Origin of the sequence: Actinomadura sp. GTD37 (assembly GCF_041951365.1) — a bacterium.
Lineage (GTDB): Bacteria > Actinomycetota > Actinomycetes > Streptosporangiales > Streptosporangiaceae > Spirillospora.
The window spans coordinates 115,344-168,720 of the sequence record NZ_JBGNUS010000001.1 but is presented as its reverse complement, the minus strand read 5'-3'; the positions used below and the strand labels follow the sequence as shown (position 1 = coordinate 168,720).

Annotated in this window: 64 protein-coding genes, 1 tRNA gene and 4 pseudogenes (2 of these 69 only partly in view); 41 read left to right on the top strand and 28 right to left on the bottom strand. The window is 71.2% G+C overall.

Going from position 1 to position 53,377, the window contains the following annotated elements; genetic code table 11:
- From ACA511_RS00780 to ACA511_RS00765, 4 genes are all read right to left on the bottom strand, one after another.
- Window positions 1-626 carry the 5' portion of a hypothetical protein gene (locus ACA511_RS00780; protein WP_375022039.1) on the bottom strand. Its footprint begins 94 nt before the window's first position, so only the first 626 of its 720 coding nucleotides appear in the window; its start codon is at window positions 624-626; the stop codon falls past the left edge of the window.
- A complete protein-coding gene (locus tag ACA511_RS00775; protein WP_375022038.1) occupies window positions 623-1,342 on the bottom strand; it encodes an ABC transporter ATP-binding protein in 720 nt (239 codons plus the stop codon). The genes ACA511_RS00780 and ACA511_RS00775 overlap by 4 nt, the downstream gene beginning before the upstream one ends.
- Before the next feature lie 100 nt (window positions 1,343-1,442).
- Entirely contained in the window at window positions 1,443-1,712 is a 270-nt protein-coding gene (locus tag ACA511_RS00770; RefSeq protein WP_375022037.1) for a hypothetical protein, read from the bottom strand.
- Window positions 1,709-2,035 (bottom strand): hypothetical protein, encoded by a 327-nt coding sequence (locus tag ACA511_RS00765; RefSeq protein WP_375022036.1) that lies wholly within the window; start codon window positions 2,033-2,035, stop codon window positions 1,709-1,711. Before ACA511_RS00765 ends, ACA511_RS00770 begins: the two co-directional genes overlap by 4 nt.
- Before the next feature lie 347 nt (window positions 2,036-2,382).
- Between ACA511_RS00765 and ACA511_RS00760 the strand changes: the two genes are divergently transcribed.
- From ACA511_RS00760 to ACA511_RS00745, 4 genes are read left to right on the top strand one after another with little or no spacing between them, the layout of a single operon-like run.
- A complete protein-coding gene (locus ACA511_RS00760; RefSeq protein WP_375022035.1) occupies window positions 2,383-3,246 on the top strand; it encodes a helix-turn-helix domain-containing protein in 864 nt (287 codons plus the stop codon).
- Window positions 3,167-3,439, top strand: coding sequence for a DUF397 domain-containing protein (locus tag ACA511_RS00755; protein ID WP_375022034.1), 273 nt, complete (start codon window positions 3,167-3,169; stop codon window positions 3,437-3,439). Before ACA511_RS00760 ends, ACA511_RS00755 begins: the two co-directional genes overlap by 80 nt.
- The gene (locus tag ACA511_RS00750; protein WP_375022033.1) at window positions 3,429-3,629 is read left to right on the top strand and encodes a DUF397 domain-containing protein; all 201 of its coding nucleotides are present in this window, start codon (window positions 3,429-3,431) and stop codon (window positions 3,627-3,629) included. The genes ACA511_RS00755 and ACA511_RS00750 overlap by 11 nt, the downstream gene beginning before the upstream one ends.
- A complete protein-coding gene (locus tag ACA511_RS00745) occupies window positions 3,619-3,819 on the top strand; it encodes a DUF397 domain-containing protein (protein ID WP_375022032.1) in 201 nt (66 codons plus the stop codon). The genes ACA511_RS00750 and ACA511_RS00745 overlap by 11 nt, the downstream gene beginning before the upstream one ends.
- A gap of 81 nt (window positions 3,820-3,900) precedes the next feature.
- Here the strand turns inward: ACA511_RS00745 and ACA511_RS00740 are convergent, their stop codons facing one another.
- Complete coding sequence (locus ACA511_RS00740) at window positions 3,901-5,466, bottom strand: 3-hydroxyacyl-CoA dehydrogenase (RefSeq protein WP_375022031.1); 1,566 nt, start codon at window positions 5,464-5,466, stop codon at window positions 3,901-3,903.
- A 78-nt stretch (window positions 5,467-5,544) separates the two neighbouring features.
- Here ACA511_RS00740 and ACA511_RS00735 point away from each other — a divergent pair, with 78 nt between their 5' ends.
- A complete protein-coding gene (locus tag ACA511_RS00735) occupies window positions 5,545-6,765 on the top strand; it encodes an acetyl-CoA C-acetyltransferase (protein WP_375022030.1) in 1,221 nt (406 codons plus the stop codon).
- A gap of 85 nt (window positions 6,766-6,850) precedes the next feature.
- On the opposite strand, the gene ACA511_RS00730 is transcribed toward ACA511_RS00735, so the two are convergent.
- Complete coding sequence (locus tag ACA511_RS00730; RefSeq protein WP_375022029.1) at window positions 6,851-7,453, bottom strand: TIGR03086 family metal-binding protein; 603 nt, start codon at window positions 7,451-7,453, stop codon at window positions 6,851-6,853.
- Window positions 7,454-7,745: 292 nt separating this feature from the next.
- On the opposite strand from ACA511_RS00730, the gene ACA511_RS00725 reads away from it, so the two are divergent.
- Window positions 7,746-9,896, top strand: coding sequence for a (Fe-S)-binding protein (locus ACA511_RS00725; protein WP_375022028.1), 2,151 nt, complete (start codon window positions 7,746-7,748; stop codon window positions 9,894-9,896).
- Window positions 9,897-9,975: 79 nt separating this feature from the next.
- Here ACA511_RS00725 and ACA511_RS00720 read toward each other — a convergent pair whose 3' ends face one another.
- Window positions 9,976-11,574: a BTAD domain-containing putative transcriptional regulator gene (locus tag ACA511_RS00720; protein WP_375022027.1), complete on the bottom strand. Its 1,599-nt coding sequence runs from the start codon at window positions 11,572-11,574 to the stop codon at window positions 9,976-9,978.
- Between the two features lie 151 nt (window positions 11,575-11,725).
- Here ACA511_RS00720 and ACA511_RS00715 point away from each other — a divergent pair, with 151 nt between their 5' ends.
- Both ACA511_RS00715 and ACA511_RS00710 read left to right on the top strand, forming a co-directional pair.
- Window positions 11,726-12,487 (top strand): hypothetical protein, encoded by a 762-nt coding sequence (locus ACA511_RS00715; RefSeq protein ID WP_375022026.1) that lies wholly within the window; start codon window positions 11,726-11,728, stop codon window positions 12,485-12,487.
- Window positions 12,488-12,655: 168 nt separating this feature from the next.
- Complete coding sequence (locus tag ACA511_RS00710; RefSeq protein ID WP_375022025.1) at window positions 12,656-13,393, top strand: ZIP family metal transporter; 738 nt, start codon at window positions 12,656-12,658, stop codon at window positions 13,391-13,393.
- 130 nt (window positions 13,394-13,523) lie between these two features.
- Here the strand turns inward: ACA511_RS00710 and ACA511_RS00705 are convergent, their stop codons facing one another.
- The 4 genes from ACA511_RS00705 to dcd all read right to left on the bottom strand — a co-directional run bounded on the left by ACA511_RS00705 (window position 13,524) and on the right by dcd (window position 17,443).
- Window positions 13,524-14,411, bottom strand: a complete 888-nt coding sequence (locus ACA511_RS00705; protein ID WP_375022024.1) for a glycine betaine ABC transporter substrate-binding protein — start codon at window positions 14,409-14,411, stop codon at window positions 13,524-13,526.
- 85 nt (window positions 14,412-14,496) lie between these two features.
- A complete protein-coding gene (locus tag ACA511_RS00700; RefSeq protein ID WP_375022023.1) occupies window positions 14,497-15,444 on the bottom strand; it encodes an ABC transporter permease in 948 nt (315 codons plus the stop codon).
- Window positions 15,434-16,693, bottom strand: coding sequence for a glycine betaine/L-proline ABC transporter ATP-binding protein (locus ACA511_RS00695; protein WP_375022022.1), 1,260 nt, complete (start codon window positions 16,691-16,693; stop codon window positions 15,434-15,436). Before ACA511_RS00695 ends, ACA511_RS00700 begins: the two co-directional genes overlap by 11 nt.
- Before the next feature lie 174 nt (window positions 16,694-16,867).
- A complete protein-coding gene (gene dcd / locus ACA511_RS00690) occupies window positions 16,868-17,443 on the bottom strand; it encodes a dCTP deaminase (RefSeq protein WP_375022021.1) in 576 nt (191 codons plus the stop codon).
- A gap of 81 nt (window positions 17,444-17,524) precedes the next feature.
- Between dcd and ACA511_RS00685 the strand changes: the two genes are divergently transcribed.
- Window positions 17,525-17,595 (top strand) — tRNA-Gly (locus ACA511_RS00685).
- A 4-nt stretch (window positions 17,596-17,599) separates the two neighbouring features.
- Here the strand turns inward: ACA511_RS00685 and ACA511_RS00680 are convergent.
- Window positions 17,600-17,890, bottom strand: coding sequence for a tyrosine-type recombinase/integrase (locus ACA511_RS00680; RefSeq protein ID WP_375024660.1), 291 nt, complete (start codon window positions 17,888-17,890; stop codon window positions 17,600-17,602).
- A gap of 231 nt (window positions 17,891-18,121) precedes the next feature.
- On the opposite strand from ACA511_RS00680, the gene ACA511_RS00675 reads away from it, so the two are divergent.
- On the top strand, window positions 18,122-18,361 hold the full coding sequence (locus tag ACA511_RS00675) for a DUF2283 domain-containing protein (protein ID WP_375022020.1): 240 nt from the start codon (window positions 18,122-18,124) through the stop codon (window positions 18,359-18,361).
- A gap of 230 nt (window positions 18,362-18,591) precedes the next feature.
- Here the strand turns inward: ACA511_RS00675 and ACA511_RS00670 are convergent, their stop codons facing one another.
- Window positions 18,592-18,834 (bottom strand): hypothetical protein, encoded by a 243-nt coding sequence (locus tag ACA511_RS00670; RefSeq protein ID WP_375022019.1) that lies wholly within the window; start codon window positions 18,832-18,834, stop codon window positions 18,592-18,594.
- Window positions 18,835-19,199: 365 nt separating this feature from the next.
- On the opposite strand from ACA511_RS00670, the gene ACA511_RS00665 reads away from it, so the two are divergent.
- Both ACA511_RS00665 and ACA511_RS00660 read left to right on the top strand, forming a co-directional pair.
- Window positions 19,200-19,898 (top strand): tectonin domain-containing protein, encoded by a 699-nt coding sequence (locus ACA511_RS00665; RefSeq protein WP_375022018.1) that lies wholly within the window; start codon window positions 19,200-19,202, stop codon window positions 19,896-19,898.
- Between the two features lie 857 nt (window positions 19,899-20,755).
- Window positions 20,756-21,217, top strand: coding sequence for a hypothetical protein (locus tag ACA511_RS00660; protein WP_375022017.1), 462 nt, complete (start codon window positions 20,756-20,758; stop codon window positions 21,215-21,217).
- Window positions 21,218-21,360: 143 nt separating this feature from the next.
- Here ACA511_RS00660 and ACA511_RS00655 read toward each other — a convergent pair whose 3' ends face one another.
- Complete coding sequence (locus ACA511_RS00655) at window positions 21,361-22,107, bottom strand: helix-turn-helix domain-containing protein (RefSeq protein ID WP_375022016.1); 747 nt, start codon at window positions 22,105-22,107, stop codon at window positions 21,361-21,363.
- Window positions 22,108-22,358: 251 nt separating this feature from the next.
- On the opposite strand from ACA511_RS00655, the gene ACA511_RS00650 reads away from it, so the two are divergent.
- The 8 genes from ACA511_RS00650 (at window position 22,359) to ACA511_RS00615 (ending at window position 28,735) form a co-directional block, all read left to right on the top strand.
- Window positions 22,359-23,012 (top strand): DUF4097 family beta strand repeat-containing protein, encoded by a 654-nt coding sequence (locus ACA511_RS00650; protein ID WP_375022015.1) that lies wholly within the window; start codon window positions 22,359-22,361, stop codon window positions 23,010-23,012.
- An 18-nt stretch (window positions 23,013-23,030) separates the two neighbouring features.
- The gene (locus ACA511_RS00645) at window positions 23,031-23,990 is read left to right on the top strand and encodes an ATP-binding cassette domain-containing protein (protein ID WP_375022014.1); all 960 of its coding nucleotides are present in this window, start codon (window positions 23,031-23,033) and stop codon (window positions 23,988-23,990) included.
- Window positions 23,987-24,760, top strand: coding sequence for an ABC transporter permease (locus ACA511_RS00640; RefSeq protein WP_375022013.1), 774 nt, complete (start codon window positions 23,987-23,989; stop codon window positions 24,758-24,760). The genes ACA511_RS00645 and ACA511_RS00640 overlap by 4 nt, the downstream gene beginning before the upstream one ends.
- 400 nt (window positions 24,761-25,160) lie before the next feature.
- Window positions 25,161-25,316, top strand: a complete 156-nt coding sequence (locus tag ACA511_RS00635) for a hypothetical protein (RefSeq protein ID WP_375022012.1) — start codon at window positions 25,161-25,163, stop codon at window positions 25,314-25,316.
- Window positions 25,313-26,380: a UbiA prenyltransferase family protein gene (locus ACA511_RS00630; protein ID WP_375022011.1), complete on the top strand. Its 1,068-nt coding sequence runs from the start codon at window positions 25,313-25,315 to the stop codon at window positions 26,378-26,380. The genes ACA511_RS00635 and ACA511_RS00630 overlap by 4 nt, the downstream gene beginning before the upstream one ends.
- Before the next feature lie 83 nt (window positions 26,381-26,463).
- On the top strand, window positions 26,464-27,327 hold the full coding sequence (locus ACA511_RS00625; RefSeq protein WP_375022010.1) for a sigma-70 family RNA polymerase sigma factor: 864 nt from the start codon (window positions 26,464-26,466) through the stop codon (window positions 27,325-27,327).
- A 3-nt stretch (window positions 27,328-27,330) separates the two neighbouring features.
- Window positions 27,331-27,681: a DoxX family protein gene (locus ACA511_RS00620; protein ID WP_375022009.1), complete on the top strand. Its 351-nt coding sequence runs from the start codon at window positions 27,331-27,333 to the stop codon at window positions 27,679-27,681.
- A gap of 124 nt (window positions 27,682-27,805) precedes the next feature.
- On the top strand, window positions 27,806-28,735 hold the full coding sequence (locus ACA511_RS00615; protein ID WP_375022008.1) for a Rieske 2Fe-2S domain-containing protein: 930 nt from the start codon (window positions 27,806-27,808) through the stop codon (window positions 28,733-28,735).
- 42 nt (window positions 28,736-28,777) lie between these two features.
- On the opposite strand, the gene ACA511_RS00610 is transcribed toward ACA511_RS00615, so the two are convergent.
- Complete coding sequence (locus tag ACA511_RS00610) at window positions 28,778-29,326, bottom strand: YciI family protein (RefSeq protein ID WP_375022007.1); 549 nt, start codon at window positions 29,324-29,326, stop codon at window positions 28,778-28,780.
- Window positions 29,327-29,366: 40 nt separating this feature from the next.
- Entirely contained in the window at window positions 29,367-30,194 is an 828-nt protein-coding gene (locus ACA511_RS00605) for an alpha/beta fold hydrolase (RefSeq protein ID WP_375022006.1), read from the bottom strand.
- A gap of 167 nt (window positions 30,195-30,361) precedes the next feature.
- Here ACA511_RS00605 and ACA511_RS00600 point away from each other — a divergent pair, with 167 nt between their 5' ends.
- The 5 genes and pseudogenes from ACA511_RS00600 (at window position 30,362) to ACA511_RS00580 (ending at window position 33,817) form a co-directional block, all read left to right on the top strand.
- Entirely contained in the window at window positions 30,362-30,892 is a 531-nt protein-coding gene (locus tag ACA511_RS00600; protein WP_375022005.1) for a nuclear transport factor 2 family protein, read from the top strand.
- On the top strand, window positions 30,889-31,773 hold the full coding sequence (locus tag ACA511_RS00595) for a TIGR03619 family F420-dependent LLM class oxidoreductase (RefSeq protein ID WP_375022004.1): 885 nt from the start codon (window positions 30,889-30,891) through the stop codon (window positions 31,771-31,773). The genes ACA511_RS00600 and ACA511_RS00595 overlap by 4 nt, the downstream gene beginning before the upstream one ends.
- A 93-nt stretch (window positions 31,774-31,866) precedes the next feature.
- Window positions 31,867-32,358, top strand: a pseudogene (locus ACA511_RS00590) (serine/threonine-protein kinase); the annotation flags it as partial.
- A gap of 49 nt (window positions 32,359-32,407) precedes the next feature.
- Window positions 32,408-32,650: pseudogene (locus ACA511_RS00585) on the top strand (protein kinase); the annotation flags it as partial.
- A 57-nt stretch (window positions 32,651-32,707) separates the two neighbouring features.
- Window positions 32,708-33,817 carry a WD40 repeat domain-containing protein gene (locus ACA511_RS00580; RefSeq protein WP_375024659.1) on the top strand — a complete coding sequence of 370 codons (1,110 nt, stop codon included), beginning with the start codon at window positions 32,708-32,710 and terminating at the stop codon, window positions 33,815-33,817.
- 218 nt (window positions 33,818-34,035) lie between these two features.
- Here the strand turns inward: ACA511_RS00580 and ACA511_RS00575 are convergent, their stop codons facing one another.
- Window positions 34,036-34,431 (bottom strand): VOC family protein, encoded by a 396-nt coding sequence (locus ACA511_RS00575; protein ID WP_375022003.1) that lies wholly within the window; start codon window positions 34,429-34,431, stop codon window positions 34,036-34,038.
- A gap of 132 nt (window positions 34,432-34,563) precedes the next feature.
- Here ACA511_RS00575 and ACA511_RS00570 point away from each other — a divergent pair, with 132 nt between their 5' ends.
- From ACA511_RS00570 to ACA511_RS00555, 4 genes and pseudogenes are all read left to right on the top strand, one after another.
- Window positions 34,564-35,007 carry a hypothetical protein gene (locus tag ACA511_RS00570; protein WP_375022002.1) on the top strand — a complete coding sequence of 148 codons (444 nt, stop codon included), beginning with the start codon at window positions 34,564-34,566 and terminating at the stop codon, window positions 35,005-35,007.
- 98 nt (window positions 35,008-35,105) lie between these two features.
- Window positions 35,106-35,363, top strand: a pseudogene (locus ACA511_RS00565) (MerR family transcriptional regulator); the annotation flags it as partial.
- Window positions 35,364-35,481: 118 nt separating this feature from the next.
- Complete coding sequence (gene trxA / locus ACA511_RS00560) at window positions 35,482-35,796, top strand: thioredoxin (RefSeq protein ID WP_375022001.1); 315 nt, start codon at window positions 35,482-35,484, stop codon at window positions 35,794-35,796.
- A 76-nt stretch (window positions 35,797-35,872) separates the two neighbouring features.
- Window positions 35,873-36,262: a YccF domain-containing protein gene (locus ACA511_RS00555; protein ID WP_375022000.1), complete on the top strand. Its 390-nt coding sequence runs from the start codon at window positions 35,873-35,875 to the stop codon at window positions 36,260-36,262.
- A gap of 22 nt (window positions 36,263-36,284) precedes the next feature.
- On the opposite strand, the gene ACA511_RS00550 is transcribed toward ACA511_RS00555, so the two are convergent.
- Window positions 36,285-37,118 (bottom strand): phosphoribosylaminoimidazolesuccinocarboxamide synthase, encoded by an 834-nt coding sequence (locus tag ACA511_RS00550; RefSeq protein ID WP_375021999.1) that lies wholly within the window; start codon window positions 37,116-37,118, stop codon window positions 36,285-36,287.
- Between the two features lie 109 nt (window positions 37,119-37,227).
- On the opposite strand from ACA511_RS00550, the gene ACA511_RS00545 reads away from it, so the two are divergent.
- Entirely contained in the window at window positions 37,228-38,085 is an 858-nt protein-coding gene (locus tag ACA511_RS00545) for a polysaccharide deacetylase family protein (RefSeq protein ID WP_375021998.1), read from the top strand.
- On the opposite strand, the gene ACA511_RS00540 is transcribed toward ACA511_RS00545, so the two are convergent.
- A complete protein-coding gene (locus ACA511_RS00540; protein WP_375021997.1) occupies window positions 38,072-38,320 on the bottom strand; it encodes a hypothetical protein in 249 nt (82 codons plus the stop codon). The genes ACA511_RS00545 and ACA511_RS00540 overlap by 14 nt on opposite strands.
- A gap of 111 nt (window positions 38,321-38,431) precedes the next feature.
- Here ACA511_RS00540 and ACA511_RS00535 point away from each other — a divergent pair, with 111 nt between their 5' ends.
- From ACA511_RS00535 to ACA511_RS00525, 3 genes and pseudogenes are all read left to right on the top strand, one after another.
- Window positions 38,432-38,791: a DUF3140 domain-containing protein gene (locus tag ACA511_RS00535; RefSeq protein ID WP_375021996.1), complete on the top strand. Its 360-nt coding sequence runs from the start codon at window positions 38,432-38,434 to the stop codon at window positions 38,789-38,791.
- Between the two features lie 11 nt (window positions 38,792-38,802).
- Window positions 38,803-38,994 (top strand): hypothetical protein, encoded by a 192-nt coding sequence (locus ACA511_RS00530; RefSeq protein WP_375021995.1) that lies wholly within the window; start codon window positions 38,803-38,805, stop codon window positions 38,992-38,994.
- Between the two features lie 141 nt (window positions 38,995-39,135).
- Window positions 39,136-39,249 (top strand): annotated as a pseudogene (locus ACA511_RS00525) (MgtC/SapB family protein); the annotation flags it as partial.
- 243 nt (window positions 39,250-39,492) lie between these two features.
- Here ACA511_RS00525 and ACA511_RS00520 read toward each other — a convergent pair.
- The 3 genes from ACA511_RS00520 to ACA511_RS00510 form a co-directional block, all read right to left on the bottom strand.
- Window positions 39,493-39,705, bottom strand: coding sequence for a hypothetical protein (locus ACA511_RS00520; protein WP_375021994.1), 213 nt, complete (start codon window positions 39,703-39,705; stop codon window positions 39,493-39,495).
- 51 nt (window positions 39,706-39,756) lie between these two features.
- Window positions 39,757-40,650, bottom strand: coding sequence for an arylamine N-acetyltransferase (locus ACA511_RS00515; protein WP_375021993.1), 894 nt, complete (start codon window positions 40,648-40,650; stop codon window positions 39,757-39,759).
- A gap of 92 nt (window positions 40,651-40,742) precedes the next feature.
- The gene (locus ACA511_RS00510) at window positions 40,743-42,122 is read right to left on the bottom strand and encodes a sensor histidine kinase (protein ID WP_375021992.1); all 1,380 of its coding nucleotides are present in this window, start codon (window positions 42,120-42,122) and stop codon (window positions 40,743-40,745) included.
- A gap of 145 nt (window positions 42,123-42,267) precedes the next feature.
- Here ACA511_RS00510 and ACA511_RS00505 point away from each other — a divergent pair, with 145 nt between their 5' ends.
- Window positions 42,268-42,741 (top strand): ATP-binding protein, encoded by a 474-nt coding sequence (locus ACA511_RS00505; RefSeq protein ID WP_375021991.1) that lies wholly within the window; start codon window positions 42,268-42,270, stop codon window positions 42,739-42,741.
- On the opposite strand, the gene ACA511_RS00500 is transcribed toward ACA511_RS00505, so the two are convergent.
- Complete coding sequence (locus ACA511_RS00500) at window positions 42,725-42,877, bottom strand: hypothetical protein (RefSeq protein ID WP_375021990.1); 153 nt, start codon at window positions 42,875-42,877, stop codon at window positions 42,725-42,727. The genes ACA511_RS00505 and ACA511_RS00500 overlap by 17 nt on opposite strands.
- Window positions 42,878-43,304: 427 nt before the next feature.
- Here ACA511_RS00500 and ACA511_RS00495 point away from each other — a divergent pair, with 427 nt between their 5' ends.
- The 3 genes from ACA511_RS00495 to ACA511_RS00485 are packed head-to-tail and all read left to right on the top strand — an operon-like array spanning window position 43,305 to window position 46,712.
- A complete protein-coding gene (locus ACA511_RS00495) occupies window positions 43,305-43,907 on the top strand; it encodes a DJ-1/PfpI family protein (protein ID WP_375021989.1) in 603 nt (200 codons plus the stop codon).
- Between the two features lie 59 nt (window positions 43,908-43,966).
- The gene (locus tag ACA511_RS00490; protein WP_375021988.1) at window positions 43,967-45,085 is read left to right on the top strand and encodes a hypothetical protein; all 1,119 of its coding nucleotides are present in this window, start codon (window positions 43,967-43,969) and stop codon (window positions 45,083-45,085) included.
- Window positions 45,086-45,104: 19 nt separating this feature from the next.
- Window positions 45,105-46,712 carry a CocE/NonD family hydrolase gene (locus ACA511_RS00485; protein ID WP_375021987.1) on the top strand — a complete coding sequence of 536 codons (1,608 nt, stop codon included), beginning with the start codon at window positions 45,105-45,107 and terminating at the stop codon, window positions 46,710-46,712.
- 25 nt (window positions 46,713-46,737) lie between these two features.
- Here the strand turns inward: ACA511_RS00485 and def are convergent, their stop codons facing one another.
- The gene (def, locus tag ACA511_RS00480; protein WP_375021986.1) at window positions 46,738-47,271 is read right to left on the bottom strand and encodes a peptide deformylase; all 534 of its coding nucleotides are present in this window, start codon (window positions 47,269-47,271) and stop codon (window positions 46,738-46,740) included.
- Between the two features lie 439 nt (window positions 47,272-47,710).
- Between def and ACA511_RS00475 the strand changes: the two genes are divergently transcribed.
- Entirely contained in the window at window positions 47,711-48,634 is a 924-nt protein-coding gene (locus ACA511_RS00475) for an alpha/beta hydrolase family protein (protein ID WP_375021985.1), read from the top strand.
- Window positions 48,635-48,680: 46 nt separating this feature from the next.
- On the opposite strand, the gene ACA511_RS00470 is transcribed toward ACA511_RS00475, so the two are convergent.
- Window positions 48,681-49,916 carry a helix-turn-helix domain-containing protein gene (locus ACA511_RS00470; RefSeq protein WP_375021984.1) on the bottom strand — a complete coding sequence of 412 codons (1,236 nt, stop codon included), beginning with the start codon at window positions 49,914-49,916 and terminating at the stop codon, window positions 48,681-48,683.
- A 405-nt stretch (window positions 49,917-50,321) separates the two neighbouring features.
- Between ACA511_RS00470 and ACA511_RS00465 the strand changes: the two genes are divergently transcribed.
- Together ACA511_RS00465 and ACA511_RS00460 are read left to right on the top strand one after the other, a co-directional pair.
- Window positions 50,322-50,570, top strand: coding sequence for a hypothetical protein (locus ACA511_RS00465; RefSeq protein WP_375021983.1), 249 nt, complete (start codon window positions 50,322-50,324; stop codon window positions 50,568-50,570).
- 8 nt (window positions 50,571-50,578) lie between these two features.
- Window positions 50,579-51,376 carry a hypothetical protein gene (locus tag ACA511_RS00460; protein WP_375021982.1) on the top strand — a complete coding sequence of 266 codons (798 nt, stop codon included), beginning with the start codon at window positions 50,579-50,581 and terminating at the stop codon, window positions 51,374-51,376.
- 97 nt (window positions 51,377-51,473) lie between these two features.
- Here ACA511_RS00460 and ACA511_RS00455 read toward each other — a convergent pair whose 3' ends face one another.
- Complete coding sequence (locus ACA511_RS00455; RefSeq protein WP_375021981.1) at window positions 51,474-51,671, bottom strand: hypothetical protein; 198 nt, start codon at window positions 51,669-51,671, stop codon at window positions 51,474-51,476.
- Between the two features lie 86 nt (window positions 51,672-51,757).
- Here ACA511_RS00455 and ACA511_RS00450 point away from each other — a divergent pair, with 86 nt between their 5' ends.
- Window positions 51,758-52,051, top strand: coding sequence for a hypothetical protein (locus ACA511_RS00450; protein WP_375021980.1), 294 nt, complete (start codon window positions 51,758-51,760; stop codon window positions 52,049-52,051).
- Between the two features lie 60 nt (window positions 52,052-52,111).
- Here ACA511_RS00450 and ACA511_RS00445 read toward each other — a convergent pair whose 3' ends face one another.
- Window positions 52,112-53,068 (bottom strand): ABC transporter substrate-binding protein, encoded by a 957-nt coding sequence (locus ACA511_RS00445; RefSeq protein WP_375021979.1) that lies wholly within the window; start codon window positions 53,066-53,068, stop codon window positions 52,112-52,114.
- Window positions 53,065-53,377 carry the 3' portion of a 4Fe-4S binding protein gene (locus ACA511_RS00440; RefSeq protein ID WP_375021978.1) on the bottom strand. The gene runs 98 nt beyond the window's last position, so the window shows 313 of its 411 coding nt (coding positions 99-411); its start codon lies beyond the right edge, outside the window; the stop codon is at window positions 53,065-53,067. Before ACA511_RS00440 ends, ACA511_RS00445 begins: the two co-directional genes overlap by 4 nt.

Here is a 53,377-nt window from a genome sequence, read left to right as displayed (position 1 = left end):
AGGGTCGTGGTGTGGGTTCCGCCCGTCATGACGTCCGCCGCGCCGAACGGCGACAGGTTCGCCCCCCGCTCCCACGCCCCGCTCACCAGCGGCTGCACCACCAGAGCCAGGATCAGCAGCACCACCGCGCCGACGACCGGGCTCCGGATCAGCGCGCCGAGCGCCGCGCCCAGCACCGTCGCCAGCAGGAGCGCCCCGACGTTGCCCGCCACGACCTCGGCCACCTGGCCGGACGTCAGGTCCGGACCGGGCTGGTCCGCCAGCAGCGGCAGCGCCACACCGGCGGCGGCCGCGTTGATCAGCAGCGCCAGCCCGAGACCGGTCAGCGCGTACGCCGCCATCCGCACCGCCAGGACGGTTCCGCGTCCGCGCCGGGCCACCAGCGCCGTGGGCGCCGCGGTGCGGTGGCGGTACTCGCCCGCCGCGCCGACCAGCCCCCACAGCAGCAGGAGGACGGGGAGCCCCGACAGCGCCTCCTTCTTCTCCGCCACCTCGTCGAGCGTTCCCGACGCCACGGCGACGAGCACCGCGTTCAGGACGGCGAACGCCATCCCGCCGGCCGCGAAACCCCACACGGCGCGGGTCGTCACCGACTTGAGCAGTTCCCCGCGAAGCAGGCCGATCATCGCTCCAACCCTCCGGTGAGTTCGAGGAACACGTCCTCCAGCGACTCCACCTCACTGATCGGTCCTTCGTGCACCAGCCTGCCACGGTCGATGACGACCACATCGTCGACCGTCTGCGCGGCCTCCGCGAGCAAATGGCTGGACAGCAGCACCGTGCCGCCCTTCGCCGCCCGGTCGCGCAGCATCGTCCGGAGCCAGCGGATCCCCTGCGGGTCCAGCCCGTTGGCCGGCTCGTCCAGCACCAGGATCCCGGGATCGCCCAGCAGCGCCGCGGCGAGCCCGAGCCGCTGCCGCATCCCCAGTGAGAAGCCGCCGACGCGGCGGCCCGCCGCCCGCGTCAGCTCGGCGACCTCCAGGACCTCCTCGACGCGGTGGCGCGGCAGCCCCGCCGCCAGCGCCAGCGCCCGCAGATGCGCGCGCGCCGACCGTCCGGGATGCGCGCCGCACGGCTCGATGTGGACGCCGACCCGGCGCGCGTCCGGCACCGTCGAGGCCACCGGCGCGCCCAGCACCGTCACCGCGCCCGCCGACGGCCGCGCCAGCCCCGCGACCGCCTTCAGCGCCGTGGTCTTGCCCGCGCCGTTCGGGCCGAAGAACCCCGTCACCGCGCCCGCCCGGACCGTGAACGTGAGATCGTCGACCACCGTCCGCCGGCCGTACCGTTTCGTCAGCCCCTCGACCCTGATCGCCGGGGCGGCCTTCGTCTGTGCTGTCATGCCGCCCAGCTTCGGCCGCCCCCGTCTCCCGGTCATCAGCCCACGGTCGAAACCCGTCCTCCGACCACGGCATGACTCCGATCCGGGGATCGCCGGGATCTCAGCCCGTCACCCGCCAGGAGCAGCGCCTCGCCCACACGACCCCGCCGTCGTCGCGCCGCGCCTCGCCGACGACTCCGAGCTCGATGTACTCGCTCATGCCGTACACGGACACGGTGACAAGCCGGATCGCACCGCACACACCTGCGCTCGCCCCACGAAGAGCGAGATCGACGCAGGTGATCGCGGCGGCGAAGTCATCGGTCACCCCGGACTGACCGTCCCCGACGTCCCAGGCGTACAACTGCGGCGGCTCGTACGCCGCCCTCACCGCCAGCCCCCGAGCAGAACGTGCCGCCGCCGCTTCGGCCGTACGCGAGCGGGCCGCGACGGGGGAGTGACCTGCCGGGGCCGCCGCGCCCTCCGGATGGGTGGGGCCGCCCGCTGGACGGCGAGGACCTCGCGCACCTTGTCGGCGAGCAGCCGAGGCGTGTCCGCCTCCACCAGGCGATCGTTCACCAGCGCCCACCAGTGCCCGGTGTAGTCGCCGAGCCATGCTCGGACGCCGGGGAACGCGGCCTCCAGCTCCCGCCGGATCTGGTCGGGGTCGAGGTAGACCCAACTCGTTGCGGAGCAATCAGCTAGGTTGCCCATAGATCGGACCTCTTTCCGATCGAGGCCCCGGGCGTAACGGTGTTCCAGCACCTGTCCCGGGGCCGCCCTATGTCCACGAGCGCACAGAGGCGCGGCTCGCTCTTGTACACCACGCGGCGGGACCCCGGGGGCGAGCCCCCGCCGCGCGGCCCACGCGACCGCCGTCCGCACCTGGGGGTAGCGCGTCGACGGCTACGCGACGAACCTTCACCTGCGTCGAGTGACGTTGTGGAGTCGGTTCGACACAGAAAGGATGGTATGGACAAGTGCAAGGCGCTACTACTTGTCCGTGATTCCATTCGGTATTTGACTGCGCACTCATGGTGACCGCTGCGAGACTGGCGCCCATGCCGACAGACCAGGGGCCCACTGCCCGCCACCGTCGCCTGGCGACGGAGCTTCGACGTCTCCGGGAGGAGGCTCGGCTCACGCCCGAGACCACGTCCGGGCTTCTGGGCTGGAGCCGCCCGAAGCTCGTCCGCATCGAGACGGCCAAGGGCAGGCCCACCGTGGCCGACGTCGAGCGCATCCTGGACGTCTACGGCACCGACTTCGCGACGCGAGCGGCACTGCTCCAACTCGCCCGCGACATCCGCACCCGGGGCTGGTGGGCAGCCTTCGGCGACGTCCTGGCCGGCGGCTACGCCGAACTGGAGGACGCGGCCAATCGCATCCGTACCTGGCAAACGGAAGTCGTCCCCGGCCTGCTCCAGACTCCTGATTACGCTCGTGTCCTGATCGCTGGTGCGTTTCCGGATGACCGGGAGGAGATCGATCGGCGGTTGCAGGCCCGGATGGCGAGACGCGCCCGCTTCGCGCGCACCGACGCTCCTGAACTCGACTTCCTCGTGGCTGAGGAGGTCCTCCGCCGCCCGGTCGGCGGACCGGCCGTGATGGCGAGCCAGCTCACGACGCTCATAGAGGCAGCTGAACAACCGTCAGTGGCAATACGGATCGTCCCGATGGCGCACGGGCACCGGCCCGGTCTGGGCGAAGGCTCAGTAGACATTTTCGAGTTCTCGGCGCCCCTGGAACTAGACACCGCACACGTGGAGACTATGGGAGGAAGTATGTACATCGAGGACATCACGCAAGTGCGGCGTTGTAGCTCGATGCTCGACCGCATCGCCGATGCGGCCCTGTCCCAAGAGGATTCGGTGGTGCTCTTTGCCGCCATCCGGGAGGAGTTTCAAGCTCATGTCCATGCTTAGGTTGCCAGCCGAAACCGAATGGCGGATCAGTACTTACTCAGGGGCAGGCAACAACTCTTGTGTGGAGGTGGCGCTCAGCGTTCCTGGTGTCGTGGGCGTTCGTGACTCTACGGATCCGGGCGGACCCGTGCTGGTGGTCGCACCCTCCGCCTGGCGGGCCCTGACGTCCCGGATCAAGAACGATGAGCTCTGAACTCGCCGCAGCCGAGTGGCGGATCAGTAGCCACTCTGGTTCCGGCAACGACACGTGTGTCGAGGTGGCCCTCAACATCCCCGGCGTTGTAGGCGTTCGGGACTCGGTGGATCGGGACGGGCCGGTGCTGGTGGTCGCGCCCTCCGCGTGGCGGGCCCTGACGTCTCGGATCAAGAACGATGAGTTCTGAGTTCTCCGCAGCCGAGTGGCGGATCAGCAGTCACTCGGGGGGCGGCAACAGCTCGTGTGTCGAGGTGGCGCTGAACGTTCCTGGCGTCGTGGGTGTCCGCGACTCGCTGGATCGGCATGGGCCGGTGCTGGCGGTCGCGCCGTCCGCGTGGCGTGCGCTGACGTCCCGGATCAAGAACGGCGAGGTCTAGCGCAGCACGTCAGGCGCGGCGGACGGGACGGGACGGCGAACCGGCGTTCCAGGGCGTCGCGGGTGGACGCCCCGGAATCCGTCAGGTGGTCAGGTCGGACGGGGTGGTTCCGGTTCGCGTCAGCGGGAGGGCGAGGGCCGCGCGCTCGGTCAGCCAGGCGCTCGGACGGTAGCGGGGGTCGCCGGTGGTTCCGTGCAGGCCGCGCAGGATGCGCAGGACGCGGTCGGCGCCCTCGTGGTCGCCCCACTCCAGCGGGCCGCGCGGATAGCCGAGGCCGAGCCGGACGGCGGTGTCGATGTCCTCGGGGCGGGCGAGACGCTGTTCGGCGATGCCGCAGCCCACGTTCACGACCGAGGCGAGGAGCCGCTGGGCCACGGGGGCGGGGGAGTCGCGCACGACGGTCATGGCGCGTCCGGTGGCGGAGAGGGCCGCGAGACCGGCGCGGCCTGCGTCCATGTCGAGACCCGGGTGGACGGCCACGGTGAGGCGGGTGAAGAACCCACCGAGTGGGTCTACGCCCAAGGTGCGCTCAACGGGGAGGCCCTCGGCGGCGGCTACCGTGCTCTGGCCGAACGGGGCGACCAGGACGATGGCTCGGCTCGACGGCTCGTCCCCGGACTCGACCTCTATACCTGCACTGGACAGCAGGGCGCCTAGTTCCTCACGGACGTCGCCGTGTACCCAGACTGGGCGCGGTTCCACAGCAGGGACGGTGACCTCCGGTGGCTCTTGCTTGGCGCCGTCCACGTACTTGTAGAAACCTTCGCCCGTCTTGCGTCCGTACAGACCGGCCTCAAGACGGGCCCGCCCGAGCCTGGACGGACGGAAGCGCGGCTCCGTGTAGAAACCCGTCCAGATGGATTCCATGACCGGGTGCGAGACGTCGATGCCGGTGAGGTCGAGCAGCTCGCAGGGGCCCATCTTGAGGCCAAGGACGTCCCGCGCGATGCGGTCCATGTCGACGGGCTCGGCGATCCCCTCGGACAGGATCTGGAGGGCCTCCGTCACCAGGCCGCGCCCAGCGTGGTTGACGAGGAACCCAGGCGCGTCCGGCGCGATGACCGGTTCGTGCCCGAGGCGCCGGACGAGGTCGGCGAGCGCGTCCGGGATCCACTCCGCCGTGCGCGCCCCTGGGATCACCTCTACGAGGCGCATCAGCGGCACCGGATTGAAGAAATGCAGGCCCGCGACCCTGGACGGGTCCTCCAAACCGGCCGCGATGGCCGTCACCGGCAGCGAACTGGTGTTGGTCACCAGGATCGTGTGCTTCGGGCACACCTTCTCCAGGGACGTGAACAGCTCGCGCTTGGTGTCCATGTCCTCCCGGACGGCCTCGACCACGAGATCGCAATTCTGGAACGGGGTGAGCGGTTCGCCGACCGGGCGGAGCCGTCCCTTCGCCGCCGCCGCCTCCTCGGCGGTCATCCGCCCCTTGCGCACGAGCTTGTCGAACATGCCGCCGATGTACTCGGCCGCGCCGACCACGGCCTCCATCCGGAGGTCGGCCAGCTCCACGGTCAGCCCGCCCGCCGCGGCGAGCTGCGCGATCCCGCGTCCCATCGCCCCGGTGCCGATCACCCGGATCGTCGTCACCTGCCGCGCCCACTGCTCCACCGTGGCCTCCTCGCCGTCGTCCGCTCCACGCATTCAACAGCCCCGGGGCCGCCCCGCGGAACCGGGGTCGTAGCCTGCGGAGTGCCCGTCCCAGAGCCTGAGGAGCCCACCATGCGCGACGCGGTGATCTGCGAGCCGCTGCGTACCCCGATCGGCCGGTTCGGCGGGACGCTGAAGACCGTCCCGGCCGTCGAGCTCGCCGCCGCCGCCGTCCGGGCGCTGGTCGAGCGCACCGGCCTGCCCGGCGACGCGATCGACGAGGTGATCCTCGGCCACTGCTACCCCACCTCCGACGCCCCCGCCATCGGACGCGTCGCCGCGCTGGACGCCGGGCTGCCCGTGTCCGTCGGCGGCGCCCAGCTCGACCGGCGCTGCGGGTCCGGGCTCCAGGCCGTCCTGAACGCGGCCATGCAGATCCAGACCGGCGTCAGTGAGGTGATCATCGCGGGCGGTGCGGAGAGCATGAGCGGCGCGCCGTTCTACACGACGCGGGCGCGCTGGGGCGTCCGCGGGCCGTCCCTCGAACTCCACGACGCGCTCGCGCAGGGCCGCGTCACCGCCGGAGGCGTCCGCCACCCGGTGCCCGGCGGCATGCTGGAGACCGCCGAGAACCTGCGCCGCGAGTACGGCATCGGCCGCCGTGAGCAGGACGAACTGGCCGTCCGCTCGCACGAGCGCGCCGTGGCCGCCCAGCGGTCGGGCGTGTTCGCGGAAGAGATCGTCCCGGTGACCGTGAAGTCCCGGAAGGGGGACACGGTCGTCGACACCGACGAGCATCCGCGTCCCGACACCACCGTCGAGAGCCTGGCGAGACTGCGTCCGGTGCTCGGCAAGCAGGACGCCGAGGCCACCGTGACCGCCGGCAACGCCAGCGGCCAGAACGACGCCGCCGCCGTCTGCGTCGTCACCACGTCCGAGCGGGCCGCCGAGCTGGGGCTGCGCCCCCTCGTCCGGCTCGTCTCGTGGGGCCGCGCCGGCGTCCCGCCGGAGACGATGGGCATCGGCCCCGTGCCCGCCACCGCCAAGGCCCTGGCCGCCGCCGGCCTCACCCTCGCCGACATGGACCTCATCGAGCTGAACGAGGCGTTCGCCGCGCAGGTCCTCGCCGTGACCCGCGAATGGGGGCTCAAGGACGCCGACTGGGACCGCGTCAACGTGCACGGCTCCGGCATCTCCCTCGGCCACCCCGTCGGCGCGACCGGCGCCCGCATCCTCGCCACCCTCGCCCGCGAGATGCACCGCCGCGAGGCGCGCTACGGCCTGGAGACGATGTGCATCGGCGGCGGCCAGGGCCTCGCCGCCGTCTTCGAACGCGTCCACCAGGTCCGTTGACTTGCGGCGTGTTGTTGTTATGGCAAGGCCGATAACAACAACACGCCGCAAGTCAACGGAGGGACGACCCGGCCGACGTTCGTGGTCACCGCACCGGGCCGGGGGTCCAGGACGGGTCGCGCCCGGTCATGGCGATGAGCCGGTCGAGGGCGGGCGCGTCGTCGGGGGCCGGGACGGCGGGGCCGAAGAGACCGGGGACGCCCTTGCCGCCGCTCTGCTCGACCGTCGGGGCGACGAAGGCCAGGCAGGACTCGATCTCGTCCTCGCCCGCGGCGTAGCTCTGCCCGGTGGCGCGGGCGACGTCCCAGCCGTGGACGACCAGCTCGTTCATCGCGACCTTCCCGGCCTCCTCGCCGGGCAGGTCGACGCCCCCGGCGGCGGTCATGCCCGACCACGCGTCCGGGGAGCGCCACGCGGCGGCGAGCGCGTCGAGCTGCTCGGGGAGGCGGGTCCGCCAGTCCGGGGGGAGGCTGGACGCGTCGGCGGACGGCGGCTGCGTCCCGCCCTCCGGGAGGTCTTTCGCGGCGGCCCAGGTGAAGGCGAGGGACAGCCCGCTGACGTGGTCGATCAGCGCGCCCAGGGACGTGTCGGCGCAGGGCGTCGGCGCGTCGAGCCGGTGGTCGGGGACGTTCGCGAGCAGGGCGGCCATGCGCTGGGCGGCGGGTAGCAGGTCTGGGTTCGAGGTCACTTGGAGCTCTCCGTTCGTCGTACCGGTGGACGGGATCGCCCTGGACGGGCGCCGTCCTGTGGTATGGACTCGGGAACCCGCCGATACTCATCGGCGCCCGGAATCTCTAAGGTATGACGGACGACACGGCTCGCGGCCGGTGCATCGGGGCCCCGGGAAGGGCCTGAAGTGTGCTGACCAGGGCATGTGACGCATAAGCTACTACCGAGTAGTATTCGGGCCCCGGGTGAAGGGCAGTATTTCGCGAGCCCTACGCTGACTGCCAACGCCCGTACCCCAGGAGGACGGAACAGTGTTCTGGATCACGTTGGTCATTGGGCTCGCCGGTGCGGCGGTCGCTCTGGCGCTCGCCGCGAGGCGGGTGCTGTTCCTGTACAGCATCGCCAAGAGCGGGCAGCCCGACCCCGAACGGACGCTGCAGGTCAAGCGTGACCCCAAGAAGGCCGTTGAAGGCCAGGCGGTCGAGGTCCTGGGGCAGCGAAAGCTGCTGAAGTGGACCGTGGCGGGCGCGGCGCACTTCGCGGTGATGTGGGCGTTCTTCCTGCTGGCGACGGTGTACCTGGAGGCCGCGGTCCAGCTGCTGTTCGGGCTGGAGGCGCACATCCCGGGCCTGCAGACGTGGGGGCCGATCGGGTTCGTGCAGGACACCATCGCGCTGGCGTGTCTCGCCGGGCTGGCGGTGTTCACCGCGATCCGGGTGAAGAACTCGCCGAAGCGGATCGGCCGCAAGTCGCGGTTCAAGGGCTCGCACCTGTCCGGCGCGTGGATCACGCTGTTCATGATCTTCAACGTGGTCTGGACGATGTTCTTCTTCCGCGGCGTTGAGGTCGCCCGCGACAACTTCGGCTACGGCGGCGCCGCGTACTTCTCGCACCTGACCGGCGACCTGTTCGACGGCATCGGCAGCGACGGCACGCTCGAAGTCCTCGAATCGGTCGCGCTGCTGGCCCACATCGGTGTCGCGCTGGTGTTCCTGGTGTTCGTGGTCCACTCCAAGCACCTGCACATCTTCCTGGCCCCGCTGAACGTCATGTTCAAGCGCCGCCCGGACGGCCTCGGCGCCGCGCAGCCGATGATGTCGGGCGGCAAGCCCCTCGACTTCGAGGAGGCCGACCCCGACGAGGACGTCTTCGGCCGCGGCAAGATCGAGGACTTCACCTGGAAGGGCTTCCTCGACATGGCGACCTGCACCGAGTGCGGTCGCTGCCAGTCCCAGTGCCCCGCGTGGAACACCGGCAAGCCGCTGTCGCCGAAGATGCTCGTGCTCGAACTGCGCGACCACGCCCTCGCCAAGGCGCCGTACATGATCGCCTCGGAGGAGGAGCGGGCGAAGTTCACCGACGAGCAGAAGCTCGCCATGCAGGTGGACAAGGAACTCGTCGGCGACGACGGCGTCATCCACCCCGACGTGCTGTGGTCGTGCACCAACTGCGGCGCGTGCGTGGAGCAGTGCCCGGTCGACATCGAGCACATCGACCACATCCTGGACATGCGCCGCTTCCAGGTCATGATCGAGTCCTCGTTCCCGTCCGAGGCCGGCGTGATGCTGAAGAACCTGGAGAACAAGGGCAACCCGTGGGGCATGTCGGAGACCAAGCGCCTCGACTGGGTCGAGGAGCTGGACTTCGAGGTGCAGGTCGTCGACGACAAGGTCTCCGACGACACCGAGTACCTGTTCTGGGTCGGCTGCGCCGGCGCGCTGGAGGACCGGGCCAAGAAGACCACCAAGGCCGTCGCCGAGCTGCTGCACATCGCGGGCGTCAAGTTCGCCGTGCTGGGCCCGATGGAGGCGTGCACCGGTGACCCGGCCCGCCGCCTGGGCATGGAGTTCGTCTTCCAGATGCTCGGCCAGCAGAACGTGGAGACGCTCAACGACGCGGGCGTGCAGAAGATCGTGGCGACCTGCCCGCACTGCTTCAACACCCTGGCCAACGAGTACCCGCAGATCGGCGGGAACTACGAGGTCGTCCACCACACCCAGCTGCTGGCGCACCTGGTCGAGGAGGGCAGGCTCACCCCGGTCACGCCGATCGAGGAGAACATCACCTACCACGACCCCTGCTTCCTGGGCCGCCACAACAAGGTCTACAAGCAGCCGCGCGACATCATGGCCACCGTCCCCGGGGTCAAGACCCAGGAGATGCACCGGCACAAGGACCGCGGTTTCTGCTGCGGCGCCGGCGGCGCGCGGATGTGGATGGAAGAGCGCATCGGCAAGCGCATCAACACCGAGCGCGTGGACGAGGCGCTGGAGACCAACCCCGACACCGTCTCCACCGCCTGCCCGTTCTGCCTGGTCATGCTCGGCGACGCCATCAACGAGAAGAAGAACGAGGGCGCGGCCAAGGAGACCCTGGAAGTCGTGGACGTCTCCCAGCTCCTGATCCGCTCCATCAAGGGCGAAGGCACCACCCCGGAGAAGGAGACCGTCGCCGCCGAATAGCGGCGCGGACTCCGCCGGATCCCTCCGGACGACGAAGGACCCCGAGCTCGCGGCTCGGGGTCCTTCGCGCTTCCGGGGGTCAGGCTCCCGAAGCAGGTTCCACGGGCGGGGCCGACGGCTCGTGTTCGGCGCCCGTGATCGGCGGGCCGGCTGCACGGCTCGCCGGAGGCGGGACGGCGATGAGCATGTCGCGCAGGGCGTACACCGCCTGGTAGGGGAGGATCTCCCGGGTCGCGAGGTCGTCCGGCGAGACGATCGGGCCGTGCGCCGTCCGGGCCAGCACGATCAGCTTCGCGTGGTGCGGGTCGACGCCGGGCAGCGCGGCGAGCAGGTGCTCGGGCGCCGAGTTGACGTCGACCAGCCCGCCGTCGTCGAACGTCCGGGGCAGGTCGGGGCGGCCGATGCCGAGCCGGCGGGCGATCGACGGGTGGTGCGCCGCCAGTGCCCGGGCCTGCTCCCGGCGGACCCGCCGCTCGATCAGCTGGACGTCCGGCACGGGCACGCCGCCGCCCGGATGCGCGCCCGGATGCGGGTCGGCCGTGAGGATCGCCAGGTGGACGGCCCCGCCGAACATCGTGACCAGCAGCGCGAGGAAGATCGGCCCGTCCCACGGGCTGCTGTCCTCCGTGTCGCTGCTCATGATGCCGACGAAGACGAGGACGGACAGCGCCAGGTAGCCGCCCGCCGCCAGCGCCAGCGGACGGCTCCGCCGCCGCGCCCCGTAGTAGGCGGCCAGGGCCCAGGTCACCAGCCCGAAGCTCAGCACCGGAAGGGCCAGGAGGACGGCCCGCAGCGGCCACGGAACCCGTCGTCCGGCGGGCGGCGCCCAGACCGTGTGCTCCCCCGGTCCGGGGGGCGCGGGCCGATCGTCGGGCGGTGGCCGGCCCGCCAGAGACGGGTCCGAGCGCAGGATGCCGAGGTGCAGGTTCTGCAGGCGCTCGCCGGGTTCGACGCCGAACTCGTCCGCGAAGAAGTCGCGCGCGTCCCGGTAGGCGGCGAGGGCCTCGGCCTGCCGGCCGCACCGGTAGAGCGCCAGCATCAGCAGGTACCGGAACCCCTCCCGGAGCGGGAACTCGGCGACCAGCCGGAGCAGTTCGGGGACGAGCCGCGCGTGCTCCCCCGACTCCAGCCCGGCCTCGGCGCACTCCTCCAGCCCGGCCGCGCGCGTCTCATCGAGGCGGTCGCGCGCCGCGTCGAAGTAGGGGCCGCTCAGGTCCGCCAGCGCGGGGCCCCGCCACAGGGCGAGCGCCTCGCGCAGCATCGCCTCGGCCTGCGCCGGGTCGCCTCCGGCGCGCACGGCCCGGGCCGCCTTCACCCGGCTCTGGAAGTCCTCGGCGTCCAGGCCCTGCGGCGGGACGTGCAACGCGTATCCGGCGCCCGTCAGCGTCAGCAGCCGTCCGGGGGCGCGCGGCGAACGGTCGGGCTCCAGCACGCGGCGCAATCCGGCCACGTACTTCTGCACGACGTTCGCCCCGTTGTCGGGCGGCTCGTCCCCCCACACCGCCCGCACGATCGACGCCGTCGACACCGGCCGGCCGGGCGTCAGCAGCAGGACGGCGAGGACCGCGCGCTGCTTGCCCGGCCCCAGGTCGAGCTCCCGTCCGTCCCGCCACGCGGCCGTCCGGCCCAGGATCTCGAAGCGCAGGGACCCCTCGTCCGGCAGCGCGACCACCTCCACTCGCCGTCCACCCCCGTGGCGTCGCGGCAGTCGTTCGGCAGCCCGGACGCAGTGACAGCAGCATAACGACAGTGATCCGGCACACGCCTGCAACAGGCTCGTAGCGGACATCGGGGGCGATGTCCCATGAAGTGAGAGAGAGGGGACCTCGGTGCCACATCACCGACTGCGGACCGGCCAGGCGTCGGCCGCGCTCGTCCTTGTGCTCGCGGCCGGCGCCGCCGGTGCCGCCGCCTGCGGGCCCGCCGAGAAGGCCGAGACGACAGCGAAGAAGGCCACCGCGCCCGCCACGGGCCCCGCCGCCGCACCGTCCAACGGGGTGGAGAAGCTCGACGCCGCCGACATCCTGAGCCGCGCGCGCAAGGCGACCGCGGCCGCGCGCTCCCTGCGCATACGCGGGCAGATCGAGGAGGGCGGCGACGAGTTCGCGCTCGACTTCCGCTACGAGGGCAAGGCGAAGTCGAGCGGATGGTTCCAGCAGGGCGGCGAGCGCGTCGAGATAACCAGGATCGGCAAGGACCTCTACATCAAGGGAAACGACGCGTTCTGGAAGTCGATCGGCGGGAAGGGCGCGGTGCAGGTGCTGTCCGGCAAGCATCTCAAGACCTCCAGCACCGCCGCCGACTTCAAGGACATGGCGTTCTTCACCGACCGCACGGCCATGTTCAACGAGGCCGTGAAGTCCGCGGGCACCTGGAAGAAGGGCAAGACCGGGACGGTCGGCGGAACCCCGACCGTGACCCTCCTCGCCGGGACGAGCGGTGACCAGATCCAGGTGGCGACCCGAGGAGAGCCCTACGTGCTGGTACTGGACGGCGGTCCGGCGAACCGCATCGAGTACGCCTACGAGGAGCCGGTGACCGTCGAGCGTCCGCCCGCCGGCAGCGTGATCGACGAGGACGCGCTCGAATGACCGCCGGGTGACCGGCGGCTGAAACGGCCGTCCGCTCGGCGGCGCCCGGGGCCGCGGGCGCGCACCGGGCGGACGGCGCCCCCGCACCGACCGCCCCCCGCACCGGCTGCGCCCGCACCGGTCGCGCCCGGCGCGGTTGCGATCGCGGACTCCTGGTAAGACACCGGGATGGCCGTGCTCGTGTCCGTCCTCGCCTTCGTGATGACGCTCGCCGGCGGTCTCGCGGCGATGCGGGTGCGCGACCGGCGGCACCTCGTCCTCGGGCTGGCGGGCGGCCTGATGCTCGGCGTCGTCGCGTTCGACCTGCTCCCCGAGTCGCTGGAGATGACCCGGCACAAGCCGCTCGGCGTGCCCGCCCCGATGATCGGCTTCGCGGCGGGGTTCGTCCTGCTGCACGTCGTGGAGCAGGCCGTCGCGATCCACCGCGCCCACGAGGACGAGTACGCGCCGCACGTCCACACCCACGGCGCGGGCGCCGGGGGGCTGCTCGCCGCGTCCGCGCTCGTCCTGCACAGCCTGGTGGACGGCCTCAGCATCGGCCTCGGCTTCCAGTCCGGCACCGACGTCGGGATCTTCGTGGCGCTGGCCGTGATCACGCACGACTTCGCGGACGGGTTCAACACCTTCACTGCCGCCTCGCTGAACCGCGCCGACCGCCGCCCCGCCGTCCTGCTGCTGCTCGCGGACGCCGCCGCGCCCGTCGCCGGCGCCGCGATCGGCACGCTGGCGACCGTCCCGGAGGCCGTCCTCGGCCCCTACCTGGGGACGTTCGCCGGCGTCCTGCTGTACCTCGCCGCCGCCGAGATCCTGCCCGAGGCGCACAGCGTCCACCCGCGCGTCATGACGCTGTGCGCGACGGGGGTCGGGCTGGTCGCCGTCCTGTTCAGCGTCAGCCTCGCCGGCTGACCCCAGGCGCGGACGGCGAAGGGCCGCGGACGGCGAAGGGCCGCGGACGGCGAAGGGCCGCGGACGGCGAAGGGCCGCCCGGCATCACCGGACGGCCCTTCCTCCGCTGCTGGCAGCGTTCCCGGACGGGTCAGCTCGTCAGGGACGTCGCGTAGCTCTGGTTCGTCTTGAGCCACTCGTCGACGGCCTGGTCGGGCTTGCCCTTGTACTTGTTCTCCATGAGGTCTTCGAGAGCGCCGAGCGTCTTGTCGTCCATCTTGAAGTTCTTCATCCACTTCGTGACCTCGGGCTGGTCCTTGCCGAAGCCCTCCCGGGCGACCGTGTAGATCGCGTCGGGCTTGCCCATCGCGCCCTTCGGGTCCTTCAGGTCGCGGATCGGGTACTTCGCGTACGCCCAGTGCGGACGCCACAGCGTGACGACGATGTCCTTCTTGGCGTCGGTCGCCTTCTTCAGCTCGGTGAGCATGGCCGACGTCGACGACGTCGTCACCTTGTACTCGTCCTTCAGGCCGTACGCGGGAAGCATCTTCTCCTGCGACACCCGGTACAGGCCGGAGCTCTTCTCGATGCCGATGATCTCGCCGCCGTAGGTGTCGCCCTTGCCCTTGAGGTCCTCCAGGGACTGGAGCGGCGAGTAGTTCGGCACGGCGATCGTCAGCGGCGCCGCGTCGTACCAGGCGCCGACCTTCTCCAGCTTGTCGCCGTACTTCTTCCAGTAGTCCTCGTGGGTGCCGGGCAGCCAGGCGTCGACGAACAGGTCCACGTCGCCCTTCGACATGCCCGCGAAGAGCACCCCCACGTCGAGCGTCTTGACGTCGACCTTGTAGCCCTTGTCGGTCAGCAGCCGCTTCCAGAGAGCCGTGGCGGCCTCACCCTCGGCCCAGCCCGACATCATGCCGATGGTGATCTCCTTGTCGTTCTCACCCCCGCCCGAGTCGGAGTCGCCGCACGCGGCGGCGCTCAGGCCGAGCGTCAGCGTCAACGCGGCGACCGTCAGACCCTTGAACTTGAAACGCATGCCCATCCCTTCGTTGGCTTGCATCAATGGGAGTAGGGGGGAGCGGAACTCTCCGCCGGAACGGCGGATCGGCTCTGCCGTGGAGTCAGCCGACGAGGTCGGCGGACGGGGCGGCCACGTCGCGGGGGGCCGCTCCGCGGGGGGCCGCTCCGCGGGTGGCCTTGCCGCGCGCGAACAGCGCACGGAGCATGCTGGGGCCCTCGCCCAGGGCGCCGGTGAGGCGGTCCAGGTAGATGGCGAGGATGACGACGGCGATGCCGCCCTCGAAGCCCTTCGCCACGTCCACCCGGTTGATGCCCTCCAGCACCACGCCGCCGAGGCCGCCCGCGCCGACCATGCCCGCGATGACGACCATCGACAGCGACAGCATGATCAGCTGGTTGACGCCCGCCATGATGGACGGCAGCGCGAGCGGGATCTGGATCCGGGTCAGGATCCGGTTCGGCGGCGTGCCGAACGCCTCGCCCGCCTCCACCATCTCCGGGTCGACGCCGCGGATGCCGAGCTCGGTCAGCCGCACCCCCGGCGGCATCGCGAAGATGACCGTCGCGACCACGCCGGGCACGGAGCCGATGCTGAAGAAGAAGATCGCCGGGATCAGGTAGACGAACGCCGGCATCGTCTGCATGAAGTCGAGGACGGGCCGGACGATCCGGCTCACCACGTCGTTGCGCGCCGCCGCGATGCCGATCGGAATCGACAGGACCGTGGACACCAGCGCCGACACGAGCACCAGGGCCAGCGAGTCCATCGAGTCGTCCCACAGCTCCATGCTGTCGATCAGCACGAACCCGAGGATCGTGAACACGCTGAGCCGCCAGCCGCTGATCGCCAGCGCGATCACGGCCAGCACCAGGGTCAGCGCCAGCGGCGGCAGGACGGTCAGGACGTCCGTCAGCCCGTCGACCGACGTCTCGATCGCCGACCCGATCCCGTCGAACAGCCACGACAGGTGGTCGGTGCACCACGTCACCAGAGTGTCGAACCACTCGCCGACCGGCGCCCGGGGCAGTTCGATCGCGTTACTCAGCATCGCCGCCCTCCTTCGCCAGTGCGAGTGCCGGTGCGTTGCCCGGCGAGTCGACGAGTTCCTCCACGTGCGAGTTGATCGCGCCGAGGGCCGCGAGCAGCGTCACCCGGGGGATCACGCCGAGCAGCGTCCCGTCCGCGTCCGCGACCGGCACCGGCAGGTCGCTCTCGGCGCAGCGGAGGAACAGGTCCGCGACGGGGGTGTCCGGCGCCACGGGCTCCAGGTCCTCCGGGTCGATGAGGCCGTCCAGCGTCTGGACGTTGTCCTGCACCGCGTCGGCGACCACCGTGCCGCGCACCCGCCCGACCAGCTTGCGGTCGCGTCCGATCACGAACGCCGCCGACGTCTGGTGCTCGCGCATCGTCCGCAGCGCCGTCCGCGGACCCGTCGACGCCAGCACCGTGACCAGCGGCTTCTCCATGACGGACGACGCCGTCAGCACCCTGGTACGGTCCACGTCCGCGACGAACTGGGCCACGTAGTCGTTCGCCGGGTCGGTCAGGATCTCCTCGGCCGTGCCGATCTGCACGATCCGCCCCTCGCGCATCACCGCGATGCGGTCGCCGATGCGCATCGCCTCGTTCAGGTCGTGCGTGATGAAGACGATGGTCTTCCCGAATCGTCCTTGCAGGTCGAGCAGCAGGTCCTGGACCTCTCGCCGGATCAGCGGGTCCAGTGCGCTGAACGCCTCGTCCATCAGGATGATGTCGGTGCCCGCGGCGAGCGCCCGGGCGAGGCCCACGCGCTGCTGCATACCGCCCGACAACTGACCGGGGACCTTGTCCTCCCAGCCTTCGAGCCCCACCAGCGCCAGGAACTCCCGGGCCTTCTTCTCTCGTTCTTCCTTCGCGACGCCGCGGACTTCTAGCCCATACGCCGCGTTGGCCAGAACCGTCCTATGGGGGAACAACGCGAAGTGCTGGAAGACCATACTGATCTTGTTCTGCCGAAGCGCCCGGAGCGCCTTCGCCGACATCTTCGCGATGTCCTGGCCGTCGATCTCGACGCTCCCGGAGGTGACCCCGAGCAGCCCGTTCAACGTCCGGATGAGGGTCGACTTCCCCGACCCCGACAGGCCCATGACCACGAAGATCTCGCCCTGCCGGACCTCGAACGAGGCGTCCACCACGGCCGGGGTGACCCCGAGGTCGCGGATCGCCTTCGCATCGGCGCCCGCCTTGAGCTTTCGCTGTGCCTCTGCCGCCTTACGACCGAAGAGCTTGGTGACGCCTTCCGCGCGGAGTACTGACACGATCTCCTTCCGGGTTCCCGCGTCGATGCGCGGAAACGGGTCGCCCTGAGCGCCGGGACCTCACATCAAGAGGATGTAAACCGGACGCCAAACCTGTGCGTCACCCGAAACTACCCGCCCAGAGAACATGTTTCATCTTTTGGGTGGTTGCGTCACATTTTGGTCACAAACGGGCTACACCTTCGTCTGGTGGAAGTTCAGGTACGACCGCGACGGCGTAGGCCCCCGCTGGTCCTGGTACCGCGACCCGTACTTCGCCGACCCGTACGGGTACTCCGCCGGCGAGCTCGTCCGGAACAGGCACATCTGCCCGATCTTCATCCCCGGCCACAACTTGATCGGCAACGTCGCCACGTTCGACAGCTCCAACGTGACATGACCGCCGAACCCCGGATCGATCCACCCCGCCGTCGAATGAGTGAGCAGCCCGAGCCGCCCGAGGCTCGACTTCCCCTCCAGCCGCGCCGCGAGATCCTCGGGCAACCCGAACACCTCGTACGTCGACGCGAGCACGAACTCCCCCGGATGCAGGACGAACGCCTCGTCCCCGTCGACCTCCACCAGCCGCGTCAGATCCGGCTGCTCCACCGCCGGATCGATGTGCGGATACCTGTGGTTCTCGAACACCCGGAAGTACCGGTCCAGCCGCACGTCCACACTGGACGGCTGAACCATGCCCGGCTCGTACGGGTCGATCTTCACCCGCCCGGACTCGAGCTCGGCCCTGATATCGCGATCGGAGAGCAGCACCCGGAAACGCTATCCCACCCCACACCCCCACCGACGATCCGGTACAGTATCCACAGCATGGAGCCCCCAGGGCCCTGCCACGCGGGTGTAGTTCAATGGTAGAACTTCAGCTTCCCAAGCTGACAGCGCGGGTTCGATTCCCGTCACCCGCTCACGTTAAAGGCCCAGGTCAGGGACATGATCCCCGACACTGGGCCTTGATCGTTTCTCATTGACATCGTCGGCCTGGACGAGCGCGTTGAGCCCGTCCGCGATCGCACGGTCAGCACTGCTCGACCAGTGCTGATACCGCAGCGCCGCCCGCTCGTTTTCGTGCCCCATGCGCGCCATCAGGTTGCGCAGCGAAACGCCCATGTCAGCGGCGAGCGTGTTTCCCGTGTGCCGCAGGTCATGGAAGTGCAGGTTCGGAACGCCGAGCGCCTCCACGACCGGCTTCCACCGGGTCAGCGTCTACGACATGTGCGGCAACACTTGGGACTGGTGCTCCACCGAAACGGAGCCCGGCCGCGACGAGTTGAAGGGTCGCGCCTTCACGAGCCTCTTCCTTCGCTGCGCCCGGTCGATGTTCAACGACGCCTCAGCAGACATGCTCGACGATGACACCCGCTTGCGCTGCGTGACCCCAGCAGAGACCATGCGAGTTCTGCTCAACGTGAGGTCCGCTCAGTAGGGGAGTCCATGGCGGAAGTCAGAGTCACCCACGACCAGCAGGCCAACGCCGCCTACGTCTACTTCGTCGATCCCGCCCAGATGGACACGAGGTCGGCGCACATGTATGCCTGTGACCCCGTCGGCGTCGACGGAATGATCAATCTGGACTTTGATGCCGAGGGGCGCGTCATCGGTATCGAGATCCTTGACGCCCGCTCCAAGCTGCCCCGGTACCTGCTCGACGCAGCCGAACGCCTAGACGTCTGAACAGCCAGGAAGGCAGGAGGAGGCTGGCGGCCGGACAACCGAAGCGCCAGCCCCTCCGAGGCGCCCCGTCCCCCGGATGAGAATCTTCTTTACGTCTCAAGGTGCCCGCTACGCGTCGCTGGCGGCCGCATGCCCGGCGCGCCGGGCATGCGGCCTGTCCCGTCCGGTCCCGCCGCACCGCGTCGCCCGTCCGCCCGGTCTCATGAGGCGCCGCTGTGACGGACGGGGGGTTACGAGTTTGAGGTGACAGCGCCTTCCGGCCGACCTATCAACTCCGCCATGCGGATCAAACGGCGAACGTGTTGTGCCCCTTCACCACGCAAGCGCGGAAGGATCTTTTGAAGGTCACGCGCGCAGGCCTGGAGGATGCGGGACCGCTTCGCATCGAGCACCCCTCGGTCCTGCACATAGGCCGAGATACATCCAGCCATCGCCCCATCGATCTCGACCACATCGCCGTCACGGTCATCCACCCGGTACAGCTCTTCAGGCCACGGCGCACGGTCGGCATGAGCACGTTCCGCAGGAGCCGGTACGTCTTCGTGTGGGAGGTTGCCGAGACCTCGGCGTCAGCCGGCGTCGGTAGTCCCGTCCGGGGCATCGGCGTACTGGGGCTGGCCGAGCGTGATCGGCCGGAGGCTCCGTCAGGTGGACGTGACGTCCCCCCATGCCCGGCATCTCCGCGTCTTCCGTCGCATACGGCAAGGATGCGGCGCGATAGAAGATGCTGGCGCGATGGCCGCTTCTCCTGACTTACGGCGTCATTAGCAGAGAGCGTTCATCTGACTACCGTAAGTCGCGATCTGGTGCCGACCGGGCGCCGGGAAGGCGGAGCGAGATGGCACGCTGGGAGAAGATCGCCGGAGGACTGACGGCGATCGCCGCAGGGTCACGCACGAACGTGTGGGGCGTCAACGCCAACGACAACATCTACAAGTACACCAACGAGGACGCCCAGCCCTGGGTGCAGATCGAAGGCGGCCTGAGGGACATCGGTGCGGGTGCCGACGGCACCGTCTGGGGCGTCAACGCCAACGCCCAGATCTACCGCTATGTCGGCGATCGGGGCATCAACCGCTGGGCCAACGTCGCCGGTGGCCTCGTGCGCATCTCCGTGGGGTCGCGCACGAACGTGTGGGGTGTGAACGCCAGCGGCAACATCTACAAGTACACCAACGAGGACGCCCAGCCCTGGGTGCAGATCGAGGGCGGACTCACCGACATCGGTGCGGCCGCCGACGGCACGGTCTGGGGCGTCAACTCCAACGCTCAGATCTTCCGCTACGTCGGCGACCAGGGCGCGAACCGCTGGGTCAACATCCCCGGCGGCCTCGTGCGCATCGACGCCGGATCCCGCACGAATGTGTGGGGCGTCAACGCCAGCGGCAACATCTACAAGTACACCAACGACGACGAGAACCCCTGGGTGCAGATCCCGGGCAGCCTGGTCGACATCGCCGCCGGTGCCGACGGCACCGTCTGGGGCGTCAACGCCAAGGGTGAGATCTACCGGTACGCCGGAGACCAGCCCGGCTAGTCCAGCAAACCGCCCGTCCTGTCCTGGTGATGGCCTTCGACGCCTCGCGCATCGAGGGCCATCACCCACGCCTCGATGGACTTCTCACAGGAAACCGAAACTCGACTGGGGCAAGGAAGCGAATTCGAACCGGACTACGCCGCCCCTGGGCCCCCGCTGTCAGAACGATCCGGCGGTCGGACTGTAAATCTGGGGGACGGGCACGTTGAGTTTGAGGGCAAGGTGCCGCCGTGGGGCTTCCGGTGCCCGGACTGTGGCCGGCCCTGGGCTCCGGGTTCGCTTGCCCTCGGATGATTTGGGTGCTGTCGTCGTTCCGATCGAGCCGAGGACGCACAGGTCAGCGGTTACGGTGGCGGACCATTAGACAGGGTGGTCAAGGGGAAATAACGGTCACTCGCGGTACGGGTTCCGCCTGTTGAGGGGTACCAGCAGGCAAGATCGAGACAATTCCCAAGCGGATAGCGCGGGTTCGATTCCCGTCACCCGCTCCCAAATCGAAGGCCCAGGTCAAGTAGGTCAACCCCGACCCGGGCCTTGACGCCCGTGAAGAGGAGGACATCGGCCCGCTTCTTTGGGTACCTGGTCAGGTGCGCGACCACGTGAGGGACGAGCGCGTCTGGAATCGCGACCGTGCGCAGGCCAGCGCTGGCACGGATGGATGATTCAGGCGGGGATGTTTTGGTCTGAGAGCCGAGGTCAGGAGTCCGCGAGCAACACAATCGCAGGCACCGGCGCCAGCCGCGGAGGCGCGTGGGCAGCCGGTCAGGTTCGGGCGATGTGCCCGGCAGAGATGGTGCTGTAGTGGAAGGTCGGCGGTTCGAGGTAGGTGGAGGGACAGTTTGGGTCCTGGAGATGATGTGGACGGAGAGGCCCTGGCCGATGACGAGCATCAGCGGTTCGCTCACTACCAGCAGGTCCTTGCACGGGTCAGTGCGGGGAATGAAGCTTCTCTGGTGAGCGCCGTTCTCCGCGACGAGGACGTCACGATGGCGCAATCGGCAGTGGTGAGCCACTTGGACCGCCGGGCGGACGAACTCCTCACCGACCCGCGGTTCCCCGACTGGGCTGACGCCATGGCCCCTGTGATCGCACCGCGGGAGTTCCTTACCCGCCGCCTCCGCGAGTGGACACTGCTGCGGTCGGTCAGCGCCGATGACGGGTGGTCCGCCGAGGACGTCTTGGCCGCCTCCGACTGGCTGCAGCGCAAGATCGTGCGGACGGCGACCTCGCCCGCTGCTCTCCGACTGCTCGCGAGCAAGGGAAGGACCCGGCGTGTCCGCAGCACAGCCAGCCGCCAACTGCTGCGGCAGCACCCTTAACGGGGGGCACGGTCACTTGCGGCGTGGTGCTTTGTCAGGTCAGGTCTCGTTCGGAGGCACGGCGACCGGCGCCGTGGCGCGGAGGCTCGTTCGCGGCCAAAAAGGGGTGAGGTCCTGGTGCGGGGACGGTTTGGTGGGGTTCTCTATGTGTGGTCTGGGGTCGGGCCGTCTGGGGTGGTCTCGGTTCTGGTGTAGAGGAGTCCGCGGGCTTGTTCCGCGGCGCGCAGGATGCTTTCGCCGACGAAGTCGAGGTAGCGGGCGATGTTCTCCAGGCGGATGGCGGCGGGGGTGCCGGCGCCGAGGACGCCGACACCGTCGCGTGCGGCTTGGACGAGCTGGTCGTTGTCGCGGGCGCTGCGGATCATCGACTGGTACCAGAGCTCGTCGTCGACGACGTAGCGCTCGCGGCGGCGTTCGTCGCGTTGCCGGCGGATCAGTTCCAGGCTTTCCAGGGACGTGATCGCCTTGGAGACCGAGGCCGGGCTGACCTGGAGGCGCTGGGCCAGTTCGGCCGCGGCGAGGCTGCCGGAGTCGGTGGTGTAGAGGGCCCCGAGGACCCGGGCCATCATCTTGGGCAGGCCCGAGGTCATGAACACGGTGGTGAGGGTCTCCTGGAACTCGCGGACGGCATCGGCGTCACGCCCGTAGGGCTGCGGGGGCGTCTGCGCTGCCCCGGGCGCGGACTGCCTGCGCCGGTGGGTGCGCTGCTGGGTGGCGCGGTGGGCCAGGTCGGCTCGGTAGCCGGCGGGGCCGCCGTTGCGCATCACCTCGCGCGTGATCGTCGAGGTCGGACGGTCGAGGCGGCGGGCGATCTCGGCGTAGGGGAGGCTGTCGGCCAGTCCCAGCGCGATCTGCTGGCGTTCCTGCTGGGTGAGTCTGCCTCCCGGCATCGCGATCTCCTTGCGTCCTTCTCGGTCGGTCTCCGGCGCCCTCCACCTTAGCGTTAACTCTCAATCCATTGCAATGAGCGAGGCCCTTCCCGTTGCATTCTACTCAGGGCTGTTGCAACGATATTGCCTCGTTTAGCTGCGCTGATGTGCGGACGATGCAAAGAAGTAGTTGCCGGATTCTTAAACGCAACGTAGCGTTTGCGTTGTTCGAAACGACAGCGCCGCAAGGTGAACCCCCCGAGGAGCCCGCCGTGAGCATGTTCGCCACCCCCGCCCCGATCGCCGCCGCCTTCGACATCCCCGCCGGGCGCCTCCAGGTCATCGCCGCCGACCGCACCGACACCGCGGTCGAGGTCCGCCCCGCGGACGCCTCCAAGGGCCGCGACGTCAAGGCCGCCGAGCGGACCACCGTCGAGTACGCCGACGGCGTCCTGCGCGTCCACGCGCCGTCCGGCAACCGGGAGTCCGGGGCGGTCGAGGTGACGGTCCAGCTGCCCGCCGGGTCCCGGATCGAGGCTCGGGCCGCCGGCACCGAGTTCCGGGCCGTCGGCCGCCTCGGCGACGTCGTCTTCGACGGCGCCTACCGCCACATCGAGATCGACGAGGCCGCCGGCGTGCGCCTCACCGCCACCGACGGCGACGTCGAGGTCGGCCGGCTGGGCGGCTCCGCCGACATCAGCACCCTGCGCGGCGACATCCGGATCGCCGAGGCCGCGGGCGGGACGGTCGTGCTCGGCACCCGGTCCGGTGACATCTCGGTCGGCGCCGCCGCCGGTGTGTCGGCCTCCCTGGACGCCGGCACCTCCTACGGCCGCGTCATCAACAGCCTCAAGAACGACGGCACCACCGGGCTGGACATCCGCGCGACCACCTCCCGCGGCGACATCGCCGCCCGCAGCCTCTGACCCCCAAGGAGCACCATCATGACGAACCTGGCCATAGCGGCGAACGGGCTGCGCAAGTCCTACCGCGACAAGAAGGGCGACAAGGTCGTCCTCGACGGCATCGACCTGGCCGTCCCCGAGGGGACCGTCTTCTCGCTGCTCGGCCCCAACGGCGCCGGGAAGACCACCACCGTCCAGATCCTGTCCACCCTGATTCCGGCCGACGGCGGCACCGTCCGGGTCGCCGGATACGACCTGGACCGGCAGGCCGACGAGGTGCGCGGCGCGATCGGGGTGACCGGGCAGTACTCGGCCGTGGACAAGCTCCTCACCGGTGAGGAGAACCTGCTGCTTATGGCGGACCTGCACCATCTGTCCCGCAAGGACGGCAGGCGCAAGGCGGCCGAACTGCTGGAGCGCTTCGACCTGGTCGACGCGGCCCGCAAGACCGCCGCGACCTACTCCGGCGGTATGCGGCGGCGGCTCGACCTGGCGATGACGCTCGTCGGCGACCCCCGTCTGATCTTCCTGGACGAGCCCACCACCGGCCTCGACCCGCGCAGCCGCCGCTCCATGTGGCAGATCGTCCGCGAACTCGTCGCGGGCGGCGTCACGATCTTCCTCACCACGCAGTACCTGGAGGAGGCCGACGAGCTCGCCGACCACATCGCCCTCCTCGACCACGGGCGGCTGATCGCCGAAGGCACCGCCGAACAGCTCAAGCGACGCATCCCCGGCGGCCACGTGTCGCTGCGGTTCACCGACGACGACGCCCTCAAGGACGCGCTCAGCGCGCTGGGCCAGGGCTTCGTGGACCCCTCCGACGACGACCGGCTCACCTTGCAGGTCCCGTCCGACGGCGGTGTCGCGTCCCTGCGCGGACTGCTCACCCGGCTGGACGACGCGGGAATCGAACCGGCCGGCCTCAGCGTGCACACCCCCGACCTGGACGACGTCTTCCTCACCCTCACCGACCAGAACGCCGAGGCCCTCCGATGAGCACTCTCACCCTCGCCGCACGCGACTCGTCCACCATGGTCCGGCGCCAGCTCAAGCGCCTGCTCCGCTACCCGTCCATGACCGTCCAGCTGGTCGTCACGCCCGTCATCCTGCTGCTGCTGTTCGTCTACGTCTTCGGCGGGACCCTGGGCGCCGGCCTCGGCGGCGGCCGCGACACGTACGTCGACTACGTGTTGCCCGGCATCCTGCTCATGGCCGTGGCGACGGCCGCGACCGGAACCGCCGTCATGGTCGCCACCGACATGACCGAGGGCATCATCGCCCGCTTCCGCACCATGCGGATCTCCCGCGCCTCGGTCCTGACGGGGCACGTCGTCGGCGCCGTGATCCAGCAGCTCCTGGGCCTGGTCGTGCTGTTCGGGGTCGCCCTGGCGATCGGTTTCCGCCCCAACGCCACCGCCGTCGAATGGCTGGCCGCCGCCGGCCTCCTCACCCTGTTCGCCCTGGCCATCACGTGGCTCGCGGTCGCGCTCGGCCTGACGGCGCAGACCCCCGAGTCCGCGAGCAACGCGCCCATGCCGCTGATCCTGCTGCCGTTCCTGGGGAGCGGTTTCGTCCCGACCGACTCCATGCCCACCGTCCTGCGCTGGTTCGCCGAGTACCAGCCCTTCACCCCCATCATGGAGACCCTTCGCGGTCTCCTCCTGGGCACCCCCATCGGCAACAGCGCCGCCATCGCCACCGCCTGGTGCGTCGGCATCGCCGCCGTCTCGTACCTGTGGGGCAAGCGCACCTTCAACAAGTCCTGACCGTGACCCGGCCGAACAGGGCCGTCAGACCACACCCGGTCTGACGGCCCTGACCTTTTCCCATGGCCCCGAGATGGACGCCCGCGGTCACGACTGCGCTGATGGCTCCGGCTCCCATATGGTCTGCGTCGTGATGAGCCGGTCGGCGGAAATCGAGTGCCGTCTCATCACCGCCTGAGCCTCTGGCCACTTCATCCGGTTCGGCGACGATTCCCCCGCGATCGCCGTCGCCGTCGCCGACTTCCTGGAATCGGACCCCGTGCCGGCGCCACCCGAGGCATGACCAGCCGCCGGGTCGGACGGCCCGAGCCGCGGCGGCGGGAGAACTAGGTACGAGTACTCAGGGGAGCTGAGTACATGGGCTCATGCGCTGCGCGGTGGGTGGACGCAGGGTCGGTGCATGAGGCGACAACAACCTCCCCGCGGCGTTGCTCGTCCGCTGGCGACGGCGGTGGCGGTCGTGACCGCCGTCATCTTGATCGTCGGCGGGCTCGCGCTTGTCGGCGTCCTCGTCTTCATCGTCGTCGGCATGTCCAATTTCGGGAGCAACAAGTGATCCAGCGGATGCTGCTGCTCGCCCGCATGGCCCGTCCGCCGGTCGCCGTGCTGCTGGGACTGTTCGCGGTCACGGGGCTGGCGCAGGCGGGGCACGACGAAGACCACTTGCTGCTGGCCCGGGCGCTCGTCGTCGTCTTCGGGTTCCTGGTGTTCTCGGTGGCCTGCAACGATCTCGCCGACGTGTCCGTCGACCGGGTGAACCTGGCCGGTGATCCGGGACGTCCGCTGGTGGCCGGCACCGCGCACCGCCGCGACATGGTCGTGGTGGGCGCCACCGCCGCCGTCCTGGCGCTGGCGGCGAGCCTCACCCTGCACTGGCCGGCCACGGTGGTGACCTTGGCGGGCCTGGCCATCAGCGCCAACTATTCGCTGCGCCCGGTTCGGTTGGCCGCGCGGGGCGTGCTGGCGCCGCTCGTCCTGCCCGCCTGCTATGTCGCCGTGCCGTACCTGACCGGGATCTTCGCGGTGCGCGGCTCGCCGCGGCGGGACGACCTGCTGCTGCTCGCGGGGTTGTACGTCGGTTTCATCGGCCGGATCCTGCTCAAGGACTTCCGTGACGTCCGCGGCGACGAGATGTTCGGCAAACGTACCTTCCTTGTCCGGCACGGCCGCGGCTGGACGTGCTCGTTCAGCGCCATTTGCTGGATTTCCGGGACGGTCCTGCTGGTGGCGGTCGTCCGGCACCCCACGGTTCAGCTGGTCGCCGTCAATGCCGTGTACCTGGCGGTTGCCCTGCTGCTCCTGCGCGCCCTGGCGACCGAGCGGGGCGCGCGGCGCGACGAACGCCTCGTCGCCGCGATCGCCATCGTCGGACGCGGGATTCTCCTTTCCGTCGTCGTCCATCTGGCGCTCATGAACGCCCAGTGGCCCGCAGCGTGGTACGGGGGCGTAATGGTCGCGGTCTTCGCCTCCCTGCTCAGCCTGGCCTTGACGATGGCGCGCCGCGGCCCGGCCGTCACACCGGCCAGGCGAGCGCCGGTCCGGAGGCTCGTCTCCGGCCCGTCTCGACCGGCCGAACGGACCGACCAGGTTCCGCGGGCCGACGCCGACATGCCGCGCTGAAAACCGGGTTGGGCCGATGGGTCACCTTTGGTGCTTTCGCTGCGTCTGGTGGGTGGACGGCAACGAAGGGCAAGGGGGACGTTGTGACAGCGGAGAGCACGGATCGGGTGGCGGTCTTCGAGCGTGAGCGTCCGCGTCTGCTGGCCGTGGCGTTCCGCGTGGTGGGGTCGGACTCCGACGCACAGGACGTCGTGCAGGAGGCATGGACCAGGTACGCCCAAGCGGACGCCGACCAGATCCGCAACGTGCAGGCGTGGCTGACGACCGTGGTGACCCGGCTGTGCCTGGACGTGCTGCGGCGGTCCCGCGAGTCCCCGCGACGGCCGGAGGACATGCCGGTCTCCGCCGCCGGGCAGGACCCCGAGGACGTCGTGCTGCTGGCGGGGGAGTTGACCGCGGCCTTCACGGTGGTGGTCGAGGAGCTGACGCCGCCGCAGCGGGTCGCGCTCATCCTGCACGATGTGTTCGGCGCGCCCTTCGAGGAGGTCGCGCACATTCTGGACACGACCCCGGGGTCGGCCAAGAAGCTGGCGAGCCGCGCGCGGGCCCGCGTCCGCCGGACCGGGTGGCCCGACGACGAGGCCCGGCAGGCCCGAGAAGTGGTGAGCGCCTTCATGAAGGCCGCCCAGCAGGGCGATATCGACGGGCTCGTCCAGGTTCTGCATCCGGACGTGACGCGGACGGCCGATCCGCAGATCCTGCGGCCCGGCGCCCCGCAACGGGTGCGCGGCCGGCAGGCCGTGATCGAGGAGACCCGCGCGATGCGCGCCGCCGCCCGGCGGGCGCGCCTGGTCGTCATCGACGGACGCCCCGGCATCGCCGTCGGAGCCGGGCACGGGGACGGGCCGCGCGCCGCACTGGTCTTCCACGTCGCCGACGGCCTCATCGTCGGCTACGACGTCGTCGCCGATCCCCGGCGGCTGGCCCTACTGGACATCCAGGACTGACCCATGTTCACCGCCTACATCGCCGTCACCCTCGTCACCGTCGCGATCAACGCCGCGATCGTCGTCGCCGACCTGGCGAAGGCCGACTTCGTGCTGGCCAACTCGGCCGAGGTCGGAGTGCCCCGCTCGCTGCTGCCGCTGCTGGCCGCGCTCAAGGGCGCCGGCGCCGCCGGGCTCGTCCTGGGCCTGCTCGGCCTCGACGTCCTCGGGATCGCCGCCGCCGCTGGACTCACGGCCTTCTTCGTCATCGCCGTCGCCGCCCACATACGGGCCAGGGTCTTCTACAACATCGCCTTCCCCGGCGCCTACCTCGCCCTGGCCACCGCCTCGCTCGTCCTCGCGATCACGCACTGACGGGCATGCGGAGCCCGAGCCGAAGGCGCACGGCCTCCACGGTCGCGGGGACGGGTCGGTGTTTTGGGGGGTGCATGGGGGATAGGGAGCGGACAAGTGATGTCGTGCCTGGGGGAGGCTGGGGATGAGCATGCCGCAGAAGATGGTTCGCCGGCTGGAGCGGGCGGAGCCGCTCGACAAGGCCGCCAAGCCGTTGAGCAAGCTGGTTCAGCGGGCGGTGCAGCCGCGATTCGTCCGGAACATGCTCAGCGGGACCAATCTGGGGCATCCGCTGCACCCGGCGCTCACGGACGTGACGATCGGCGCGTGGAGCATGGCGACGCTGCTCGACGCCGTCGGCGGATGCGAGGCCGAACCGGCGGCCGACCTGCTGGTGAAGACCGGTGTGATCGCGGCCGTGCCCACCGCCCTCACCGGGATGAACGACTGGTCCGACACCCTGGACGGCGACCGGCGGGTGGGGCTCGTCCACGCCGCGGCCAACACCGTGGCGCTGGGCCTCTTCGCGGCGTCCATGGTCGAGCGCGCCCGGGGCAACCGGTTCAGCGGCAAGGCGCTGGGGTTCGCCGGGTTCGGGTTCATGTCGATGAGCGCCTACCTCGGCGGTCACCTGTCCTTCACGAAGGGCGTCAACGTCAACCGCACCGCCTGGCAGGAGGGCCCGGAGGACTGGACGCCGGTGCTGGGCGAGAACGAGCTGGCCGAGGGCGGGCACCGCACGGCGGACGCGGGCGGCGTGCAGATCCTGCTCCACCGGACGGACGGCAAGGTGTACGCGCTGGCCGCCACGTGCAGCCACATGGGCGGCCCGCTGCCCGAGGGGACGTTCGAGCGCGGCTGCGTCACCTGCCCGTGGCACGGCAGCACCTTCCGGTTCAAGGACGGCGGCATCGTGCGCGGCCCCGCCAGTTCGCCGCAGCCCTGCTACGAGACGCGCGTCCACGACGGACGCATCGAGGTGCGCGTCCCGCCGGAAGGGATCCCGGTCGGCCCGGCCAAGGAGCGCCACGCCCGGACGAGCCGCCGCCTCCTGGCCCGCATCCCCGCGACCTGACGGCCCGACCGAGCCGAGCGCCCGCCCGGCCGGGGCCGGGGCTCAGCGGCGTCCGCCGAACTCCCACGAGTGGACTTCGACGTCCGCGTACAGCTCCGGGGGCAGTACGGCGCGTGCCGCGTCCGGGTCGGCCGCCCGGACGAGCGCCGCCGTCCCCACCCAGAGGGCGCCGTCGTCGGACAGCAGCGGCCCGTACGCGACCAGATCGTCGTCCTCGGGCGGCGGGGCGAGGTCGGCGCCCGTCCCCGACCCGAGGCCCAGCACGAGGAAGCGGTCGCCGCCCGTCCGGCCGCCGGGGAAGTCCCACATCGTCCGTCCCAGCAGGTTGCGCCACCGGCGCACGAGCACGTCGCGGTACACGCCGGCCTGGTAGCCGGGCTCGTCGAACGCGAACGCGCGGGCCGCGGCGGGATCGGGCAGGTCGGCGATGTGGACGCTGCCGGTGGGCGTCTCCCCGTCGCCGGCCAGCGTCGGGCCGCGGGCGATCAGCTCCGCCGCGAACCGGTCCATGTAGGCCCAGTGGTCTTCCAGCAGTTCCATGCGCAGGGGCAGGGAGTCGGGCCGGTCCCGGTGGTAGACGAAGAATTCCATGCCCGCCAGTATTTCCCACCTTTCCCGGACGGGCCGGGCGTCACCCGCCCGCCGCCGTGGACTTCGCGGTGAGGTGGGCCATCAGTTGCGCGGGCGCGTCCTCCTGGAGGAGGTGGCCGGCTCCCTCGATCCAGTGGAGTTCGGCGTGCGGGATCTTCCCGTGCAGCCACTCGGCGTACGGCGGGGGGAGGATGCGGTCCTCGCGGCCCCAGGCGAGGCGCACCGGCAGTGTGATGCCGTCCAGCAGATGCTCGTACTCGGCGGTGTCCGCCTCCCTGATCTGGCTGTACTGGCGGTAGAACGCGGCCTGCCCTTCCGCGCCCAGCCAGGGCGCGAGGTAGGCGTCGAGGACGCCCGGCCGGAAACCGGCGTGCGTGGCGTGCCGCAGGTGGCTGGCCACCAGCGCCTCGTGGGCGTAGCCGGGAAGCTGACGGAGGACGTCCGCCTGTTGCAGGATGAGCTGGAACAGCCCTCTCTCCCACCGGCCGCCGCTCACCGCGTCGAAGAGGGTGAGGTCCCGGAAGTCCGCGCCTTCCAGCAGCAGCGCCCGCAGCGCGACCGCTCCGCCGATGTCGTGGGCGACGACGCTCGGGCGCGGCAGTTCCCAGTGGTCCAGGAGCCGGCTGAAGTTCCTCGCGTGCGCGGCCAGGCTGAGGTCCTGGCCTTCGCGTCGGTCCGATCGGCCGAACCCCAGATGGTCGAAGACGAAGACCGTCCGGGTCAGCGCGAGCCCCGGCGCGATGTCCCGCCACAGATAGGACGAGTACGGGGTGCCGTGCACGAGCACGATCGGGTCGCCGCTGCCCATCACCGCCCATCGCACGATCCCGCCGGGCGTCTGGAACTCTTCGTCCAGCCTCCAGTCCACGGTCACCCTCCTGTTTCGTCCGGATACGGCATGACCGCAATCCCCGCATATGCAGTCCGCTATGCCGCCGTTCGGCGCACCGGACTCGCCCCGGCGCGGCGGACGGGACGTCCCGGAGAGCGGGATCGGGCCGGTGGGCGGGCGGCGGGTGCAGCACGCTCGCGACCATGGACGTTCAGCGGACCGAGTGGTCGGATCGCCGGGAGATCAACGACGTCGTCCTGCGGTACTGCCGCGGGATCGACCGGCTGGACTTCGATCTCGTCCGGTCGGCGTACCACCCTGACGCCGTCGACCACCACACCGGCTTCGACGGGACCTTGGACGAGTACATCGCCTGGGTCGAGCCCAAGCTGCGCGCGAGGCGCGGCGGGACGATGCACATCGTCGCCAACCATCTCGTCGAACTGCTCGGCGACACCGCCATCAGCGAGACGTACGGGACGTCCGTCCACTGGGGGGAGCCCGCCGACGACCCGCGGGCCAATTTCACCAGCGGCGTGCGGTTCGTCGACCACATGGCCTGGCGGGACGGACGGTGGGCGATCGCCGAGCGGTGGGCCGTCCGGGAGTGGACCAGGTCCGACGCCGGCCGGCTGATGGCCAAGGAGGCCGCGGGACCGGCCGGCAGCAGGGACGGCGACGACCCGCTGCGCCGGCTCCAGCGGACGTTGCGGGGAACGGAGACGAACGCGTGAAGATAGGTATCAGCTCGCCGATCGTGGCGCTGGCGGGAAAGCGCCCGGCGTGGGAGGCCGAGGCGGGGACCGCCGAGCTCGTCCAGGTCGCGCAGGCGGCCGACCGGCTCGGATACGAGTTCATGACCTGCGGGGACCATGTGGCCGTGCCGCCCGGACTGCCGCGCGGCGAGCGCTTCTACGACCCGCTGGCGACCTTCGCCTTCCTGGCCGGCCGGACGCGCCGGCTCCGGTTCCTGCCGTACGTGCTCGTGCTGCCCTTCTACCACCCGCTGGAGATCGCCAAGCGGTACGGGACGCTCGACCACCTCAGCGGCGGGCGGCTGGTCCTCGGGTTCGGGGTCGGGAACCTGAAGGAGGAGTTCGACCTGCTCGGCGTCCCCTTCGCCGACCGCGGGCCGCGCGCCGACGACGCCCTCAAGGCGCTGCGGGCGGCCCTGGCCGGACGGCTGGTGTCGTACGAGGGCCCGTACTACGCGTTCCAGGACATGGTGGTCGACCCGCACGCCGTCCAACCGCGGGTGCCGATGTGGATCGGCGGGCACAGCGAGCGCGCCCTGCGCCGCGCCGTCACGCTCGGCGACGGCTGGGCCCCGGCGCCGCAGTCGTTCCGCGGGCCCACGCCGGAGCTGATGCGGCAGATGCTGGACCGGCACGAGCTGCCGGACGGCTTCGACGTCCTCCTCACTCCGGGCGAGCGCCTGGACCCGGTCAACGAGCCCGGCCGGGTGCACGAGATCATCGCCACGGCCGAGCGGGCGGGCGCGACCCAGATCAACCTGACCGTCCGGCACGAGTCGCTCTCCCACTACCTGGAGCAACTGGAGTCCTTCGCGGAGACGGCCGGCCTCGACGTCCACGACGGCGGACCTGCCATGTGATCCGGACGCCGGCTCGCGGCGCCGTCCGCGCCGCCACGATTCGCCGGGTGGTGCTATCGGGGCACGGGTCGGGGTGACTAATGTGCCGCTGTGATGCGGGATGCGGGAAAGGTCGTGATCGGCCGGTACCGGCTGCTGGAGCTGCTGGGCGAGGGCGGGATGGGCGCCGTCTGGCGCGCGCACGACGAGCGGATGCGCCGGGACGTCGCGCTCAAGCAGCTCAAGCTGCCGTCGACCCTGGAGGCCGGAGTCCGCGAGCACCTGGTCGCGCGCATGGAGCGGGAGGCGCGGTCGATCGGGATGCTCAAGCACCCCGGCGTCATCACCGTGTACGACCAGTTCCACGACGACGACGGCCTGCCGTGGATCGTCATGGAGCTGGTGCGGGGCCGCTCCCTCGACGCCGCCATCAGGGAGGACGGCCCCCTGGACGAGGCGGAGGCCGCCCGGGTCGGCGCGCAGATCGCCGAGGCGGTCGCCGCCGCGCACGAGGCGCGGATCGTGCACCGCGACATCAAGCCCGCCAACATCCTGCTGGAGGGACGGCGGGTCGTGCTCACCGACTTCGGGATCGCCGCCGTCCCCGGAGAGACCACCCTCACCGCGACCGGCGCCCTGGTCGGCACCCCCCGCGTACCTGTCTCCGGAGCAGGTCGACGACCGCGAGGCCACGGCCGCGTCCGACGTCTGGTCCCTGGGCGCCACCCTGTACGCCGCCGTCGAGGGACGCCCCGCCTTCACCGGGACCAGCGCCGCGGCCCTGCTCCTGGCCATCTCCCAGGGCAGATACGCGCCCGTCCAGCGGGCCCGGCGGCTGGCTCCCGTCCTGGACGACATGATGCGCCGCGACCCCGGGCGACGTCCCACCGCCAAGGCGGTCGCCGCCGCCCTCACCGCGCTGGCCGCCGAGGCGCCCGCCGCCACTCAACCGGCTGTGCCCGCCCCGGACCCGGGCCCCGTCCCGCCACCGCTCCCGGAGCTTTCGCGCCGCGCCCTCCTCGTCACCGGCGGCATCGCCGCCGTGGCCGTGGCCGTCCCCGTCGGGTACCTCCTCTCCCGCGACGAGCCCGGAAAGCCGCGCCCGACCCCCACCGCGGCTCCGGCGTCCGCCGACCCGGCCGCCCTCGGGCAGCCCCTCGCCGGACATGCGGGCGCCGTGAACGCGGTCGCGTTCAGCCCCGATGGCACGACCTTGGTCTCCGTGAGCGACGACAAGACGGTGCTGCTGTGGGACGTGGCCACCCGCACGTCCAAAGGCAAGCCACTCGTCGGCCATACGGGGCCCGTGAACGCGGTCGCGTTCAGCCCCGATGGCACGACCCTGGTCACCGGGAGCGACGACGAGACAGTGCGGTTCTGGGACGTGTCCACCCACGCGCCCATCGGCAAGCCTCTCGCCGGTCACACGGCCGCCGTCACGTCGGTGGCGTTCAGCCCCGATGGCAGGGTCCTGGCCAGCACGGGCGGCACCAACGTCTGGTTGCGGAACCCGGACACCCGCAAACCCGTCGACGATCTCCTCGCCCACAGCAACGCCGTCACCCAGGCGGCGTTCAGTCCCAACGGGAAGACCCTGGTCACAGCGGCCGGAACCCCGGGCGACACGATCCACGTGTGGGACAGGACCGCCCCCAGGCTCCTCTGGCGCAGCCTCGAACGCAACGCCGGCAACGTCGGCTCGGTGGCGTTCAGCCCCGACAGCAAGACCCTGGCCACCTGCTCGTTCACCGAAAACGACGCGCAGTTGTGGAACGTGGCGACCCGCAAGCCCCGAGGCCGGCCCTTCACCGGCCACACGGGCGGCGTCCTCGCGGTGGCGTTCACTCCTGACGGCAAGACGCTCGTCACCGGAAGCGAGGACGAGACGGTGCGCTTCTGGGACGTGACCAGCCGCAAGCCCCTCGGCCGGCCCCTCACCGGCCACAAGGCCGCCGTCGAAGCGGTCGCGATGAGCCCTGACGGCAAGACCCTCGCCACCGCGAGCCAAGACCACACCGTCCGGCTCTGGGACGTGGCAGCGGCAACCCGCCGAACCCCCGCCTGAACGGCGCACCCACAGCCGGTCCGCCCCCGCGCCGCAATTGCGATGGGGCCCTGAAAGCGCCGCCTTCGGGGCCCCGTCGGCCGGCGTCGTCAGCTGTCCGGGCGCGTCATCCTGAAGCGGGCCGCGTTGCCTTCAGCGGTCCACCGGTGGAAGCCGGCCTCCTCCAGCCGGTGCCGCTCTCCGCCGCGGGCGCGTCCGGGCATCCCGCACCGGGCCCGTCAGCGGGCGGGACCGAGCAGGTCCCATCGGTTGCCGGCGATGTCACGGAACACGGCGACCCGCCCATAGTGCTCGGCGCGAGGCGCGGAGACGAACTCGACGCCGGCGGTCGTCATGCGTTCGTAGGCGGCATCGAAGTCGTCCACGCGCAAGAAGAACCCGACACGGCCGGCGACCTGGTCGCCGACGGCGCCGGCCTGGCGCCTGCCGTCCGCGCGGGCGAGCAGGACGCCGGTCTCGGCCCCGGGCGGCCGGACGACGACCCACCGTTTGGGACGGCCATCGTTGGTGTGTGAGGGAGAGTCCTCGACGAGGTCGAACCCCAGAGCGCCGGTGAAGTAGGCGATGGCTCGGTCGTAGTCGTCCACGACGATCGTGATCAGGTCGAGTCGCACCTTCATGAGCGTACGGACATTCTCGGGCCTTTTCAGGAAGGCGGTGGTGGTGCTGTCCGCGCCGTCGTCCGCCCACCCACCACGCCGCCGGGGGACGAGGTCTGTGCGGTCAAGCCGAAGCCTGCGGGCAAGGTGCTGCAGGGGTACCGGGAGAACTGGGACGGCGCGTCCAACGGCGTCCATCCGCCGTTCGGCTGGACGCCGATCGACAACCCGGTCATCGGGCAGCACGGGTACAACGTGATCAATGCGGCGTTCCCCGTCATCCGGTCGGACGGCACCGTCCTGTGGGAGGCCGGCATGGACTCGACCGTCAAGGTCGCCACCCCGGCCGAGATGTGCGCGGCGAAGGCCGCGGGCGCCACCGTCCTGATGTCGATCGGCGGCGCCACCGCGGGCATCGACCTCAGCTCCAGCAGCGTCGCCGACCGCTTCGTGGAGACGGTCGTGCCGATCCTGAAGAGGTACACCCACTTCGGCGGGCAGCTGGAGGGCCTGATGACCTGGTCCGTCAACTGGGACGGCTCGAAGGGCTGGACGTTCGGCGACAACGTCCGCGGCCTCCAGGGCAGGTGACGGTCCGGGGGACGGCCGCCGGGCCGTCCCCCGGCGCCGGGCTTGACCTTGACGCCGGTGTGAAGGGATAGCGTCGCAAACGGCCACGAGGAGGGCGGATGCGGATCGGGGAACTCGCCGCACGCGCGGGCGTCAGCACCCGCACGCTGCGCTACTACGAGCAGCAGGGGCTGCTGCCGGCGCGGCGGGCGGCCAACGGGTACCGGCAGTACGAGGAGTCCGACGTCCGGCTCGTCTCGGAGATCCGCTCGCTGCTGGCGGCCGGGTTCACGCTGGACGACACCCGCCCGTTCGTCGACTGCCTGCGGGCCGGGCACGCCGACGGCGCGTCCTGCCCGGAGTCCGTCGCGGTGTACCGGCGGAAGCTCGCGGAGATCGACGCCGAGATCCGCACCCTGATCCGCCTCCGCGCGGACGTGGCCGACCAGCTCACGCGCGCCTGCCCGGGCTGCGCGCTCTCGACGGAGGCGACGAATGATCACACTGACCAGCGAGAACTTCGACGAGCGGGTGCTCCGCGCCGGCAAGCCGGTACTGGTCGAATTCTGGGCGGACTGGTGCCCGCCCTGCAAGATGATCGCGCCGATCCTGGAGCAGATCGAGGCCGAGCACGGCGACCGGCTGACCGTCGCGAAGATCAACGGCGATGAGCACCCGGACATCGTGTCCCGGTACGGCGTCATGGGCTTCCCCACGCTCAACCTCTACCGCGACGGCGAGGTCGTCCGGCAGATCGTCGGCGCCCGGCCCAAGCGCGCCCTGCTCGCCGACCTGGACGGCCATTTCTGACCCGCGCCGGGGGACGGGCGGCCGGTGAGACGATCTATGCTCGAAGCCGGTCGTTGCCGGATTCGGGAGGCTGCTCGTGCGGACGCTGTTGAACATCATCTGGCTGGTGCTGGCGGGCTTCTGGATGGCGCTGAGCTATGTCGTCGCCGGGATCATCTGCTGCATCCTCATCATCACGATCCCGTTCGGCATCGCCGCGTTCCGCATCGCGGGGTTCGCGCTGTGGCCGTTCGGCCGGACGACCGTCCCCAAGCGGAACGCGGGCGCGGGCTCGCTCATCGGCAACATCATCTGGATCATCGTGGCGGGCTGGTGGCTGGCCCTCGGGCACCTGTTCACCGGCGTGCTGCTCTGCATCACGATCATCGGCATCCCGTTCGGCATCGCCAACTTCAAGCTGATCCCGATCTCCCTGACCCCCCTCGGCCACGAGATCGTCTCGTCCCGCGACCCCGCACGCTTCTGAGCGGGCGGGGCCCCGAGGCCGGTCAGGACGTCCAGGGAGTGCCGGTCAGGCGTTCGTAGACCTCGGTGTAGCGGGCGCGGGTGGCGTCCACGACGTCCTGGGGGACGGCGGGCCCGGGCGGGGTGCGGTCCCAGTCGAGGGTGCTGCTCCAGTCGCGGACGAACTGCTTGTCCAGGGAGCGCTGGGGACGGCCCGGCGCCCAGTCGTCGGCGGGCCAGAAACGCGACGAGTCTGGCGTGAGGACCTCGTCGCCCAGCACCAGCGTGCCGTCGGCGGCGCGGCCGAACTCCAGCTTGGTGTCGGCGATGATGATGCCGCGCTCGGCGGCGAGGGCGGCGCCGCGCTTGTAGATCTCCAGCGTGACGTCCTTGAGGCGGGCGGCGGTGTCCTCGCCGATCTCGCGCACGACGTCGGCGTAGGTCATGAACTCGTCGTGGCCCTCGGTCGCCTTCGTGGTCGGGGTGAAGATCGGCTCCGGGAGGCGCGAGGCGTCGACCAGGCCGTCCGGGAGGGAGATCCCGGAGACGGTTCCGTTCTTCTCGTACTCCTTGAGGCCGAGGCCGGTGAGGTAGCCGCGGGCGATCCACTCGACGGGGAGCATGGTGAGGCGGCGGCAGCGGATGGCGCGGCCCTCCCATTCGTCGGGAACGTCGGTGGCGGACACGACGTGGTTCGGGATGATGTCGGCGAGCTGCTCGAACCACCACAGGGACAGCTGCGTGAGGATCTTGCCCTTCTCGGGGACGAGCGTCGGCAGGACCACGTCGTAGACGCTCACCCGGTCGGACGCCACCAGGATCAGCTCGTCGCCGTCCGCGTAGACGTCCCTGACCTTCCCCGAGTGGATCAGCTCCATGTCGCTCCTCACCTAGCCGCCCTGCCGGATAGGAGTCTGGCACAGCGGCGTCCGGCGTCCCGACGTGGGCCGATAGGTTTTGATCAGTCGGGTGGGGGAGGCCGTCGGGGTGCGCGCTTTTCGGGTGGCGGCGGCGGCCGCGGTGCTGGTCGCGGTGCTGGGGGCGCGCGGGTGCGAGCCCGCCGAGCGGTCCGGGCCGTCCGAGCGGTCCGGACGGGGCGGGGTCGCCGCGCCGGGAGAGCCGGCGCCCAGCGTGGCGCCGGTCGTCCGGGACGAGGCGGCCGTGTGGAGGACGTGGGGTCTGCGGCCGCTGCCGCCGCCGCCCGTCGTCCCAGCGGACAAGCCCCTCAAGCTCGGCGGCAAGGGGCCGGTGAAGGTCTTCGACAGTGTCCCGACCGAGGACCGGGTCGTCTTCATCACGATCGATGACGGACAGGAGAAGGACCCCCGGTTCGTCCAGATGCTGACCGACCTCCAGGTGCCCGTCACCATGTTCCTCACCGACAACGTCATCCAGGACGACTACGGGTACTTCAAGCCCTTGCAGACGTTGGGGAACCACGTCCAGAACCACACGCTGACCCATCCCGTCCTGCCGACCCTCGGCCTGGACGGCCAGAAGCGCGAGATCTGCGGGAGTCAGAAAATACTGGCGGAGCAGTACGGGACGAGGCCCACCCTGCTCAGGCCGCCCTTCGGACGGTGGAACTGGGCCACGCAGCAGGCGGCCCGCGAGTGCGGCATCGACGGGATCGTCATGTGGCGGGCGTCCATGCAGATCCACGACATGCAGTACGACGACCTCAACAAGAGGCTCCACCCGGGAGACATCCTGCTGGCCCACTTCCGGGGGCCGGAGCAGCTCAAGGGCAAGACGATGACCGAGATGTTCGCGAACATGCTGAAGCGCATCCAGCGCCAGGGGTTCGCCGTCGCGCGCCTGGAGGACTACGTCAGTCCTCGATGAACACCCCGGATGCCATCAGCTCCTGCGCGCGTTCCAGGACCTTGCCGCCGGACACGCGGTCGTCCAGGCCGGAGATCGCGAGCACGTCCGAGCGGAACACCGCGTCCCCGAGCACGTCGCGCACGCGCGGGTCGGCGCCCCGGCCCTGCTTGTGGCCGGGCGGGGTGAAGGGGAGCTGGTCTTCGCGGTGGTAGGCCGCGAGGGCGTCGAGGACGGGGGCGTGGGAGTGGTCCATGGCCGACGTGGTTCCCGAGCGGCCCGCCCTGTAACACCCCGGTCAAAGACGGACGAATGCGACGCCGGTCATCGGGTAGGGCGGCCATGAACGGCCGAGAGGGAGTTACCGATGAACGAACGCATACCGGCTGAGGTCGAGCTGGCCTGGGACGACTTCCACCGGGTCGTCAACATGACCTCCGACGAGCTGCGGACGTGGCTGCTCACGGACGCCTCGGGCGAGGAGGCGTTCCCGGCGAACGGGCCCGGCCCGGGGGTCGACGAGCTCGGCGCCCGCGTGGTCGACGTGCTGCGCAAGCGGAAGGTCGACCTGACCGAGGGCGACGCCGAGCTGATGGTGGAGGTCGTGGACTTCGTCGAGGACCACCTCGACCACCGTCCCCCGAACGCGGAGCGGGACGAGGAGTGGCGGCACGCGCTGATGAGCGTGGGCCACGACCCCCTGCGTCCCGAGCCGTCCAGCGCATAGGAGGCGAGATCATGCCGAACCCGCAGCAGCCCGAGATGAGGCGGTCGGAGCGGACCGCGGTGACCGAGGAGCCGCCGGCGGAGGCCACCGCCCCGAAGTCGACGCGGGACAAGGGCCACGCGCACGGCACCGACAAGGGGAAGAAGGGCGGCGGCAAGGGCGGCGGCACCCCGCCCGGCCAGCGGCCGCCGCACCCCTCGTAGGCGCAGTTCCGCGGGCCGCCCCGGAGGAGAACCGGGGCGGCCTTCGCCTGCGCGGCTTGTGGGACGCCGCGGGAGGGTGGGGACGAGTGGTGATCGAGCTGTCGCCGGGCCAGGGGTTCGTCCAGCTCGGCGAACCGCTGCGTCGGCGCGGCCCTGTTCATGCTGGTCAGCAAGTACGGGTTCCAGGACGTCCCGGGGAACGTGTCGCTCGACCCGTCCCGGGTGGCGGCGCAGATCGTGTCCGGCGTCGGGTTCGGTCGTCTACGGGCTGAGCGGGCTGTCGCACCGGCTGCCGCTGCACCGCTTCCGCCCGGCGGACCAGGCCCGGATCCGGCTCGTCTACCGGGACGGGCGGGGCGCGGTGGCCCGGCAACGCCGTGGTCTCGCTGGTGCTGGAGGGCGCCGGCTCCGTCGCCGACCTGACCGCGCACCTCAGCGAGCTGGAGGACGTCGTCGGCGTCACGGTCGGCTCCGACCACGACGACAGCGAATGAGCCGCTAGGGGACCTCGGTCTGCGGGCTGTAGCCGTCGTCCTCCCCGCCCGGCGTCTCGGCCTCGGCGATCGGCGGGTCGGTCGGGCCGGGGGTGTGCTCCTCGGCGAAGTCCTCGCCGGCGTCCTGCGGCGCGCCCGTCTCGGCGCGCCGGTCGGCGAGCGGCTTGTCCTCGTCGTGCTTGTCCCCGGCGGGCCTGTTCTCCGGGTCTGCGGCCATGATCGTCCTCCTCGTCGCGCTCGAACGGAGGCGATACCCGGAGGGCGGGCTTCAACCCTCCCGGACGACCGGCCGGCCCTCGCGCACGAAGGCGATCAGGCGCGGGACGTCCTCGCCCTCCAGGACGATCCCGAAGTCACGGGCGAGCGTCCCGGGCAGTTCCTCCGGGGCGAGCACGCGGTTCTCGGACGAGCCGTCCGGACGGGTGACGGTCAGCGTCGTCCCGTCCAGCACGCGGAGGGCGTCGGAGGTGAACTTCTGCGCGAACGGACGGGTCGTGAACGGTGACCGGGGACTGGTCGAGACGTAGTGGCTCAGCACGTCGAAGTCGATGCGGAACGTCTCGTTCAACGTGAACGTGTGCCGCTGGAGCCAGCCGTCCCCGGCGGCCTGGTGCAGTTCCCACGCGGCCGTGTGGGGGCTCCACGTCGTGACGGTGCGGCCGCGCTGGAGGCGGAAGCCCCAGCCGTCCTGGACGACCTCCTCGCCGTCCACGAGCCGCAGCGGTTCCAGCGGCCCGGCGCCGAAGCCCACGTCGCACAGCCAGGCGGGCTCGTCGCGCGGCCGGTCCGGCGGCCGGACGTGCAGCAGCGCGTGCGTCATCGGCCGCACGTGCGCCGATCCCAGCGTGACCCGTCCGGCCAGCGCCGTGACCTCGAACCCGAGCCGTTCCAGCACCGCCGCGAACAGCCGGGTGTGCTCGAAGCAGTACCCGCCGCGCGCCCGCCGGACCAGCTTCGCCTGGACGGCGTCCAGCGACACCACGACGGGCCGCCCGAGCATGATCTCCAGGTTCTCGAACGGGATGGACGTGACGTGCGCCCGGTGCAGCGCCCGCAGCGTCCCCTCGACCGGCGCGAGATCGCCGTCGTATCCGACCCGTTCCAGGTAGCCGGGCAGGTCCAGCAGTCCGCCCTGCCATCCGTAGCCGAGATCTTCGTCCATGGCGTCCTCCAAGCGATCAACGGCATAACACCGGACCCGTCCCGAATCCTCCCCCGTGCCTCGGACGACCCGTGCTTCAGCCGGGCGGTGCGTCAGGTGAGGGGGAGGCGGAGGACGAAGCGGGCGCCGCGCGGGCTGTCGGCGATGCGGAGCGAGCCGCCGTAGATCTCGGCGATCTCGCGGGCGATGGGGAGGCCGAGGCCGGTGCCCTGCGGGTCCCGGGTGCGCGACTCCGCGAGCCGGGCGAAGCGCTCGAAGACCCGTTCGCGGGACTCCTCGGGGACGCCGGAGCCGTCGTCCAGGACCTCCATGACGGCGTCGCCGCCGTCGCGGGCCACGGTGACGCGGATCCGCGACGCGGCGTGCCGTTCGGCGTTGTTCAGCAGGTTGCCGAGGACCCGGCTCAGCCGCACCTTGTTGGCCGTGACGACCACGCCCGGTTCGAGGCTGGTCTCGACGGGGACGCGGTCGCCGTGCAGCGCCACCTCGCGGCGGGCCAGTTCGGCGAGGTCGACGGGCTCGACGGGCTGCGGGGTGCGCGCGTCCAGGCGGGCCAGCTCCAGCAGGTCGACGACGATGTCGTTCAGCCGCCGCACGTCGCCCATGGCCGACCGGACCATGGGCTTCCACGGGTAGTCGTCCGGTTCGTCCAGCGCGACCTCCAGCCGCGTCAGCAGGCCGGTGATGGGGTTCCGCAGGTCGTGCGAGGCGTCGGAGACGAAGCGGCGCTCCCGGTCGGACGCCTCCTCCAGGCGCGCCAGCGTGTCGTTGACCGTCTCGGCGAGCGCCTGGATCTCGCCGGCCGTCGACGTGACCTCGACCCGCCGGTCCAGTCCCTGGGCGCCGACGTCCGCGAGTTCGGCGCGGAGGCGGTCGACCGGGGCCAGCGTCCGCCCGACGGTGTACCACGTCCACCAGGTGATGAGCGCGAGGAGCGCGGCGAGGACGACGGCGATGGTCAGCGGCAGCAGCCACACCTTCAGCAGGGTCGGCAGCGGCGCGGCGGCCATGACCATCACGCCCGGCCCCCACGGCGACGTCCGCAGGCGCAGGCCGAACACCCAGAGGCAGTCGTCCACGAAGCCGGGGCAGATCTTCTCGTCGACGAGCAGCACGTGCCGCTCGAGCTGCGGCTGCGCGAAGGCCGGATGTCCCTCGGCGGCGTCGCTGGCCGCGAGGACCCTCCCCTGCGGGCTCACGACCTGGACCATGGGCGCGTCGCCCGGCCCGACGTGGAGGGCTCCGCGGTTCGTGCCCATGACGATGCCGAACGCGATCCGCTCGGCGGTCTCCTCCGCGTTCCGCGCGACCTTGTTCTCCCCCCAGTCCTGGACGAGGAGCATCATCAGGACGAACACCAGGACCAGGATCAGCGCGGACACCGCCGCGGTGAGGACGGTGGCGCGCCCGCGCACCGAGAAGAACAGGCGCCGCAGCCGCCGGCGGGCGCCGGCCCGCCTCTCCGTCGTCACAGCCGATCCCCCGGACGGTGCGCATGGTCATCTTCCATCACTCAGCGTAGTTGCATGCCGTGCGGCCTTCGGAGCGGCGTGAACGGAAGGCGGACGCGCGCCCGTACAGCGGGGTGACGGCGTCCGGCGTGGGGGAGGCGGTGCTGTGGGCGAGGTGCGGGAGGTCACGGCGCTCGGCGAGATCAGGGTGCCGGGGACGCGGCGGTCGGTCGGGGTCGCGCGGCGCTTCGTCCGCGACCTGGCGCCCGGGTTCCCCGGCCTGGACGACATGGTCCTGGTGGTGAGCGAGACGGTCGCGAACGCGGTCGCGCACACGGCGTCGGGGCGGCCCGGCGGCCGGGTGACGGTCGTCCTCGCGGCCGGGGACGGGGTGTACCGGCTGGAGGTCGCCGACGACGGGGCGGCGGGCGGGCGGCCGCACGTCAAGACCCCGCACGGGCCGGACGGCGCGGGGGCCGAGACGGGGCGCGGGATGCGGATCGTGGAGGCGCTCTCGGCGCGCTGGGGGTTCCGGGCGGACGGGCCGCGGACGGTGGTGTGGGCGGAGTTCCCGGCCCCGGTCGCGCAGCGGCGCGGCCGGGGCCGGGGCCGGGAGACGCCGCTCAGCGGCCCCGGTTGAACTGCCGGGTGGGCGGTTGCCGGGCGTTGCGGCGGTTGTTCGCGAAATTGGCCGACCTGACGTCGGACTTCTTCCGCTTGCCCTTCTTCTGGAATTTGGCGAAGGGGTCGGATTCGGGGTTGTTAATGGCACGCATGAAGGCGGCACCTCCGGGCAGGCATGAATTCGGCCGCACAGGGCCGACGAAAGAGAAAGGCGGCGCACGCCAACGGCGCAGGTCACAGGACCTGTGCGTGAAGGGGAAGTGCGCTTGTGCAGAGATCGGGAGCGGGCCCGCGGCAACGCCGGGGGCGGCTCAACCGGAGGAGAATCAAAGCTTCATGGGTAAGAGTTAGCCATAAGCACCCATGCGGTGTCAACCCATTAATATCCGTTCCGCCGCGAACTCGGGGCGGTTCGCGGTGTGCGAGAAGGTGGCGTGATCTGTGGGGTACTCGTCGTTGACGCCATGACCGGCGCGGCCGCGGCCTGGAGGCATGCGCGTCGCGTTCGTGATCTTCGACGGGTTCCAGGTGCTGGACGTCCGACCACGGGGACCGATTCAGAGGGACGAGGGAGTTCGCATGACCACATATGGACTGCTGGTGTTCGAGGACGCGGAGGAGCTCGACTTCGTGGGCCCGTGGGAGGTGTTCACGGCGTCGGCGATGCTGCGCGAGCAGGGGGACACCGCGTTCCTGGTCGCCGAGCGGGCGGAGCCGGTCCGTTGCGCCAAGGGCTTGAGGGTCGTGCCTGACCACACCTTGGACGAGCACCCGAAGCTGGACGTACTCCTAGTGCCGGGTGGACGAGGCGCAAGGGTGACCCAGCCGCACAACCCGTCCGTCACGGGGTGGATAGCGAGGGTCGCCGAGCAGGCCGACTGGGTGACGAGCGTCTGCACCGGCTCGATCCTGCTGCACGCGGCGGGCCCGGCCAGGGGGCGGAGGGTCGCGACCCACTGGGCATCGGAAGACGCGCTGGAAGCCCGCGGGGACGTCACCGTCGTACGCGACGCGCGCTACGTCGTGGACGGCGACCTCGTCACCAGCCAGGGCGTTTCCGCCGGAATCGACATGGCGCTCTGGCTGGTCGGGCGCATCCACGGCCGCGACCACGCGCGGGCGGTGCGCCGGTACATCCAGTACGAGCCCGCGCCCCCGTACATGGCCGACGTACCCGGCTGATCGGAACGAACATTCCGCCCTACCGGTGATGATCTTCGCTTATCGGCATAATCACGCGAATGGCCATGTCGCTTCCGGTGCGGTTCCGCAGCGATGGCGCGCGGGTGGCGGTCGAGACCGATCCACTGCACGCCCCGCTGCGCGACTTTCTCATCAACGACCTGGGCGAGGACGTCTCCGCGATCGCGCGCGCCCAAGGGCGGCTGGGCGAGGACGGCACGTCCGCGCCCTGGCAGGAGGTCTACCGCTACCACCGGCTCGACTTCGACGGCACGACCGTCCAGGTGCGGGACGTCGGCGGATGGGCGTCCTGCGACCTCGACCCGGACGTCCTGCGGCAGTGCCTGGACGAGTACCTCCACCAGCTCGGCGCCCTGCGGAGCCGCCGGAGCCTCGAACGCGTGCTGGGCGAGCCGCGCAACGGCGAACCGATGGCGAGTTCCCTCGCTCTGGGGTCCGTCTCCCACCGGACGCAGGGCTGGGGCCTCATCCAGTCACCGCGCGCCATGCTGGAGGACATGGCGGGCCTCACCCCGCACCCTGACGGCTGCCTCCCGCACGGCGTCCTGGAGACCGGCTCGGGTGCGTGCTGGGCCGACCTCGCCGTCCTGGACGAGGCGGGCACGCGCCTACGCGGGGGCACGAAGACCTTCATGCCGCGTGGGCTCGACCCAGAGCGCCTTCTTGCGGAGCTGGGCAACACCCTGACTCAGGCGCGGTTCGTCAGCGGCGTCCCGGGAGCGTGGTCCGGGGTCGTCGCCGGTGTCCCCGTGCACGGATACGTCGACCCGGACGCCGTCCTGCGGCTCCCCTGCCAGCCGATCGAGATCGAGGGCGTCGTCCGTCACGTCCGGGTGTTCTTCCCGGAGCTGGCCGGTTCCGGGGACGATCTGGAGGCGGCCGCGTCCGGCGCGAGCGAGTTCACCGAGGCGGTGCTCGGGCCGCGCCACGTCCTGACCGCGTTCCTGCTCCACGACGTGCAGAGCCACCGCCACCATCTGGAGGTCGTCCGCGCGGCGCGCTCCGGCTGGGAGCACACGGGGAACGCCTGCCATCTGCGGGTCGAGGTCCAGACCGTCCGGCTGGAGCATCTGTGGCTGCCCGGCCACGCCTGCGAGATGCCGACGGGCGAGTTCGCCGGCGTCCTCTACGAGTACGAGCGTCTCCTAGCCTCTTAACCGGACCCAGGGAGCGCACATGGCCATCAAGGGACGACTCACGGCACGACTCGTCGATCGCCTCTTCGGCCTGCCCGAGGCGCCTTCACTGGACATAGAGGCGAGGCGCGACCTGCGCGCCCCCATGCCGGACGGCGTCACGCTCATCGCCGACCTGTACCGTCCGCGCGGGGCCGGCCCGATGCCCGTCGTGCTGATGCGCACCCCCTACGGCAAGCGGCAGCCCGTGATGCGGCTGTTCGCCGGGGTCCTCGCAAGGCGCGGGTTCCAGGTCGTCATCCAGAACGTGCGCGGCGTCCTCGGTTCGGGCGGCGAGTTCCACGCCTTCCACAACGAGAAGGACGACGGCCTGGCGACGCTCGAATGGCTGCGTGACCAACCGTGGTGCGACGGCAAGGTCGCGATGGTGGGTGCGAGCTACCTCGGCTTCACCGAATGGGCGGTCGCGCCCTACGCGGACCCTCCCCTGGAGGCGATGGGGCTCGGCATCACCGCGTCCGAGTTCGTGAGTTCGTTCTACCCGGGCGGTGCGCTCGCCCTCCACAACACGCTTGTCTGGTCGTCGTCGATGGGCACGCAGGACGAGAGGAAGCGGCCCCTCCACAACAGGCGCGTCAGGCAGGCGATGCGTCACCTGCCGGTGGGGGAGGCGGACACGGCGGCCATCGGACGCCCCGAAACGTTCCTCCGTGAGGTCACCGCCCACGCCGGGCCCGGCGACGCCTTCTGGGACGCGACGGACCACAGCGCCGCCGTCCCCGGCACCACGACGCCGGCCACGATGGTGACGGGCTGGTGGGACCTCTTCCTCCGCGGGCAGTTGCGTGACTTCGCCGCCCTGCACGAGGCCGGACGCCAGGTGCGCATCACCGTCGGCCCATGGGGTCACGACACGAAGGCCCTCCGCGCGATGGTCTCCGACCAGGTGTCCTGGCTGCACGCCCACCTGAACGGCGACAGGGCCCAGCTGCGCCAGGCTCCGGTAAGGCTCCACCTGCAGAAGGCCGACCGCTGGTTGGACTTCGACCAGTGGCCCCCGCCCGAGACCAAGCCCACGCCGCTCTACCTGGGCCGGAGCCTGCTCTGGGACGGCCCGCCCGACGAAGGCCCCGCCACGTTCACCTACGACCCTCTCGACCCCACACCGTCCGTTGGCGGCCCGCTCCTGTCGCCAGGCAAGGGCGGGCAGCGGGACAACACCCGCATCGAACGGCGAGACGACGTGGTCGTCCTGACGGGCGCGCCCCTGGACGGCGACCTCGACCTGATCGGCCCGGTCTCGGCGACGATCCACGTCAGGACGAGCACCGGCCAAGGCGACCTGTTCATCCGCCTCTGCGACGTCGACCGTGACGGCGTCTCCCGCAACGTCACCGACGGCATGCTCCGCATCGGGAGCGAGGGCGCCGTCCGGGCCGAGGTCGAGATGCACCCGACCGCGTACCGCTTCCTGCGGGGCCACCGGCTGCGCGTCATGCTGGCGGGCGGCGCGTTCCCCAGGTTCGCCCGCAACCACGGCACCGGCGAACCCGCGGGCCGGGCCGTCGCGTCCCGCCGCACCCGCTTCGAGATCCTCCGCGACAAGGACCACCCGTCCGCCGTCCATCTCCCCGTATGGGACGGCTGACCGAGGACGCTCTCAGCACAGGCGGCTAGCCGGCCGCGCTCTCCGCACGCAGAGCCTCGAACTCCTTGAGCACCTTCTTGCGCGCCCTGGCCGAGAGCCGGTCGATGTAGAGCTTGCCCTCAAGGTGGTCTGTCTCGTGCTGGAGGCAGCGGGCCAGCAGACCCGTGCCCTCTACGGTGATCGCCGTCCCCTCCATGTCGAAGCCGTGCACGGTCGCGCGGTCGGGACGTGCCAGGCGCGCGTGAGGCCCCGGCACTGAGAGGCAGCCTTCGTCGTCGTCGTCCAGCCGGCGGTTCTCCAGCGTCGGCAGCTCCAGGACGGGGTTGGCCACGGCGCCCTTGCGCCGCTCTCCGTCCTCGTCGGGGCAGTCGTAGACGAAGAGGCGCAGGCCGACGCCGACCTGGTTCGCGGCCAGGCCCACGCCGTTCGCCTCGTACATGCTGGCGAACATGTCGTCGGCCAGTTCACGCAGCGCCGCGTCGAACTCCTCGACCGGGCGGCACGCCTGATGCAGGACCGGCGTCCCGACCAGCGTGATCGGCCGCACGCGTCCCGCCATGGTGTCGCCCCTTCGCCCCAGCACCGTCCGGAATACGCAATTACACCACGCTTCCCCCATCCCGTGAACGCGGAGCGTGGTCCGTTCGTCGCACACAGTCGCCCGTTCGCCGATGCGCGAGGGCGAATCGCCGATGCGGCCGCCGCTCCCTCGCTACGTTCTTCACATCCGCCGCCGGCAGGTGCGAGCCGCTTCGGGGGGAGCGGCCGGTCCTGTGAGCGCACCGGGGCCGGCACCGCGGAACGGGGGGAGAGGGGTCACTCCGGGGGGAGTGACCCCTCCGTCCGTCCACCGCCCTTTCGGGCGGTTTGTAAGTTCGCTATAAGACCTCAGACGATAACGCGTCGGCGCTTAAGCAGTAAGCGCGGACCTGGCGTCCCACAATTCTGGCACCCGCGAATTCCCCCTTTCGCGGTCCGGCTAGTGAAGGGTACGCCCGATGAACAGGCATCTGACGAATGCGTTCAGAGTGCTCCCGGCGGCGGCCGTGCTGGCCGCGGGCGCCGCGCTGGCGCCCGCCGCGCACGCCTCCCCGCACGCCCCCGCGCACGCCCGCCCGGCCGGCGCCGTCCAGCTCGCCGCCGGCCCGTACGAGCGCGGGCCCGCGCCGACCGAGGCGAGCGTCACCGCGGAGAAGGGCCCGTTCGCCGTCGAGAAGATCGACGTCCCGGCGGGCAGCGGCGCCGGCTTCAACAAGGGCGCGATCTACGCGCCGACCGACCTGAGCCAGGGCACGTTCGGCGCCCTCGCCGTCTCCCCCGGCTTCGTCTCCCCGCAGGCCCTGATCGACTGGTACGGGCCGCGCCTCGCCACGCAGGGCTTCGTCGTCATGACGCTGGAGACCAACAGCCTGCTGGACGTCCCCGCCGCGCGCGGCGACCAGCTCCTCGCCGCGCTCGACTACCTGACCGGCAAGAGCAGCGTGAAGAACCGCATCGACGCGTCGCGGCTCGCCGTCATGGGCCACTCCATGGGCGGCGGCGGGACGCTGGAGGCCGTGCGGAAGCGGACCTCGCTCAAGGCCGCCGTGCCGCTCGCACCGTGGGACACGAACTACGACTGGAAGAGCGTCCGGACCCCGACCATGATCATGGGCGCGGACAACGACTTCATCGCGCCCGCCGACTCCATGGCGCATTCCTACTACGAGGGCCTCACCGGCGTGCCGGAAAAGGCGTACCTGGAACTGGAGAACGCCGGGCACATGACCTTCAACTCGCCCAATACGACCATCGCGAAATATGCGATCTCGTGGATGAAGCGGTTCGTCGACGACGACGCCCGCTACGAGCGGTTCCTCTGCCCGGCGCCCCGGCCCGGCGGCGCCATCGCCGCCTACGAGGGCACCTGCCCGACCGGCTGACCCCCGCCGGCCCGGACGGCGGCGGCCGGCGCCCGGCCGCCGCCGTTCACGCGTCCGGCGGGTCCGCGGGGGAGAGCCGCCGGTCGCCGGGATCGAGGCGGACGAGATGGTGCAGGAGCAGCAGCAGCTCGATGCGCCGGTCCGGGTCGAGCAGGACGCCGCCGAGCGTCTCCTCCAGCCGCCGGATCCGGTACCGGACGGTCTGCTCGTGCACCAGCAGCCGCTCCGCCGCCGCCACCGCGTTGTCGCGGCACTCCATGTAGGTCAGCAGCGTCCGCGACAGCGCGTCCCGCCGGTGCGGCGGCAGCTCCATCAGCGGCGCGAGCCGGCCGCCGAGCGCCACGTCGAGCAGCTCCTCGCTCTGCGCCGCGACGAGGCTCGGCAGATGGTCCAGGCAGCGCAGCGGCTCCTTGCCCGGCAGCACGCCCCGCTCGACCAGCGCGAGCCCCCGCCGCGCCCAGCGCAGCGACAGCGCGGCCCGCGCCGGCGGGACGGTCGGGCCGATCGCCGCCGACCGCGTCGCCTTGATCGCCGTGAGCATCCTGTCGCGGCCGGGGCCGTCCGGGTCCGGGCAGATCAGATACGGCTCCGCCGCGTCCCAGTCGACGAGGAACGTGGGCGGCAGCAGCGGGACGTTCCCGCCCGCATCCGGGCGGACCGCGACGGCCGCGAGCGTCCGCGGCACCGGCCAGCCCGCCGACCGCGCCACCTCGCCGATCGCCTCCGCGCTCGCCGGCGGGTCCATGATCAGCAGATCGCGGAGCCGCCGCCGGAACCGCTCCCGCTCGCCCGCCAGCTCGCCCTGCGCCCGCGCGTAGCCCTGCCCGGCCGCGCCCGCGACCCGCTCCAGGAACACGAACAGCGACTCGGTGATCAGCCCGAGGGTGTCCAGCGACCAGTCGAGCCGCCGCGCGTCCTTGATGAACCGGCGGCACGCGACCTGCCCGCTCACCCGGATCGCCGTCTGCAGCCCGTCCAGGCTCCGGCCCTTGCGCGCCTCGTACGCGCCGATGCCCTCGAAGATCCCGGTGACCTCCGCCCAGTCCACGCCGGGACGGCCGATCGCGCCGACGAACTGCCGGACGGACTCCTCGACGGCCCAGCGCATCCGCCGGCCGTAGCGGCTGTCCGGCGGGCGCGCGTACTCCGGGACGAGGCCCTGGATCTCCTCCACCATCTCCACCGCCGCCGCCTCCAGGTAGGGGAGCATCGGCTCGGCGAGGTCCGCGGGCACCCCGGAGAGCGGGAAGTCCGCGGCGCTGGACGACCTGTTCCGGCTCATGGTCACCAGAGTCGGGCGCGGCGACCCTCCGGCGATAGGCGGGCACGGAAAGTTTCGGCGGTGGGCGATTGTCACTCCGCTGACAGTCCCGGACACGCCGCGCGGCGTGTCGCGCGGCCTCCGATCGCGGCCCCCGCCGACCCGCCCGGACGCGCCGCCACGCGCCCGCGACCGCGCAATAGATCTCCCCGCACCGGACCTCAGGCCGCCGAACCGGAATTCTTCGCAAAGGAATCCCCTGGTGCGTCCAAACGGCACCGGATTGCCTTCCAATAGGGCGGAGATCGGCGGCGCCGAACGGACGTTCCCGACGTAACGGCAATGGCCGGATGAGCCGTCGAGGGCCGCGAAAACTTGACCCGGAGGACGTCGACTTCCGGGCCCTCCTGCGCAAAGGTCTCCCCCATGAATTCACGAATTCGAACCGCCAGGGCGTGCGGACCGACCGGCTGGTTGCTGGCCTTTCTCGGCGCCCGCGAGCAGACCCTGCGCACCCACACCGGGCTCGCCGCCGGCCCCGCGGAATGGCTCCTGGTCTTCCTGGAGGTCGAGCGCGCCGAGCTCGCCGCCCGGCAGCGTCCCGCCACCCTGCTCGCCCGGCGCGACCGGCGCGAGGAGTCCCCGTTCGGCCGGCTGACCGCCCGCAGCGCGTAGGGAAGGCCATGACCATCGAGATGCTCCTCGCCGCCCTGATCGGCGGCTCGATCGGGCTCGCCGAACTCGTCGCGCGCTACCGCGACAAGCCCGTCTCCGCCCTCCTGTCGCCGGGCGGCCTGCTGTTCGTCTTCGTCAACGGCAGCGCGTCCATCGTCGCGCTGATCGCGGTCACCGCCGCCGGCTGGACGTTCGGGCTGCCCGCCGCCACGCCCCCGGCGAGCCTCCTGGTCGTCCGGGTGATCGCGGCCGGGCTCGGGTCCGCCGCCGTCCTGCGGATGTCGTTCGCCCCCGCGCAGAGCCGGGCCCTCGGCACCGGCCCCATCTCCCTCCTCAACGGGATCCTCCGGATCGCCGACGCCGAACTGGAGCGCAAGCGGGCGCTCAGCAGGCTGTCGCACAACGACCTGTCGGGCCTGTCGTTCGAGCGCGACCACGCGGCCCTCGCCGAGCTGTGCTGCCACCTCATGCGCGAGTTCGACCTGTCCGAGGCGCAGCGGCTCGGCGGCCTCGCGGCGGAGCTGAGCCACCGCGACGACCTCACCGACGCCGACAAGCTGGACTGCTGGGGCCTGGAGCTGACCCGGCTGGTCGGCGAGCGCGCCCTCCGGCACGCGGCGCGGCGGCTGCGGGACCGTCCCCGCGAGGAGCCCCGCCCCGCCGCCCCCGAGGAGCGCGACCCGGCGCCCGACACCGACCACCCCGTGGAGACCGTGCCGCCGCCCCGCCCGCCCGTCGCCAAGACCTCCCGCCTCACCTCCAGCACGAACGGCAGGACGGAACGAAAGTCGTTCAGCGACGTCTGACACCCCGGGAGATACCGGTGCGTCCCGCTTCCGGGCGCACCGGTATTTTCACGGAAAAGGCCGCTGTGCGGAAAGGGCCGGTATACGGAAAAGGCCGCTATTTCGGCCGGACGGACAATGGCGGGACGCCGTCGCTCTCGTCCCGCTCCTCCAGGGTCGCCGCGATGCGGTGCAGCGCCTCCGCCAGCGAGACGAGCGCCTGCACCTGGGCGGCCGCCATGAGGTTTCCGGGGGAGGGGTCCGCGGCCTGCGCCTCCGCGGCCGCGTCGCACGCCTGCTGGCTCCACCAATGCACGCGGCGATGCTATTCGAGCCGGCGAACGCACCGCCCGCCGCCGCGCCGCGCCATTACCGACACCGGAGAATGAAAGGGGCAGGAACATGAACTCAGGACCGCGCGCGGCGCCCGCCGCCGGACCCGCCGGGGGGCGGCCCCCGCGCTGGGCCGGCAAGCCGGTGCGCCGGCTGACCGCCGGCGAACTCGCCGAGGCCCTCGAATACCTGGAGCTGCACCGTCCCGACGACGACGTCCTCGGCCGCGCGCTGGCCGGCGAGTTCGCCCGCCGCACCGCCGCCGCCGAGTTCGCCCGCCGCACCAGCGACCGCGCGCGGGCCGCCGCGTACCCCGCCCAGGGCTCCGCCGACCGGACCCCCGCGGCGGGCCCGGACGGGTGAGCGGCCGGACCGGGCCTCCGCCGGGACGTGGGCCCTCGCCCCGGCGGAGGAGCATGGCGGTCAGCTCACCCACGCGTCGAGGTCGACGTCCTCCTTGATGTACTTCTCGCTCAGCAGGAACTGCTTCGTTCCCTCCAGCCCCTTCAGCAGGGCGGGGCTGAGCTGCGCGTCGGTGTACTGGTCCTTCCGGGACGCCGCGCGGGTGATCTCCACCGAGTAGCCGCGCGCCTCGGCGTAGTAGGCGAGGTACCCGTCCCAGTCCGCGACGGCCGCCTTCGCCGCCGTGTCCAGCGCGGCCCGCCACACCTTCGGGAAGCCCGGACGCGCCTTCACGTACGAGGCGGTGGCGACCGTGATGCTGTTGCCCTGGAGCTCCGGCCGCTTCTCGGACGTGTCGATGACCGGGAAGCCGCCCTTCTCCATGATGAGCAGGGCGCTCTCCAGGGACGTCGCCACCGCGTCCACCGAACCGCTCCGCAGCGCGGCGAACTGGTCGGGCCCGGCGACGTTCTGGATCTCGGCCTCGACGCCGTACCGGTTGAGCAACCCGCGCAGGTAGCGGTGCGTGTACCCGCCGGTCGTGGTGGCGACGCGCTTGCCCGCGAGCCCCTTGACCGTCGTCGGGCCGCCCTTCCGGACGACGATCGCCGCGTCCATCCCGACGCGCTCCTGCCCGATCAGGCGGGTGTCGACGTCCTGGGCCTTGGCGACGATGCCGGGGGTGTCGCCGAGGATGCCCACGTCCAGCGACCCGGCGAGCAGCGCCTGGTTGAGGTCGGGGCCCTTGCCGAAGCCCAGCACCTTGATGCCGGTCACTCCCGCGGGTTTGAGCAGTTCCAGCAGCCGCCCCTTCGCGTGCAGGTAGCCGAGCGGGTCGTACAGGGCGTTGCGCGGGCTGATGATGCCGATGCGCAGCGTCGTCCCGTCCCCGCCCGAGGAGCCCTCGGCCGCGCCGCACCCGGCGGCCAGCAGGAGCGCTGACGCGGCGGCGAGGACGGTCCGGATCTTCAGTCTCATGTCTCTCTCTCGGGTCGGGAGTCCGTCGCCGGGACGACGGTCGCCTCCGGGGGGAAGATGCTGTTCTGGCCGTCGTAGCCGATGACGCCGTACGACCAGTCCAGGCCGGCGACGGGCACGCGGCCCTTGCCCCAGCCCAGCTCCCTGCGGTAGCTGCCGAGCAGGCCGGTCGCGGCGAGGTGCTCCTCGTCGCGCAGCGGCGACCCGGCGGGCAGCGGGGTCCGGTCGACGGCGACGAACAGCGCGTCGGCGGGGCAGTACGCCTCGCACATGAAGCACGTCTGGCAGTCGCTCTGCCGGCTGATCACG

Bases quoted from the DNA above. Each gene is read 5' to 3' on its own strand.
- ACA511_RS00750 (WP_375022033.1), top strand. From the start codon at position 3,429: ATGAGCTCTGAACTCGCCGCAGCCGAGTGGCGGATCAGTAGCCACTCT.
- ACA511_RS00500 (WP_375021990.1), bottom strand. From the start codon at position 42,877: ATGCGTGCCATTAACAACCCCGAATCCGACCCCTTCGCCAAATTCCAG.
- ACA511_RS00635 (WP_375022012.1), top strand. From the start codon at position 25,161: ATGAGGCGACAACAACCTCCCCGCGGCGTTGCTCGTCCGCTGGCGACG.
- ACA511_RS00615 (WP_375022008.1), top strand. From the start codon at position 27,806: ATGAGCATGCCGCAGAAGATGGTTCGCCGGCTGGAGCGGGCGGAGCCG.
- ACA511_RS00745 (WP_375022032.1), top strand. From the start codon at position 3,619: ATGAGTTCTGAGTTCTCCGCAGCCGAGTGGCGGATCAGCAGTCACTCG.
- ACA511_RS00700 (WP_375022023.1), bottom strand. From the start codon at position 15,444: ATGCTGAGTAACGCGATCGAACTGCCCCGGGCGCCGGTCGGCGAGTGG.
- def (WP_375021986.1), bottom strand. From the start codon at position 47,271: ATGGCGGGACGCGTGCGGCCGATCACGCTGGTCGGGACGCCGGTCCTG.
- ACA511_RS00665 (WP_375022018.1), top strand. From the start codon at position 19,200: ATGGCACGCTGGGAGAAGATCGCCGGAGGACTGACGGCGATCGCCGCA.
- ACA511_RS00465 (WP_375021983.1), top strand. From the start codon at position 50,322: ATGAATTCACGAATTCGAACCGCCAGGGCGTGCGGACCGACCGGCTGG.
- ACA511_RS00740 (WP_375022031.1), bottom strand. From the start codon at position 5,466: ATGCGTGGAGCGGACGACGGCGAGGAGGCCACGGTGGAGCAGTGGGCG.
- ACA511_RS00470 (WP_375021984.1), bottom strand. From the start codon at position 49,916: ATGAGCCGGAACAGGTCGTCCAGCGCCGCGGACTTCCCGCTCTCCGGG.
- ACA511_RS00735 (WP_375022030.1), top strand. From the start codon at position 5,545: ATGCGCGACGCGGTGATCTGCGAGCCGCTGCGTACCCCGATCGGCCGG.
- ACA511_RS00620 (WP_375022009.1), top strand. From the start codon at position 27,331: ATGTTCACCGCCTACATCGCCGTCACCCTCGTCACCGTCGCGATCAAC.
- ACA511_RS00490 (WP_375021988.1), top strand. From the start codon at position 43,967: ATGGCCATGTCGCTTCCGGTGCGGTTCCGCAGCGATGGCGCGCGGGTG.
- ACA511_RS00755 (WP_375022034.1), top strand. From the start codon at position 3,167: ATGCGGCCCTGTCCCAAGAGGATTCGGTGGTGCTCTTTGCCGCCATCC.
- ACA511_RS00515 (WP_375021993.1), bottom strand. From the start codon at position 40,650: ATGGACGAAGATCTCGGCTACGGATGGCAGGGCGGACTGCTGGACCTG.
- ACA511_RS00610 (WP_375022007.1), bottom strand. From the start codon at position 29,326: ATGGAATTCTTCGTCTACCACCGGGACCGGCCCGACTCCCTGCCCCTG.
- ACA511_RS00495 (WP_375021989.1), top strand. From the start codon at position 43,305: ATGACCACATATGGACTGCTGGTGTTCGAGGACGCGGAGGAGCTCGAC.
- ACA511_RS00475 (WP_375021985.1), top strand. From the start codon at position 47,711: ATGAACAGGCATCTGACGAATGCGTTCAGAGTGCTCCCGGCGGCGGCC.
- ACA511_RS00705 (WP_375022024.1), bottom strand. From the start codon at position 14,411: ATGCGTTTCAAGTTCAAGGGTCTGACGGTCGCCGCGTTGACGCTGACG.
- ACA511_RS00550 (WP_375021999.1), bottom strand. From the start codon at position 37,118: ATGGAGCTGATCCACTCGGGGAAGGTCAGGGACGTCTACGCGGACGGC.
- ACA511_RS00645 (WP_375022014.1), top strand. From the start codon at position 23,031: ATGACGAACCTGGCCATAGCGGCGAACGGGCTGCGCAAGTCCTACCGC.
- ACA511_RS00520 (WP_375021994.1), bottom strand. From the start codon at position 39,705: ATGGCCGCAGACCCGGAGAACAGGCCCGCCGGGGACAAGCACGACGAG.
- ACA511_RS00675 (WP_375022020.1), top strand. From the start codon at position 18,122: ATGGCGGAAGTCAGAGTCACCCACGACCAGCAGGCCAACGCCGCCTAC.
- ACA511_RS00775 (WP_375022038.1), bottom strand. From the start codon at position 1,342: ATGACAGCACAGACGAAGGCCGCCCCGGCGATCAGGGTCGAGGGGCTG.
- ACA511_RS00535 (WP_375021996.1), top strand. From the start codon at position 38,432: ATGAACGAACGCATACCGGCTGAGGTCGAGCTGGCCTGGGACGACTTC.
- ACA511_RS00655 (WP_375022016.1), bottom strand. From the start codon at position 22,107: ATGCCGGGAGGCAGACTCACCCAGCAGGAACGCCAGCAGATCGCGCTG.
- ACA511_RS00640 (WP_375022013.1), top strand. From the start codon at position 23,987: ATGAGCACTCTCACCCTCGCCGCACGCGACTCGTCCACCATGGTCCGG.
- ACA511_RS00765 (WP_375022036.1), bottom strand. From the start codon at position 2,035: ATGGGCAACCTAGCTGATTGCTCCGCAACGAGTTGGGTCTACCTCGAC.
- ACA511_RS00530 (WP_375021995.1), top strand. From the start codon at position 38,803: ATGCCGAACCCGCAGCAGCCCGAGATGAGGCGGTCGGAGCGGACCGCG.
- ACA511_RS00485 (WP_375021987.1), top strand. From the start codon at position 45,105: ATGGCCATCAAGGGACGACTCACGGCACGACTCGTCGATCGCCTCTTC.
- trxA (WP_375022001.1), top strand. From the start codon at position 35,482: ATGATCACACTGACCAGCGAGAACTTCGACGAGCGGGTGCTCCGCGCC.
- ACA511_RS00445 (WP_375021979.1), bottom strand. From the start codon at position 53,068: ATGAGACTGAAGATCCGGACCGTCCTCGCCGCCGCGTCAGCGCTCCTG.
- ACA511_RS00600 (WP_375022005.1), top strand. From the start codon at position 30,362: ATGGACGTTCAGCGGACCGAGTGGTCGGATCGCCGGGAGATCAACGAC.
- ACA511_RS00460 (WP_375021982.1), top strand. From the start codon at position 50,579: ATGACCATCGAGATGCTCCTCGCCGCCCTGATCGGCGGCTCGATCGGG.
- ACA511_RS00760 (WP_375022035.1), top strand. From the start codon at position 2,383: ATGCCGACAGACCAGGGGCCCACTGCCCGCCACCGTCGCCTGGCGACG.
- ACA511_RS00710 (WP_375022025.1), top strand. From the start codon at position 12,656: ATGGCCGTGCTCGTGTCCGTCCTCGCCTTCGTGATGACGCTCGCCGGC.
- ACA511_RS00540 (WP_375021997.1), bottom strand. From the start codon at position 38,320: ATGGACCACTCCCACGCCCCCGTCCTCGACGCCCTCGCGGCCTACCAC.
- ACA511_RS00450 (WP_375021980.1), top strand. From the start codon at position 51,758: ATGAACTCAGGACCGCGCGCGGCGCCCGCCGCCGGACCCGCCGGGGGG.